The following is a 57,671-nucleotide window of genomic DNA, read 5'->3' as shown; positions in this document are numbered from 1 at the left end:
TGGCTCGACCGCTGGTGTACGGGGCGGCTTTAGCGTTGGCCGACGACGCGGGCGATGCAGCGCGCGACGTGAGCGCGGCCAAGGCAGCGGCCTCCGACGCGGGGCTCCTGGCCGCCCGCTCGGCGCTGCAGACCCACGGCGCGATCGGGTTCACCCAGGAACACGACCTGTCGCTGTGGTTGCTGCGGGTGCAGGCATTGCGATCGGCGTGGGGCACACCGGAGGCCCATCGCCGGCGAGTCTTGGAGGCATTGTGAGCGAAGAGCGGGAGCTGCTGCGCGAGACCGTCGCCGCCCTGGTCGCCAAGCACGCCGGACCGGCGGCAGTGCGCGCGGGGATGGAGTCGGACCGGGGCTACGACGAGTCGCTGTGGCAGCTGCTGTGCGAGCAGGTCGGCGCCGCGGCGCTGGTGATACCCGAGGACCTAGGCGGGGCCGGCGGTGAATTGGGCGACGCCGCAGTGGTTTTGCAGGAGCTGGGCCGCGCCCTGGTGCCGTCCCCACTGCTGGGCACCACATTGGCCGAGCTGGCGCTGCTGGCCGCCCCCGAGCCGGACACCGCAACGCTGGAGGCCCTCGCCGAGGGTGGCTCGATCGGGGCGCTGGTGCTCGATGCCGACTATGTCGTCAACGGAGACATCGCCGACGTCGTCGTCGCGGCGGCCGATGGTCAGCTGAGCAGGTGGACTCGGTTCAGCGCCGAGCCGGTCGCCACGATGGACCCCACCCGCAGGCTGGCCCGAATCCAGCCCCAGGACACCGTCACGCTGGGCCCCGACCCGGGCCTGGCTGATCGCGCGGCCATCCTGCTGGCGGCCGAGCAGATCGGCGCCGCCGAGCGTTGCCTGGACCTGACCGTCGAATATGCCAAGAGTCGTGTGCAATTCGGCCGTCCGATCGGCAGCTTCCAGGCGCTCAAGCATCGGATGGCCGACCTGTACGTCGTGGTGTCCGCGGCCCGGGCGGTGGTGGCCGACGCGTGCGACGACCCCACACCGACCAACGCCGCAACCGCACGGCTGCTCGCCACCGAAGCGCTGTGTAGTGTGGCGAGCGAAGGCATTCAGATACACGGTGGCATTGCCATCACCTGGGAACATGACATGCATTTGTATTTCAAACGCGCACATGGCAGTTCGCATCTGCTCGGTTCACCGCGGGAGCTGCTGGGCCAACTGGAGTCCGAGGTGCTCGAAACGTCGTGAACACCTCCGTCGCACTGCGTGCCGGCATTCCGCCTTTCCACGTGATGGACGTGTGGCTGGCGGCCGCCGATCGCCAGCGCAGTCACGGAGATCTGGTCAACCTGTCGGCGGGACAGCCCAGCGTGGGGGCGCCCGAGCCGGTGCGGGCCGCGGCCGCGGCAGCCCTGCATGTCAACCAGCTGGGTTATACCGTGGCACTGGGGATTCCCGAGCTGCGTGCCGCCATCGCGGCGGACTACCGACGCCAGTACGGCATCGACGTCGAGCCCGACGCGGTGGTGATCACCACCGGCTCCTCCGGAGGGTTTCTGCTCGCCTTTCTGGCGTGCTTCGACGTGGGTGATCGGGTGGCACTGGCCAGCCCAGGGTATCCGTGCTACCGAAACATCTTGTCAGCGTTGGGTTGTGAGGTCGTCGAGATACCCTGTGGGCCGCAGACCCGGTTCCAGCCGACCGCACAGATGCTCGCCGAGCTCGACCCGCCGGTGCGCGGCGTGATCGTCGCCAGTCCGGCGAACCCCACCGGAACGGTGATATCGGCGGACGAGTTGGCGGCCATCGCGTCGTGGTGCGACGAATCCGGGGTGCGGCTGATCAGCGACGAGGTGTACCACGGCCTGGTCTACGAAGGATCGCCGCAGACCAGCTGCGCCTGGCAGACATCGCGAAACTCGTTGGTGGTCAACAGCTTCTCCAAGTACTACGCGATGACCGGCTGGCGGCTGGGCTGGTTGCTGGTGCCGGCGGAGCTGCGTCGCGCCGTGGACTGCCTGACGGGTAACTTCACCATCTGCCCGCCGGTGCTGTCGCAGCTCGCCGCGGTGGCGGCGTTTACCCCGGAGGCAACCGCCGAGGCCGACGGCAACCTGCACCACTACACGGTCAACCGCTCGCTGCTGCTCGACGGGCTGCGCCGCATCGGCATCGACCGGCTCGCACCGACTGACGGTGCCTTTTATGTCTACGCCGACGTCTCGGACTTCACCGACGACTCGATGGCTTTTTGTTCAAAGCTGTTGGCCGATACAGGCGTTGCTATCGCGCCGGGCGTCGACTTCGACACCGTGCTGGGCAACCGCTTCGTGCGGCTGTCGTTCGCCGGACCGACGAGCGACATCGAAGAAGCTCTGCGCCGGTTGGGGCCGTGGCTGTCGGTCAGCGGTTGAACTCGCCCGCGAGATATTCAGCCCGGCAGGCACTGCGGGCGAGCTTGCCGCTGGTGGTGCGGGGAATGGCGCCCGCGGCAACCAGTCTCAGGTCGGCAATCCGGACGTGGTGACCGCGCGAGACCGCCGCCCGCACAGTCTCGGCGACCTGCTCCGGGTCGGTGCGGCCGGCCCCCGCGGCGCGCTCGGCGATCACGACGACCTGCTCCCCGGTGCTGCTCGGTGAGTCGACCGCGTCGGCCGGCACCGAGAACGCGGCGACGTAGCCGGTGCGGATGGCGGGCGACGCTTCACTGACCGTGGTCTCGATGTCCGTCGGGTAGTGGTTGCTGCCGTCGAGAATGATCAGGTCCTTGATCCGCCCGGTCAGGTACAACTCGCCGTCGAGGTGGACGCCGAGGTCACCGGTGGCCAACCAGCAGCCGTTGTCCGGGGCGCCTTCGGCGTGGCTGCCCTTGTCGAGCCGGGACTGCAGCTTGTTGCCGAATACCCGGCGCGTTTCCTCCTCGCGGCCGAAGTAGCCGCGGGCAATGTTGACGCCGTGCAACCAGATCTCGCCGACGGTGCCATCGGGCACCTCGGCGCCATCCGGGTCGACGATCACCACCCACTGGTCCGGGATCGGCTGCCCGCACGACACAAGCTCGACCGCGCCCGTGGCATCGGGGGCGACGGTCACCGCGCGCCCGACGCCGAGCTGCTCGCGGTCGAGGAAGATCGAGCTCGCCGTGGCATCCTGGGCGATGCTGGCGACCGACAACGTTGCTTCGGCCATCCCGTAGGACGGCTTGACCGCATTCGCCGGCAGGCCGAAAGGCGCGAAAGCAGCGGTGAATTTCTTGATGGCCGACATCGTCACCGGCTCCGACCCGTTGAGCAGGCAGACGACATTGCTCAGGTCGAGGGCTTCACCCGCGGGCGGCAAACCCCGGTCGGCGGTCAGGTCGAAGGCGAAGTTCGGCGCGGCCGCGAAGGTACGGCCGTACGTCGCCTCGATGCCCAATTGCTTGATCCATCGATACGGCCGGCGCAGGAAGGCCATCGGGTCCATCAGCGTGACGTGGGCCCCGAAAAACGCTGTGAACATGACCATCATCAGGCCCATGTCGTGATAGAGCGGCAACCAACTCACGGTGCGAACGTCCACGTCCAGCCCGCCGGTCACGACCATCTGCATCGCGTTGGTGTAGACGGACCGGTGGGTGATCTCCACCCCGGCCGGCGTGCGGGTCGAACCCGAGGTGTACTGCAGGTAGGCGACGTCGTCGGTGTCGATGGCCGCGCCGGTGAACGTCGAACCGAGCGTGTCCGGGAGCGCATCCACCGCGATCAGCCGCGGGCGCTCGTTGGGAACCAACGTCCGAATGCAGGTGCGAACCGACTCGGCGGCCGCCGTGGTCGTCAACACCGCTGCGGGGCGGGCGTCGGAGAGCACCGCCGCCAGGCGCTCGGTATGGCCCGACAAGGTCGGGGCGAACAGGGGAACCGGGATATTGCCGGCGTAGACACCACCGAAGAAGGCCGCCACATACTCGAGGCCCTGTGGCGCCAGGATTGCCACCCGATCCCCCGGCTGGGTGACCTGACGCAGACGGGCGCCGATCGCACAGACGCGGGTCCACAGTTCGTTCCAGCTGAGCACGACGGCCCGGCCATCGTGGTCATGGGAGTAGTCCAGGAAGCGGTACGCCGGGCTGTCGCCGTGCGACGCCCGGTTGCTGTCAAAGTGCGACGTCAGCGTCAAGCCCTCGGGCACCACGATGGCTCGGCCCGCCGACGCGGCAGGATCCGCATCTCCCGAGGTAGGCGCAAAATTGTTCAACCAGTGATCCCGACTCACGGTAGGACACGTTAATAGACGTGCTCGTCAGTAACCTACCCGCTGCGGTATGGCGCAGGTCACTGTCACCTAATGTCGCCCCATTTGACATCAATTGGTTGCCGATCGAGCGGTTGCCAGCATACACCTTGCCGAAACGGCTATTTCGCTCGCTAAAACTGCTGGTCATCACCGGAAAGCAAATTGCTCACATTTGTAAAGATTTCCGAAATTCCCAGGCTCACTTACCCGGGTTTTCAACTATGCAGAATGCCGTCGATGCGCGATTCGAGCGCACTGAGATCGCCGAGGTCGTCGATATTGATCCCGAATCGTGCACGCAGCGTCTCGAGGACGGCAGCCGCATCGTCGAGGAGGACTTTTTCCGACCCGCCCGTCCGGTGGATGGTCAGGTCGCGACCGGAAAGGTTGTAGCGCGCGTCATCGGTAACCAGTGCCACCATCAGGCCGGTGACAAAGTGCGACGACGGGTGGGTTGAGACGAACCAGCTACCCACTTTCAGGTCGATTGCGGGTTGGGTTCGCGTGGAAAATTCGTACAGCGGACGCCACTCCTCGGCAATCAGGGCCTGCAGCACCAACCCCTCGCCGCGGTCCTCCAATCGGTACGGCTCGTGGGTGGTCTGCTGGACGGTGCCGGTTTCGAAGCGAATGGGCGAGGTCAACGTCTGACCCCCGAAGCCGACGTCGACCAGATACGAGCCCTGAGAGCCAGGGAACGTCACCGCCAACACCGTGTGGGTCTGCGCCGGCAGCGGCGCGCCGGGCGGCGACATCCAGACCACGCGTCCGGCCAACCGCCGCACCCGAAAGCCGACTTCGGTCAGCACATGGCCCATCAGCCCGTTCTGCTCGTAGCAGTAGCCACCCCGGCGCCGATGAACCAGCTTGTCGGCCAATGCCTCTGGACCAAGGTCGTCGACCGGGACTCCCATCACCGGGTCCAGGTTTTCGAACGGGATGGTTCGGGTGTGAGCGGTCATGAGGTCCTGCAGTACGTCGAACGTCGGCTCGACAGCACCGCGGTAGTTGATCCGGTTGAAGTACGCCGCCAGGTCCAGTGTCATGGTCCCATTCTGGCCCGAAGGTTAACCAACAGGAAACCCTAGGCGTCAGAAGGACTTTGGCTTGAATCGCGGTCAACCCAGGATCTTCGTCCGCAGCGCGCGGTGGGTCTTGTTTAGTTACGCTTAGGGCCGCGAGTCGCACACACGCAGGGAGGTTGAGCGCACGTGGCTGAAGCCCCCAAGACCAATGGCCCGGCATCGGCGCTGAACGGACTCGCCGCGGAGTTGGCCGCCGCCGGATTCGACAACGCTCGTCAGGTGGGCAAAGGCGGCGCGGGCGTGGTCTACCGGTGTCACGAGACCGCATTGGGACGGCACGTCGCAATCAAGGTGCTGCCGTCGCATTTCGACGACGAGAGCCGGGAACGTTTCCTGCGCGAGGGCTACGCGATGGGCGGGCTCTCGGGACACCCGAACATCCTCAACATCCTCCGGGTCGGCATCACCGCGAGTGGCCGGCCGTTCATCGTGATGCCTTACTGCTCGGAGGATTCCCTGGCGGTGCGGCTGCGCCGCGAGGGGCCGATCCCCTGGCCGGAGGCCATGCGGATTGGTGTGAAGCTAAGCGGCGCACTGGAAACCGCGCACAAGTCGGGCATTCTGCACCGAGACATCAAGCCCGCGAACGTACTTGTGAACGATTACGGTGAACCGCAGCTGGCCGACTTCGGAATCGCCCACATCGAGGGCGGGTACGAAACATCGAGCGGGTTCTTCTCCGGCACCATCGACTACACCCCGCCCGAGTCGTTGGCAGGCAATCCGGCGACCGTCGCCTCCGACGTGTACTCGCTCGGCGCCACCATTTACACCCTGATCGCCGGAAGCGCCCCATACGAGCGTCATACGAGTGAGGATCTTGTCGCGCAGTATCTGCGCATCAACACCACCCCGATCCCCGATTTGCGGCCCACCGGCATCCCCGACGCGGTCTGCGCGGCGTTCGAACGTGCGATGGCAACCGATCCCGCGGAACGGCCGATGACAGCGGCCGAGTTGGGCCGCGAGTTCCAGGCGGCGCAGCGCAGCAGCGGATTGCAGCCCGACGCGATGGCGATCACCGACTCCGGCCGACAGTCGCTGCGGGCGGCGGCCGCGGAAATCTCGCAGTTGGCCGCCGCCGCGCCAAGCGAACACGGCGAGCGGTCGACGGCCCCGGACACCTTTGTCCGCACGCCCAGCCAAGGGCTCACCGGGCGGACGGCCGGGCAATCGGAATCGGCTATCCAGCGCGAGTTTTCGGAAGCGGCCAGCGTGCTGCGGGCCATCCACGATGCCGAAGCCAAACCAGACGTTGAACCGCAGGCCGCTGCGCCGTCGGAGGAGGCATCGCCGGGCCCCGACGGACCCCCTGGCGGAAAACCACCGTCGTTGACGGCGCGGGCTGCCGGTTGGTTCGGCGAGCCGGGTAAGAAGCGCAGCCGCATCGGGTTGGTCGCCGGTGCGGCCGCCCTCGTCGCCCTGCTGGTCGCCGGCGCGGTCTACTTCACGCTGCCGTCCGACAAGGGCGGCAGCGACACCAAGAGCATCGCAAGTCAGCCGAGTGCCGCGCCGCCGGCTCAGTGGAAGCCGATCGCCGACGCCCGCGTGGAGCGCTACGCGGCGGCTGCGACGCAGGTTGACGGCACCATCTGGCTGTTCGGCGGAATTCGCAGCGACGGCACGCTCACCCCACGACACGAGGGCTACGATCCGGCGGTCGACGAATGGAAACGCAGTGACGATTTGCCGGTCGCGGTGTCGCACGCGATGGCGGTCAACTGGCAGGGCAACCCCGTGGTGCTCGGCGGCTGGATGAGTGAGGCTGGCAAAAGCGTTGCCGCGGATCAAGTTTGGCGGGTAGTCGACGGTAGCTGGGTGCAGTTGCCGCACCTGTTGCAGCCCAGGGCCGCCGCAGCCGCCGCCGTGGCGGGAGGCCGAATCGTGGTGATGGGCGGCGTCGATGCGAAAGGCGCCCTCCTGAACCCCACCGAGGTGTTCGACGGCAACTCCTGGACCCTCGGCCCACCGATACCGACTCCCCGGCAAATGCTGGCCGCGGCGTCGGACGGGAAGCTGGTGTATGCCGTCGGCGGAACGAACGGCGCCGACCTGACCGCGGTCGAGGCGTATGACCCCGTCGCGAATGCGTGGACATCGTTGCCGCCATTGCCGAAGGCTCGTAGTGACCTCGGCGCAACCATCGCGGAGGGACGCCTGGTGGTCCTCGGCGGCGTGTCGTCGGGGCAGGTTCTGAAGAGCGTTTCGACGTTCGATCTGATGGCCAATACCTGGTCCGGTTTGCCGGACATGGTGTCCCCGCGACACGGCATGGCGGTCGCCGCGGTAGAGCAGTCGGTGTATGCGATCGGCGGGTCGACAGCGGTCGGTGACGACCAGATGACCGTCTCGGCCGAGGTGCTCAAACTGCCTGCGCGCAAGACCCAGCCGACGCCGCCGTGGCGGTCGCTCCCGGATGCCCCGACCGCTCGGTTGATGATGGCGTCCGCGGTGCTCAACAACAAGATCTGGATCATGGGTGGGCTGCAGAACGGGGCAGCCCTCACGACGGTGGAGAGCTATGACCCCCGCACCGGGGCCTGGGAGACCGGGCCTTCGCTGCCCGTCCCGCTGCACCACGCGGCCGCGGCCACCTATCACGGCGAGGTCGTCGTGCTCGGCGGTTCGAGCGACAGCGTCGCGAATGCGTCCAACAAGGTCTTCGCCCTGCGGGGCGGCAATTGGGTGGAATTACCTGCCCTGACGCACGCGCGGGTGGCACCGGCCGCCGCCGTCGCCGGCGACAAGCTGGTGGTGGTGGGCGGGCAGAATGCCAAGCAGCTCGTGCCGCAGACCGAGGTCTTCGACGGCAGTTCGTGGAAGGACGCGGCCGCGTTGCCGACGCCGCGCGAACACCTGGCCGCCGTCTCGGATGGCAGCTACCTCTACGCCATTGGTGGACGGATGCTGTCCGCCGACACGAATTCCGCTGCCCTGGAACGGTTTGATCCCGCCTCAGGGAGCTGGACCAAGCTGACGCCGATGCCGACGCCGCGCGGCAGCTACGGCGCCGCCTACATCGACGGGCGAATCGTGGCGCTCGGCGGCGAAGAACCGACGACGGTGCTCAATGTCGCTGAGATGTACGACATCGCCGACGGGAAGTGGAGCACGCTGCCGCCCATGCCGACCCCGCGTCACGCCGAGGTGGTGGCTACGGTCGGTAACACCGTCTATTGCATCGGCGGCGCCAACCGCCCGACACATGAGGGGCCTGTCGCCACCGTCGAGGCCCTCAACTTCAGCTAGCGCGGCGTCGACCGAAAACGTGACCAGCAAAATCGGGTCCCCGCGAAGCCAACAGCGATACTCTTGAGCTCCCGAATCCGGTTACCGCAAGGGGAGTTGAGCGCTCACACATGGCTGATGGACCCAGAGCCGATGCTCCGCCGCCGTCCAGCGGCATCGCTGCGGAGTTAGCCTCGGCTGGATTCGACGAAGCCCGGCAGGTCGCCCGGGGCGGCGCCGGGGTGGTCTACCGCTGCTACGAGATAGCGCTGGGACGCAACGTCGCAGTCAAGGTGCTGCCGTCGCACATCGACGACGAGAGCCGGGAGCGCTTCCTGCGTGAGGGCTACGCGATGGGCGGGCTCTCGGGACACCCGAACATCGTCAACATCCTGCGCGTCGGCGTCACCGAGAGCGGCCGGCCCTACATCGTGATGCCGTACATGGCCGCGGACTCGTTGGCGGTCCGCCTGCGCCGGGAAGGGCCGGTCCCGTGGCCCGAAGCGCTGCGGATCGGCGTGAAGCTTTGCGGGGCTTTGGAAACCGCTCACAAAAGCGGCACCTTGCACCGCGATATCAAGCCGGCGAACGTGCTCATCAACGACTACGGCGAGCCGCAACTGAGTGACTTCGGGATTGCCCACATCGAGGGAGGCTATGAGACGGCGACCGGATTCTTTTCCGGCACAATCGATTACACCGCGCCCGAGGTCATGACCGGAAGCCCCGCGACGGTGGCATCCGACCTCTACTCCCTGGGCGCGACGATTTATGCGTTGATCGCGGGCAGTGCCGCGCACGAACGCAAGAACGACGAGGACCTTGTCGCGCAGTATCTGCGCATCAGTACGACGCGAGTTCCCGATATGCGTCCAGAGGGGATCCCGGACGCGGTGTGCGCGGCGATCGAGCATGCCATGTCGATCGAACCCGCCCAGCGGCCCGCCTCGGCGGCGGAGTTCGGCCGCGAATTGCAGTCGGTACAGCGCAGCAATGGACTGCGGCCCGATTCGATGGCGATCACCGAAACGGGCCACGAGTCCGGCTCGACGGGGATCCTCTACCCGAATGTCGCGGCGCCGCCGGCCGTCTCCCCCGGCGACGATCTCGCATCCACGCACCGCCTGGACAAGCCCCTGCACGATGCCACGACGGGAACGACAGCCGTTCCGCCGCCGGAACCGGGCGGTCAGAACGAATTCGTCGCGGCGGCAAGCGTTCTGCGCGGCCTGCAAACCGAGCCGCACGCCGCGACCGCGGCACGGCCCGAACCGGCCGGCGGCGGCGCGGGAATCAGCCCGCCGAGCGGTCCGACACGCGGCGCCCGAGGGTGGTTCGGGGCGCCGGGCGAAAAGCGCAATCGCATCGCGCTGGTCGCCGGTGCCGCCATCGTGGTCGTGCTGTTGGTGGTCGGCGGACTCTATTTCGGGCTGCGCGACAACAACACTCAGAAGAGCGCTGCCGGCCAGACGACGCCCCCGGCGCCGGCGGCGGCGTGGAAGCCGATCACCAATGCGCGGGTGGCGCGCGACGCGGTGGCGGCCACCCAGGTCGACGGCACCATCTGGATCTACGGAGGGATTCGCAGCGACGGCGCTGTCAGCGCGATGCAGGAGGGTTACGACCCCGTCATTGACAGCTGGAAGGGCGGCGACGATCTTCCGGTCGCCGTGCAGCACGCGGCGGCGGTCAGCTGGCAGGAAAACCCGGTTGTGCTGGGTGGCTGGAAAACAGTGGGCGGCAAAAACGTTGCCACGGATCAGGTTTGGCGGGTAGTCAACGGTCGCTGGGTGGAGCTGCCGCACCTGCTGCAGCCGCGGGCGGCGGCTGCAGCCGCGGTGGTGGGCGACCGCCTCGTCGTCGCGGGTGGCGTCGACGCCAACGGCGCGCTGCTGAACACCACCGAGGTCTTCGACGGCACGTCGTGGAGCCTCGGCGCGCCGATACCGACCCCGCGGCAGCTGCTGGCCGCGGCGTCGGACGGCAAGCTGGTGTACACGGTGGGCGGAACCACCGGCGATTCCGATCAGGTCAACGTCGAGGCGTACGACCCGGCCGCAAAGACCTGGACGACGCTGCCCGCACTGCCGCAGGCGCGCAGTGACCTCGGCGTGGCCATCGCCGACGGACGGCTTGTCGCCGTCGGCGGCGTATCGGGAGGCGAGGTCCTCAAGAGCGTGTCGGTGTTCGACCTGATGGCCAAGACGTGGAGCACGTTGCCGGACATGGCAACCCCGCGGCACGGTATGGCCGTCGCCGCGGTGGAGAAGTCCGTCTATGCGATCGGCGGGTCGACCGCCGTCGGGGATCGTCAGGTGGTCTCGTCGGCGGAAGCGCTCAAGCTTCCGGCCCGCAAGATCCAGCCGGCCGCGCAGTGGCGCTCGCTGCCGGATGCGCCGACCGCGCGATTGATGATGGCGTGGGCCGTGCTCAACGACAAGATCTGGATCATGGGTGGCCTGCGCAACGGCGTTGCCCTGCAGACGGTGGAGAGCTACGACCCGCACACCGGAGCCTGGGAGACCGGGCCGCCCTTGCCGATTCCGCTGCACCATGCGGCGGCGGCGACATATCGCGGCGAGGTGGTCGTGCTCGGCGGCGCCAGCGACAACATCGCGGACGGCTCCAACAAGGTCTTCGCGTTGCGTGGCGGTAACTGGGTCGAATTGCCCCCCCTGACCCACGCCCGCGCGGCTCCGGCGGCCGCGGTGGTCGGTGACAAACTCGTCGCCGTCGGCGGACAGAACGCCAAGCAGCTGGTCCCGCAGACCGAAGTCTTCGACGGCAGCTCGTGGAAGGATGCCGCCGACATGCCCACCCCACGCGAACATTTGGCGGCGGTCTCGGATGGAACGTACGTCTACGCGATCGGCGGCAGGTTCCTGTCCTCGGACAAGAACTCGGCGGCGCTGGACCGATTCGACCCGGCTTCCGGGACATGGACCAAGCTGGTGGGCATGCCGACCCCTCGCGGCAGCTACGGCGCCACCTACATCGACGGGCGAATCGTGGCGGTCGGCGGCGAAGAGCCGACGGTGGTGCTGAACGTGGTCGAGATGTACGACATCGCCGACGGCAGATGGAGCACGCTGCCCCCGATGCCAACCGCGCGTCACGCGGAGGTAGTGGCCACGGTCGGCAACACCATCTACGTCATCGGCGGCGCAAACCGCCCGACACACGAGGGCCCGATCGCGACCATCGAAGCGCTGGACTTCATGTGATGGCCGAGTTCTCTGAGCTGCCCACGACGGATCAGGAAGCGATCGGCAAGGAGCTGTAAAAGGCCAGCGGGAACCGGTGCGGGCCGACGCGCGGTCGTTTCTTGTTTTAGTTGTGTCGAATATGGGGAATCGAGTGGGGACGGGACGCAACTGGCGCCACCACACAGATAACGGGAGCTCCTGATGTCCAGCACCACGTGGATCATGATCGCCATAGCCGTAGCAGTTCTAGTGATCGCCGCCCTGGTCGTGGCGGCCAACACCGCCAGGAATCGCCGCCGCCACCGGCAGGCCGAAGAGATTCGTGAACAGGCCAAACTGGAGTCGGCCAAGCTCGAGCGCCGCGAAGCGCTAGCCGAGGAGACCGCCGCCAAGGCGCGTGCCGCGCAAGCCGAGGCCGAGGTCAAGGCGGCCGAGGCCGCCAGGCTCTCCGAGCACGCGGCCCAGCATCAGAGCGAGGCCGCGGCATCGCGCGAGCAACTCCAGGAGCGATGGGACCACGCCGACCGCATCGACCCGAAGACCGGCAAGCAGGATCGCGACGAGGCCGAGCCGGCGTCCGACCGAAGCGAGGCATGGTCGGCCGAGTCCGCCGAAGCGGCGACCGACGCGGAAGCCGTGCGGCGGCAGACCTATCGCGGCGCACCCAGCTGAAGCCGGGCCAGCGCTTCGTGGCGCCACTGCGGAATGTTCCCCCTTGATGTTCCGCAGTGGCGCTGCGTTCACTCTGAAGCCTTAGAGCCAGGTGTCCTGGGTGGTGGCCGTGAGGAACGCATCCAGGTCGTCGCGCCATTGGGCGGGTGTCGTCTTGTCCGGCTCGATGCCGGTGTATTCGCCGCGATAGAACAGCAACGGGCGCGGCTTGATCTTCGGGGCCTCCGACAGCGAGGCGACCGCACCGAACACCACGAAGTGATCGCCCCCGTCATGGACCGCTGCCACCGTGCAGTCGATGTGGGCAAGTGACTCGTCGATGATCGGCGAACCGAGTTCCGAAGGGTGCCAATCGATACCGGCGAACTTGTCCGGCTCCCTGGAGCCGAATCTGGCCGACACGTGCTTCTGGTCTTCGGTCAGCATGTTCACGCAGAATCGGCCGCTTGCCTCGATGGCTTGCCAGGACCGCGACACCTTGGTGGGGCAGAACAACACCAGCGGCGGGTCCAGCGACAGCGCCGCGAACGACTGACAGGCGAAGCCGACCGGCACGTCCTCGTGCACGGTGGTGATGATGGTGATGCCCGTGCAGAACTGACCCAGCACGTTACGAAACGCGCGTGCGTCAATCTGCTCGGACATGGCTAACTCTTGAAGCCCACGCTGAAGTCGTGACCCCAGAGGCTGATCGCAGTGCTCTCCCTGGCGATCCAGCCTTCGTCTTCGACTTGTCTACCCTCGCAACCGAATTCGATGTCGAATCCGCCAGGCGTCTTCATGTAGAACGAGAGCATCAGGTCGTTGACGTGGCGGCCCAGCGTCGCCGACATGGGCACCTTGCGGCGCAGCGCGCGATCCAGGCACAGGCCCACGTCGTCGGCCTCGCCAACCTCGACCATCAGGTGCACGATGCCGCTGGGTGTCTGCCCCGGCATGAACGCGAGGCTGTGGTGGCGCGGGTTGCAGCCGAAGAAGCGCAGCCAGGCCGGCGCACCGTCGGCCGGGCGCCCCACCACCTGGGGCGGCAACCGCATCGAGTCACGCAGCTTGAAGCCGAGCACATCCCGATAGAAGTGCAACGACTCCTGGTCGTCGCGGGTGGTCAGCACCACGTGGCCCAGACCCTGCTCTTCGGTGACGAACTTGTGCCCGTACGGGCTGACCACGCGCCGGTGTTCGAGTGCGGCACCGTGGAAGACCTCGATGCAGTTGCCCGACGGATCGGTGAATTGGATCATTTCGTCGACGCGGCGTTCCGCCAGTTCGGCGGCGGTGGCTTCCTTGTACGGCGTGCCCTCGATGTCGAGCCGGTTCCGGATCTCTTGCAGACCTTCGGCATTCGCGGCTTCCCAGCCGGCGTGGGTAAGCCGGTCGTGCTCGCCGGGCACGATCACCAGCCGGGCCGGGAAATCGTCCATCCGCAGATACAGCGCGCCTTCGGTGCTGCCCTTGCCCTCGATCATGCCGAGGACCTTCAGCCCGTAATCACGCCAGGCCGCCATGTCGGTGGCCTCGATGCGCAGATAGCCCAAGGAGCGGATGCTCATCACGCACCTCCCAGGAAATCGATGGTGAGCTTGTTGAACTCATCGAACTTCTCCACCTGCGCCCAGTGCCCACATTGCCCGAAGACGTGGAGTTGCGCACGCGGAATGGTCTTCAGCGCGACCAGCGCCCCGTCCAGCGGGTTGACCCGGTCCTCGCGGCCCCAGATCAGCAGCACGGGCTGACGCAGTTTGTACACCTCGCGCCACATCATGCCGAGCTCAAAGTCCGCTCCGGAGAACGACATTCCCATCGCGCGCGTGGCCGTCAACGACTCCGGCGTGCTGGCCAGCGCGAAACGCTGGTCGACCAGCTCCGGGGTGATCAGCTTCTGGTCGTGGACCATCACCCGCAGGAAGGCCTCGAGATTTTCCCGGGTGGGTGCCACGGAGAACTTCCCCAGCCGCTTGACGCCTTCGGTGGGGTCGGGCGCAAACAGGTTGACACTGAGCCCGCCGGGACCCATCAGCACCAGCCGGCCGGCCAAGTCGGGATAGTCGAGCGCGAATCGGACCGCGGTGCCACCGCCCAGCGAATTTCCCACCAGCGGAACACGTTTCAGGCCCAGCTGGTCGAAGAGGCCCTTGAGTGCCCGCGCCGCGTAGTGGTTGAACTGCCCGTGCTCGGCTCGCTTGTCGGAGTGGCCGTACCCGGGCTGGTCGACGGCCAGCACATGAAATTGCTGCGCCAGCACCGGGATATTGCGCGAGAAGTTGGTCCAGCTGGCCGCCCCGGGACCGCCACCGTGCAGCAGCACCACCGTCTGCGGGTTGCCGACGCCCGCTTCGTGGTAGTGCAGCTTCAACGGCCCGTCCACGTCCACCTCTGCGAAGCGCGAGGTGGACTCGAAGGTCAATTCCTCGATCGCAGTCACGGCTCAGACCATGGTGTCGCCGGGAGGCAACCCGAACTCGTTGTTCCCGAAGATCACGTACGCGCGCTCCGGGTCGTTGGCCGCGTGCACCCGGCCGGCGTGAGCGTCACGCCAAAACCGTTGCACCGGAGCATCATTGGCCAACGCGGTGGCGCCGGACGCCTCGAACAGCCGGTCGATCGAGGAGATCGCGCGCCCGGTGGCACGGACCTGATCGCGCCGGGCGCGGGTCCGCAGGTCGAACGGGATCTCCTTGCCCGCGGACAACAGCGCGTACTCGTCGGCGACATTGCCGCTGAGCTGGCGCCACGCGGCGTCGATGTCACTGGCCGCCTCGGCGATGCGGACCTTGGCGAACGGGTCGTCCTTGGCCTTCTCCCCGGCGAACGCCGCGCGCACCCGCTTGCCCTGGTGTTCCACGTGGGCGTCGTACGCGCCGTAAGCCATGCCGACGATCGGCGCCGAGATCGTGGTGGGATGCATTGTGCCCCAAGGCATTTTGTAGACCGAGGCGGTGTTGGTCTGCAGCCCGCCCGCGCTGTGGTCGTTCATCTCCTTGTAGGACAAAAACCGGTGCCGCGGCACGAAGACGTCCTTGACGACAACGGTGTTGCTGCCGGTGCCCTTCAGGCCGACCACATGCCACACGTCGTCGATGCGGTACTCGCTGCGCGGGATCAGGAAGCTGCCGAAGTCGACGGGCCGGCCGTCCTTGATGACCGGGCCGCCGAGAAACGCCCACGTCGCGTGATCGCAGCCCGAAGACCAGTTCCACGAGCCGTTGACCAGATAGCCGCCATCGGTCACCACCCCGGCACCCATCGGGGCATACGACGACGAGATCCGGGTCTTGGGGTCCTCGCCCCAGACCTCCTCCTGCGCCCGCTGGTCGAACTGGGCCAAGTGCCAGTTGTGCACGCCGAGGATCGAACTCACCCAACCGGTCGAACCGCACGCGCTGGCCAGCCGCCGCACCGCCTCGTAGAACAGCGTTGGATCGCATTGCAGCCCACCCCACTGCTCGGGCTGCAGCAGGGTGAAGAAACCGACCTCGTCGAGCTCGGCGACGGTCTCGTCGGGCAGCCGGCGCAGATCCTCCGTCGCCTGAGCGCGCTCGGCAATCCGCGGCAGCAGATCATCGATGCCAGCCAACACCGACTGCGCATCACGCTGTTGAATGGACGTCACTACATTGCCTCCCAGGAGTGCGGACCTACACAGCAGACTAGAACACGTTCCGATTTGTGTCGAGGAGGGTAACCCTGCGGCTGGTAGCGGTATGAATCTGCTTTTCTGTAACATGTTCTAGTTGTCATGAAAGGGAGAACGGGTCTTGACGGAAGCGATTCCCGACGAACCGCTCGGCGACCACGTCCTTGAACTGCAGATCGCCGAGGTGGTCGACGAAACCGACGACGCGAGGTCGCTGGTGTTCGCGGTGCCCGACGAGTCGGGCGACCCGGATATCCCGCCCGAGCGACTGCGCTACGCGCCGGGCCAGTTCCTCACGTTGCGCGTCCCCAGCGAGCGCACCGGTTCGGTGGCGCGCTGCTACTCGCTGTGCAGCTCGCCGTTTACCGATGACGCGCTGACCGTCACCGTCAAACGGACGGCCGGCGGTTATGCGTCCAACTGGCTGTGCGACCACGCGAAGGCCGGGATGCGGATCCACGTGCTGGCCCCGTCGGGGACCTTCGTGCCCAAGACGCTCGACGACGACTTCCTGCTGCTGGCCGCCGGCAGCGGGGTCACCCCGGTGATGTCGATCTGCAAATCGGCGCTCGCCGAGGGCGCCGGGCAGGTGACGCTGCTCTACGCCAACCGCGACGAGCGCTCGGTGATCTTCGCCGACGCGCTGCGGGAGCTGTCGGCAAAGTACCCCGACCGGCTCACCGTGGTGCACTGGCTGGAGTCGGTGCAGGGGTTGCCGAGTGCGACGGCGCTGGCGAAGCTGGCCGCGCCGTTCACCGATCGGCATGCGTTCATCTGCGGGCCCGGCCCGTTCATGGACGCGGCCCGCCAGGCCCTCGAGACGCTGAAAGTGCCTGCGGCACAGATACATATCGAGGTGTTCAAGTCGCTGGAGTCGGATCCGTTCGCGGCGGTGACCATCGAGGACACCGCCGAGGGCGACCAGCCGCCGGCCACCGCCGTCGTCGAGTTGGACGGCGAAACACACACCGTGTCATGGCCACGCAATGCCAAGCTGCTCGACGTCCTGCTGGCCAAGGGACTCGACGCGCCGTTCTCCTGCCGGGAAGGCCACTGCGGCGCGTGTGCGTGCACCCTGCGCAGCGGCAAGGTCAACATGGAGGTCAACGACGTCCTGGAGCAAGACGATCTCGACGACGGGCTGATTTTGGCCTGTCAATCTCACCCGGAATCTGATTCGGTGGAAGTCACCTACGACGAATAGTCGCGAAGTTAAGTTCTGCATAGGGTTTGACGGAAGGACGCTCCGATGAAGCGGCTGGTAACGGGCTCCCTGACGATCGGAGCAGGGATCGGGATTGCGCTGGCCCTGCTACCGGTCCCGCTCTGTGCGGCAGCCAGCAACACCGCCACCACCCTGTTCCCGCTGGACGGCCCCAACCAGCTGGAAACGCGCATGTTCCTCAACTGCTTCAAAGCCGACGGTCATTGCGACTTCACCGCGGGGGCCGTCATGCGCACGCCCGACGGGGTGACGGGGTTCCCGCACGACCTGTGGGCCCGCCAAACCACCGAGATCCGATCCCCGGACCGGCTGGACTACCTCGACGCGCACGCGAACGGCCAATACGAGCGGGTGATGAAGTCGATGGGCACCGACGAGATCACCACCGTCTACTTCGCTGAAGGGCCGCCGGACAAGTACCAGACGACCGGCCGCATCGACTCCACCGACTGGCGAACCGGCCAGCCCAAGACCGACAGCAGCGTCATCACCTGCACCCACATTCAGGTGGTCTACTCCGGGGTCAACATCACCTCGCCGAGCACCTGCGCGCAGACGACCTTCTCCTAGCGCGGTAGGCCCAGGAGTCGCTCGGCGGCCACGGTGAGCAGGATCTGCTCGGTGCCGCCCGCGATCGTCAGGCACCGGGTGTTGAGGAAGTCGAACACGGCGCGGTCGTTGTCGGCCCGGCGATCAACCAGGCCGCCGCCTTCGGCGACGTCCATGGTGAATTCTGCCAGCGCCTGCCGGTAGCGCACCCCGATCAGTTTGCGCACGCTCGATTGCGCTCCGGGATCCCGACCGCCGACGGCCAGCTGGGCGATCCGCTGATCGAGCAGCGCGCCGGTCTGGGCCAGGATGATCAGGCGCCCGAGCCGGTCTTGTTCGGCAACGTCGAGGTCCATCGCCGCCAGCAGTTTGAGCAGCTCTTCCATCGGGTTGCCCAGCGCGGTCCCGTTCGCCATCGCGATGCGCTCGTTGGCCAGTGTGGTGCGGGCCAGCCGCCAGCCGTCGTTCACGCCGCCGACCACCATCTCGTCGGGCACGAACACGTTGTCCAGGAACACTTCGTTGAACAGGGAATCGCCGGTGATCTCGCGCAGCGGCCGGATGTCGATGCCGGGCGATTTCATGTCGACCAGAAAGTAGGTGATGCCCTTGTGTTTCGGGGCGTCCGGATCGGTGCGCGCCAGGCACACGCCCCACCGCGCCTTATGCGCCGCGGACGTCCACACCTTCTGCCCGGTCAGCGACCAGCCGCCGTCCGTGCGCACCGCCTTGGTGCGCAACGACGCCAGGTCTGACCCGGCGCCGGGCTCGGAAAACAGCTGGCACCAAAGGAATTCACCCCGGGTGGTGGCCGGCACGAAGCGCTCGATCTGCTCCTGCGTGCCGTGCTCGAGGATCGTCGGCGCCGCCCACCAGCCGATCACCAGGTCGGGGCGATCGACGCCGGCAGCCGCCAGCTCCTGGTCGATCAGCAGCTGCTCGGCCGGCGAGGCGGCGCGCCCGTACGGCGTCGGCCAGTGCGGCGCCTGCAGCCCGGCCTCGGCCAGGGCCACCTGCCGCTTCTCCACCGGCAGCTCGGCGATTTGGGCGATGGTAGCGGCGAGCTCGGGTCGCTGGCCCTCGACGTCGGTGAGGTCGATGCTCAGCTGGCGGCGCACCCCGTCCTGGGTCAGCTCGGTGATGCGGCGCAGCCAGCGCTCGGCGCCGCCGAGGAACCGGCCGATGGCGTGCGCGCGGCGCAGGTACAGATGGGCGTCGTGCTCCCACGTGCAGCCGATGCCGCCGAGCACCTGGATGCAGTCCTTGACGTTCGCCTTGGCGGCGGCGATGCCGACACTCGCGGCCAGCGCGGCGGCGATGGAGAACTGACGGTCATCGGGTTCCGCGGCGGCCCTGGCCGCGTCGGCCGCGGCCACCTCGGCCTGCTCGGCGCGGCACAGCATCTCCGCGCAGATGTGTTTGATGGCCTGGAAGCTGCCGATCGGTTTGCCGAACTGCTCGCGCACCTTCGCGTAGGCGACGGCGGTCTCGAGAGACCATCGGGTGACCCCGGCGGCCTCGGCCGCCAGCAAGGTCGCGGCCAGTTCCTCGACCCGACGTCCCGGCGCCTCGATCACGGTCGCCGGTGCCGACGTGAGCACGACCCGGGCCAGCGGCCGGGAAAAATCCGCCGCCTGCAGCGGCTCGAGCTGCACGCCATCGCTTTGCGTGTCGATCAGCAGCCATTGGTCGCCCGCGGGTACCAGCAGCAGGCCACCCCGCACCGTTTTCGAGGCGCCCAGCGCGAAATCGGCGGTGCCCGACGCCCGGGCGGTCGCAGTGTCGAACTCGACGTCGCCGTCGAGCGCCAGCCCGGCGAAGCGTTCGCCGGAGGCCAGCTCGGCCAGCAGCTCGGGATCGGGCACCACCAGAGTGGCCAGCGCGGTCGTCGCGACCGGGCCCGGTACCAGCGCCTTGGCCGCCTCTTCGACCATCGCGCACAGGTCCTCGATGCTGCCGCCGGCACCGCCGGCGTCCTCGGGTACCGCCACGCCGAATATGCCCAGGTCGGCCAGCCGCGCGTACACCGGCCTCCAGGCGTCGGCCTCGCCCTGCTCGACCTCACGGATTGCCGCGGTTCCGCCCGGCCCGGCGGTGGAATTGCGGGCCCAGTCACGCACTAACTCGCGTGCCGCGAACTGCTCGTCGGTGACGGTCGCTACCACGTAAAGGCCTCCGGGTCTTGAATGCAACGTGACATTAAGGGGCGCTACTGCCCACTAGAACGTGTTCTAATAGTGCCAGCGATCGACGGTCAAGTCGAATGCCATTCGAGCAGCACAGGTCGTCCTCTCGGCCGGACGGAGGTGGGAAATTCACACTCGGCTTGGTTATCGTTTGCGAACGAACCGCCCGGAAGAGGAGCAACGCGTCAGATGTCGGCAGCGAACACGAACTCCGGCCGCGTTTCTGACTCGCAGCCGCGCGAGGTCATGAACGTGGCGGTCTTGGCTGAGTCCGAGCTCGGCTCGGAAGCACAACGGGAGCGCCGCAAGCGCATCCTGGACGCCACCATGGCCATCGCGTCGAAAGGTGGCTACGAGGCGGTGCAGATGCGCGCCGTGGCCGACCGGGCCGACGTCGCGGTGGGCACGCTCTATCGGTACTTCCCGTCGAAGGTGCACCTCCTGGTCTCGGCGCTGGGCCGGGAATTCAGCCGCATCGACGCCAAGACCGACCGCTCGGCGGTCGCCGGCGGAACGCCGTTTCAGCGGCTGAACTTCATGGTGGGCAAGCTCAACCGCGCGATGCAGCGCAACCCGCTGCTCACCGAGGCGATGACCCGCGCCTACGTCTTCGCCGACGCGTCGGCGGCCAGCGAGGTCGACCAGGTCGAGAAGCTCATCGACTCGATGTTCGCGCGCGCCATGAGCGACGGCGAACCGACCGAGGACCAGTACCACATCGCCCGGGTGATCTCGGATGTGTGGTTGTCGAACCTGCTGGCCTGGCTCACCCGCCGAGCCTCGGCGACCGACGTCAGCAAGCGGCTGGACCTGGCCGTGCGGCTGCTGATCGGCGACCAGAACGGCGGCTAAGTGCCGACGTCGAGTGTGAAGTTACGGCGTCGAGTGTGAAGGCAGGGCGTCGAGTGTGAAGTTACGGCGTCGAGTGTGAAGGCAGGGCAAGAAACCGGCTCTTTTCGCGCCGTCAGTTCACCGCGAAAGCCCTCAGCACACACGCGATCGGCCGTCGACGGCTAGCCGGGGCTACGCCGGGGGCCCCGCGGTGCGCCCGCGAATCAGCTCGGTGTCCAGGAGTTCGACCACCGGCAGCCCCGATCGGGGCGGCTGCAACAGGAGTTCGCCGGCCCGGTGGCCCTTCTGCAGGCTCGGCTGCGACACCGTGGTCAATCCGCGGCTGAGCGCTTCGGGCACACCGTCGAACCCGGTGACCGTCATCTGGCCGGGCACGTAAATGCCATGTGCCCGAAGGTAATCCATGGTCGATAGCGCCAAGATGTCCGCCGTGCACATCAACGCGGTAATCCGCGGATTGGCCTCGCACGCGGCCTTGGCCGCGTCGCCACCGGACGTCGGCAGCTGCTCATAGCTTTCCACCACGGTCAGCGAGTCCGGGTCCAAGCCGGCGGCCTTCATCGCGTCCCATACGCCGAAGATGCGTTCCCGCTGCACGTCGAACGTCAGTGATCGCAGCCGCTCGGCATCGGCCAGTTCGTGCCGCAGCTCGCGACCCAGCCGCATGGTCAGCAGCCCGATCTCGCGATGCCCCAACCCCAGCACGTATTCGGCGAGCTCACGCATCGCCGCCCGGTCGTCGATTCCGACCCGGGACACCCCGGGAAGGTCTTTGGGCTGGTCGACCACGACGACGGGCAGGCGCCGCTGCAGCACCACCTGTAGGTAGGGGTCGTCGTCGCAGGCCGAATACACCACGAAGCCGTCCACCCCGGCCCCCAGCACCGCTGCCGTTCCGTCCTCGAGACTGCGGCTGGGCCCGACGGCGACCAGCAACAGGCCCTGGCCCATGTCTTCGCAGGATTGCGCCACTCCCGCAACGAAATCCCGCGCCGCAGGGTCGTTGAAGAAGTAGGTCAACGGCTCGGCTATCACGAGGCCGACCGCGCCGGCTTTGCGGGTCCGCAGCGACCGCGCCACCGGGTCGGGCCCCGCGTACCCCAATCGCTTGGCCGTCGCGAAGACCCGCTCACGCAGATCGGCGGAGAGCTGATCCGGGCGGTTGAAGGCATTGGAGATAGTGGTGCGCGAGACCTTGAGCTCGGCCGCCAGCGACGCCAGAGTCGCACGTCGACGCGGTGGAGGGCTCACGATCGGTGACGCTACAGCGCAGCGCCGCCTGCGCACATCAAGCGCCGACCCGGCACTTTCTAATGGAAACGATTTTCATTAGTATTGTCTCGCGGCCCGAGTCGCAGAGCTGGAAAATTCACACGCACGTATCGCGGGGACGGAACACGAATGGCACTGGTCAAGGTGGTGCGCTGGCTGTCGACCGCCGCGATTGGCTTGGCGTTGGTCACGGGCTGCTCGGGCGGTGACCCGACGCACTCGGGCGCGCTCAGCGTGGTGGCATCCACCGACGTGTGGGGCAGCGTGGTCAGCGCGGTGGCCGGGCGTCACGTCACCGTCAAGTCCATTCTGTCGGGCGCCAACATCGATCCGCACTCATACCAGGTCAGCCCGTCGGACGCCGCCGCAATCTCCGACGCCTCCCTGGTGGTTTTCAACGGCGGCGGATACGACAGCTGGGTCGACGACGTGCTGGCCAAGAACCCGAAAATCCAGCCGGTCTGCGCGTTCTCGTTTCTCCCTAAAGCGGTTGACGCCCGCTCCCCCAACGAGCACGTCTTTTACGACATGAACGTCGCCAAGTCGGTCGCCAACGCCGTCGCCGACCGGCTCGCGGTGATCGACCCGGCCAATATCGCGGACTACCGGACCAACGCGGCCGGATTCGACCGCGACGCCGACGCCATCGCGGCCTCCGAACACTCCATCGCAGGCACCTACCCCAACACCTCGGTCATCGCGACCGAGCCGGTCGCGTACTACCTGCTGCAGGCGTCGGGTCTGACCAATCGCACCCCGCCCGCCTTCAGCTCGGCGAACGAGAATGGAACCGACCCCTCGCCGGCCGACATGGCAACCGTCCTGGACCTGATCAGCCACCGACAGGTCGCGCTCGTGCTGGTCAACCCGCAGACGTCCACCCCGGCGATCAACAGCATGCAAGACGCCGCCCGGCGGGCGGGCGTACCGGTGACCCAGGTGACCGAGACACTGCCGAAGGGCACCGACTACCTCACCTGGCAGCACAACACCGTCAACCAACTCGTCGCAGCGTTGCAATCCGGCCGAAGCAATGCCGGTAATTGACCAAGCGGTCGAGACGGTCGACCCCCGCCCACCCGCCGTCTCGCTCTCCGGCGCCCGCCTGGCATTCGGTGAGCGGGTGCTCTGGGACCACCTGGACCTGTCGGTGTCGCCGGGTGAGTTCATCGCGGTCCTCGGCCCCAACGGCACCGGCAAGACCTCGCTGCTCAAGGTGTTGCTCGGCCAGCTGACGCTGAGCGCGGGCGCTGTGCTGGTCGACGGCAAGCGGGTCACCTCCGGCAGCGGGCACATCGGCTATGTGCCGCAACACCGCCCGATCGACCGGGAAGTGATGCTGCGCGGACGCGACCTGGTTCGCCTCGGTGTCGACGGGCACAACTGGGGCTGCGCGCCACTGCGGTCCGCCGACCGGCGCCGCCGCCGGGCGGCCGTCGAGCACGCACTCGAACAGGTCAACGGCGAAGAGCTGGCCGATGTCCGGGTGGGCGTGATGTCGGGCGGAGAGCTGCAGCGGGTGCGCATCGCCCAGGCGGTGGCCAGCGACCCGATGCTGCTGTTGTGTGACGAACCGCTGCTGACCCTGGACCCGGCCAACGCCAAGCTGGTCGCAGCGCTGATCAACCAGCGCCGCCGGCAGGCCGACACCACCGTCATCGTCGTCACGCACGAGATCAACACGATCCTGCCGTACGTGGACCGGGTGCTGTACCTGGTCGACGGCCGATTCAGGATCGGCACCGTGGAAGAGGTCATGACCACCGAAACCCTGTCGATGCTCTACCGGGCCGACATCGAGGTCGTGAAGGTCAGGGATCGCTACGTGGTGGTCGGCGAGGACAGCGGGCGGCCCCTGTGAACTCCCAGCTCGCAGGCATTGTGCACAACCTGTTCGCCTTCCACATCACCGTGGGACTGCTCGGCCACGACTTCGTCAGGCAGGCGCTGCTGGCCGGTGCGCTGCTGGGACTGGTCGCCGGGCTGATCGGACCGTTCATCGTGATGCGCCAGATGTCGTTCGCCGTGCACGGGTCCAGCGAATTGTCACTGACGGGTGCGGCATTCGCGCTGCTCGTCGGGTTTGAAGTGGGCCTGGGCGCGCTGATCGGCAGCGCCCTGGCGGCCGCGCTGTTCGGCATCCTCGGTCAGCGCGCCCGCGAGCGAGATTCTGTGACAGGGGTGGTGCTGGCCTTCGGCCTGGGCCTGGCCGTGCTGTTCATCTACCTCTATCCCGGACGGACGTCGACCAGTTTCGCCTTGCTGACCGGCCAGATCGTCGGGGTGGGCTACTCCGGGCTGGCCATGCTCGGACTCGTGTGTCTGCTGGTCATCGCGGTGCTGGCGATCTGCTACCGCCCGCTGCTGTTCGCCACCGTCGATTCCGAGGTCGCGGCCGCCCGTGGCGTGCCGGTTCGCGTCCTGGGTGTGGTGTTCGCGGCGCTGGTCGGCGTGGTCGCCGCGCAAGCCGTGCAGATTGTCGGGGCCCTGCTGGTGATGTCGCTGCTGATCACGCCGGCGGCCGCGGCGGCCCGGGTGGTGACCGCTCCGGCGGCGGCGATCGTGGCGTCGGTGATCTTCGCCGAGGTCGCCGCGGTCGGGGGGATTCTGCTGTCGCTGGCGCCCGGTGTTCCGGTGTCGGTCTTCGTCGCGACGATCTCGTTTCTGATCTACCTGTTCTGCTGGCTGCTGGGACGGCGCCGAGAGGCGGCGGTCAGCTCATAAGCTAGGCGGATGGCCGCTATCGATCTCAACGCCGATTTGGGCGAGGGCTTCGGTGTCTGGCGCCTGGGTGATGACGACGCCATGCTCGACATCGTCACCAGCGCCAACGTGGCATGCGGTTTCCACGCGGGAGATCCGGCCGGCCTGATGCGGGTCTGCCGCTCGGCCGCCGGGCGCGGGGTGCGGATCGGAGCTCAAGTCAGCTACCGCGACCTGGCCGGGTTCGGCAGGCGCTTCATCGACGTCGCCGCCGAAGACCTGGTCGCCGATGTGGTGTATCAGATCGGCGCGCTGCAGGCGGTCGCGCGGGCGTCGGGCACTTCGGTGTCCTACGTCAAACCCCATGGCGCGCTGTACAACACGATAGTGACCCATCGCGAACAGGCCGCCGCGGTGGCCGAGGCGGTGCGTCTGGTGGATGCCGGGCTGCCGGTGCTGGGCATGACGGGTTCGGCGCTGTTCGACGAGGCCGCCCGAGTCGGGATACGCACGGTGGCCGAGGCGTTCGCCGATCGCGCCTACCGGCCGGACGGCCAGCTGGTGTCCCGTCGCGAACCCGGTGCGGTGCTGCACGACGCGGCGCAGATCGCGGCGCGGGTCGAGACCATGGTGACCTCGGGTCAGGTCAGCGCGACCGACGGCACCCTGCTTACCCTCGGCGTGGAATCGGTTTGCGTGCACGGCGATTCGCCGGGCGCGGTGGAGATCGCGACCGCTGTTCGGGATCGGCTCAAGGCAGCGGCCATCGAGCTCAGGTCGTTCTGCTGATGCGCGCCAGACTCGGCCGGCCCGACATCAGCCGATACTCGGATCGCTTCGACGTCCCCGTCGCCGAAGCCGATGGGCTTTCGGCGACATGGCTCGGCGTGGCCACACTGCTGCTCGACGACGGTTCGTCGGCGCTGATGACCGACGGCTTCTTCTCCCGCCCCGGCCTGACCCGGATCGCGGCCGGCAAGCTTTCCCCGTCGCAGGCCCGGGTGGAGGGCTGCCTCGCCCGCGCCAAAGTGTCCCGGCTCGCGGCCGTCATCCCGGTGCACACCCATTTCGACCACGTGATGGATTCGGCCTTGGTCGCCGATCGCACCGGTGCGCAGCTGGTCGGCGGCGAGTCGGCGGCCAACGTCGGGCGTGGCTACGGGTTGGACGAAGAGCGTCTGGTCGTTGCCGACTCGGGCGAGCCAATTCGATTGGGCGCCTTCGATGTGACGCTGGTGGAGTCGCACCACTGCCCGCCCGACCGGTTTCCCGGCGTGATCGACACACCGCTGACACCGCCGGTGAAGACGGCGGCCTACCGCTGCGGGGAGGCGTGGTCGACGCTGGTACACCACCGGCCTTCGGACCGGCGGCTGCTCATCCAGGGCAGCGCCGGTTTCGTCACGGGCGCGTTGCGCGGGCAGCGCGCCGACGCCGCCTACCTGTCCGTCGGCCAGTTGGGTCTGCAGCCGCGCTCGTATCTGATCGACTACTGGACCGAGACCGTGCGCGCGGTGGGGGCGCGCCGAGTGATCGTCATTCACTGGGACGACTTCTTCCGGCCATTGTCAAAGCCCTTGCGGGCCTTGCCCTATGCGGGCGACGACCTGGACGTGTCAATCCGCATCCTGGACGAGCTGGCCGCCCAGGACGGCGTTACGCTGCATTTCCCAACCGTGTGGCGGCGCGAAAACCCTTGGCAGTGAGCGACCCTTGGAACTGATCGTCGCGCTGCTGTTGCTGGTCGTTGTGCTGGCCTTTGCCGTCGTGCGGCCATGGGGCTTGCCGGAGGCGTTGGCGGCGGTCCCGGCAGCCCTGATCGTGATCGCGATCGGTGCGATCTCGATTGATCAGGCCGCAAAAGAGGTCGCCGACCTGTCCGGCGTGGTCGGATTCCTGGGTGCGGTGCTGGTGCTGGCCAAGCTGTGCGACGACGAGGGCCTGTTCGAGGCCGCAGGCGCGGTGATCGCCCGGGTGCCCGGCGGGTCGCACGGCCTGCTGCGGCAGGTGTTCGTCATCGCCGCCACCATCACCGCCGTGCTCAGCCTGGACGCCACCGTGGTGTTGCTGACCCCGGTGGTGCTGGCCGCCGTCCGGCGCTTGCGAACGCCGGTGCGCCCCTACGCCTACGCGACGGCCCACCTGGCCAACGGTGCGTCGCTGTTGCTGCCGGTGTCGAATCTGACCAACCTGCTGGCCTTTCACACCGCGAACATCTCCTTCACCAAGTTCACCCTGCTGATGGCGTTGCCGTGGCTGACCACGGTGGCCACGCTGTACGTCGTCTTCCGGTTGTTTTTCGCCAAGGAGCTGCGCGTCGCACCGGATCCCGAGGACGTCGGGCCGCCGCCGCGGCCACCGGTGTTCGTTCTAGTGGTGATGGGGCTGACGCTGGTCGGGTTCGCGCTGTGCCAATCGGTGGGAGTGGCCCCGGCCTGGGTGGCGGCTGCGGGGGCCTCGGCGTTGGCGGTGCGCAGCCTGAGCCGCCGGCACACCTCCGTGGTCGAGATCGCGCGCTCGGCGCAGGTGTCGTTTCTGGTGTTCGTGCTCGCGCTTGGTGTCGTGGTGCAGGCGGTGACGCTGAACGGAATGGACAGGGCGATGTCGGCGGTGCTGCCGAGCGGATCGGACCTGCCCGCGTTGCTCGCCATCGCGGCGGTGGCGGCCGTGCTGGCCAACGTCGTCAACAATCTGCCCGCGACGCTGGTGTTGTTGCCGCTGGTCGCGCACGGCGGTCCGGTCGCCATCCTGACGGTGCTGATCGGCGTCAACATCGGACCGAACCTGACCTACGTCGGGTCACTGTCCAACCTGCTGTGGCGGCGCGTGTTACGCCAGCACAACGTCGAGGCCGGCGTCGGCGAGTACACCCGGCTCGGGTTGTGCACCGTGCCGACGGCGCTGGTGGTGGCGGTGGTCGCGCTGTGGGCGTCCGCGCGACTGCTCGGCGTCTAGCTGCGCGGTCCCGATCGAATGAGCGACGCCAGTTCCTCGCGCGACTGGGCCCCCACCCGCTGGCAGGCCCGGTACACGTGACCCTCCACGGTGCGCACCGACATCACCAGCTGGTCCGCGATCTGCCGGTTGGACAGGCCGGCCACGACGAGTTCGATCACGTCGCGCTGACGGCCCGACAACTTGAGTCCCGCCGGGGTCCGCAACGCGGGGGTGTGCAGGCCACCGCACTCGTCCGCCAATTCCCTGGCCAGCGCAGCGGCGTATAGCGCGCGCCGATGATTCTGGCCTCCGTCGAACGCAACGGACGCTTGTGCCGCCGCGTCGGCCGCCGCGGCCCGATCACCGATCCCCCGGTATGCCGCCGATGCGGCCAGCAAGCCCTCACCGTCGCCGGTCAGCAACGCCTCGACATGCGCTGCCACGGCGGCGGCCAGGGGCAGCGACAGCGCGGCGGCCAGCTCCCGGGCCCGAGCTGTCTGCGAGGCATCACCCCACTGAGCCGCGGCCTGGATGCAGGCCAGCTCGTGGGTGGGCTGACCACGATCGCGGGCAAGCTGTGCCGCCTCCCGCGCACTCGCCACGGCCTCGTTCAATCGGCCGTTCGCCGCCATCGCCCAGCCGCCCGCAAGTGACAAGGCGGTGTGCATGAACAGGAAGTCCTCCGGCACACACGAACGCGCCTGGGCGACCGCGTCGTTGGCCTCGTCGGATTGCCCGAGCTTCGCGTGCGCCTCGGCCAGCGCGAAATAGGTCGCTGGCCGCAAACCCGTTGTGACAGAATGCCTTTGCACCCCGGCGACCGCTTCGTGCACCAGCCGGGCGGCGTCGCCGACGGCGCCTCGGGCCAGCTGGGCATTGCCCAACAGGAACGCCAGGTTCGCGTAGGCCAGGCCGGGAATGTCGCGGGCTGCATCCGCCAATTGATCTGCCGTGCTGACGAATTCGTCGATCTGTCCGGTCAGCCGGCAGGCGCGGCCGTAGACGGCGCCGAACCAATATCGCATGTGCGACGCCTGAAACGACGTCGTCGCCCGCCGCAGCGCCTGCTCGGCCACGCGCGCGAGCTCGTCGACCTCACCAAGCGCCCCCATGGCCATGATCAACGCGAGCGAGGCCATCATCGCATGAAAGCCGGGCAGTGCCGGGAAATCCAGTGCGGTGCGGGCAGTTTCGGCCGCGAGCTCGCAGCGCGCCGACACCGCATCCAGGCAGGCCCGCACCGCCAACCGCTCCGCGAGCTGCGCCGGGCTCTCCGGGGCATTGGCCGGGTCGGCGAGGCCGTCGAGTATCACCGCCGCGTCTTGCGGCCTGCCCAGCATCCAAATCAGGTTGGCAGCCCGCACGGTCGCCCAGTGATGGCCGTCGACCAGGTCGGCGCCCGCCATCTCGCGTAGCGCCGCCTCGGCCTGCTCGCCGCGCCCCAGCAGGACCAGATTCATCGCCCGCACCCCGGCCGCCCCGGGGGCACCGGCCCGCGCGGCGGCGCTGGCGAACCGGTCGGCCAGGTCGAGGTCGAGCAGCGTCATGGCATGCCGCGCCGACTCCAGGTACAAGCCCGGGTCAGGGTCCAGATCCGACTCCAGGCGCAACAGCGCGCGTCGCACGGTGGCCTGCATGTCGGCGTCCCCGTGGTTGCCCAGCCGCGTCGCCAGCCTGCCCCGGATTTCCGACAGATACAGCTCGCCGGCGCTCGCGCGGCGCAGCTCACCGAAGAGTGGGTGTGCGAGCCGTGCCATCAATCCGGTGCCGGTTCGTTCGATGCTCACCAGGCCCATACGCTCCGCGGCCGCCACGTCGCTGCGTGGCGCCAAATCGCACAGCACCTCTACGGCCAGCGGTTCGCACTGCGACAGGGTGTCGACGACGACCGCTGTCCCCGCGTTCAGCCGACCCATCTGGCGGCCCAACGTGTCGGACAGGGTCGCCGAGACCGCGACGTCGCCGTCCCACATCCACACCCCGGCCGTTTTCCGCATCCGCCCGGCGGCCACCTGGTCGGCCAGCAGCTGGCGCAGGAACAGGGCATTGCCGCCGGTCAGCTTTTGGAACCGGGCCGCGCAGCGCGCGTCGATCGGTCCGTCCAAACCGCTCTCGATGACCTCGCGTGTCGCCGCGGCCGAAAGTGGTTCCAGGTCAAGCCGTTCCAGCAGCCCGTCCTTCCACAACGCCGTCACCGCATCGGGTTCGTCGCCGCCGGTGCGGACGGTGACGACCAGCCGAACCCCACCCGACTGCGCCAGTTGGTGCACGACGAGGGCGGACAATCCGTCCAGCAGGTGCGCATCGTCGACCCCGACCACCACGCGGCCCCGGCGCTGATGCGCGACAAACGAATTGATCACGCGCCGCACATCCGTCAGCGGATTCGACATCGCCTCACCCAGCGAACCGATGAACGCCCCGAGGGGCAGCGCGTGCGCCGAGTCGGTGCCGACAATCCAGTTAGTCCGCTCACCCGATGCCTCGGCGCGGCGCAGCACTTCGCGGGCCAACCAGGTCTTGCCCACACCCGCGGGGCCCGCGATCACCACACCCGAACGCTTGCCTGCCGTACTGAGCGCGCGGCGAATCGCCCCCAATTCGCTGTCACGCCCGGTCAGCGTCTCGGCGCCGATCACTCGGCGACTATAGCGGTGCGCACGCATCACCCGCGATGCTTTGGAGTAGTCCACTACGCTGTCCGCGCCCGCCGCGGGCCATGACCATGACTTTCGTCAGGTGAACGCTCAGCAAAGGCGGTGGGCTGTGGCCAAGATCGGCAATCACGCGGTGGTTCTGGGAGCGAGCATGGCCGGTCTGCTGGCCGCGCGTTCGCTCAGCGAGTTCTTCGAAACGGTCACGGTGGTGGAGCGCGACCCGCTACCCACCTGCCCTGCGGCTCGCCGAGGGGTGCCGCAGGGCAGGCATCTGCATGGACTGCTACCCCGGGGCGCTCACGTCCTCGAGGAGCTGTTTCCCGGCATCCTCGATCAGCTGGTCGAGGACGGTGCGCATTACGTCGACGGCCGGGATCTTTCCCAGGTGCATTACGAGGCAGGTGGGCACGTGCTGGTGCGCGCCGGCAGTGCCCCGTCATTCACCGCTTTTCTCGCGACCCGCCCCTTCTTGGAGGAACACGTCCGCGCCCGGGTGCGCGGCATCGCCAACGTCACGCTGCTGGACGACCACGACGTGGTGGAGTTGATCGCGACGTCCGACTGGCACCGCGTCACCGGCGTCCAGGCGGTCAACCGTCGCACCCGCGACGACGTCAGGCTGAGCGCCGACTTGGTGGTCGACGCCACTGGGCGCGGCTCCCGCGCCCCGATGTGGCTGAACGCCTTTGGCTACGAGAGTCCACGCGAGGACCACGTGGTGGTACAGCTGACCTATGTGAGTCAACTGCTGCGCATCCCACCGGGTGTGCTGCACGAATGGGGCTTCGTCGTCGGGGCCGTGCCGGGCAGGCCGCGCGGGCTGGGCATTCTTCGCTCCGAGAACGACACCTCGATACTGACCGTCTTCGGCATAGCCGGTCACGAGCCACACCCCGACCTGATCTCGATGTGTGAGTTCGTCGAGGACTGCGCACCGCCGCACCTGCTGGCCGCGGTGCGGGCCGCCGAACCCATCGGAGAGACCACGCGGCATCGTCAGCCGTCCAGTCGGTGGCGCCGCTATGACAAGATGCGACGATTCCCGGAGGGCCTGCTGGTCATCGGCGACGCGATCTGCAGCTTCAACCCGATCTACGGCCAGGGCATGACGGTCGCCGCCCTCGAGGCGTTGGCGCTGCGTAGGTGTTTGTCCAACGGCACAAGGGATTTAGCGCAGCGATTCTTCCGCCTTGCGGCGATCCCGATCCGGCAGGCATGGGAGCTGTCGGCCAACCCCGACCTGTCGCTCCCCGAGATCGAGGGCACACCGACATTGCTTACCCGACTGCTCAACGTATACGTCGATCGGGTGCTCACCGCCGCCGAGTACGACCCCGTCGCGGTCGATCACTTCCTCAGGGTGACCTCGTTCATCGACCCCGCCACTCGCCTGCTGCGCCCTGACATGATGTGGCGCGCCGCCCTGGCCAAACAGCGCAGACGCCGCATCCATCAGCCGCCGGGCGGCAACGGCATGCCGAGCCCGGCCAGCACACTACGCAGCAGCGTCGGATAGTCGGTGATCAGCCCGTCGACGCCGTAGCCGATTTGGGCACGCATCGTGTCGGCATCGTTGACGGTCCACGGAATGACCTTGAGCCCCAACGCATGTGCGTGATCGACATACGGTCTTCCGGTGACCAGCTGGTAGTCGGGTGACACGACGTCGGCGCCGATCATCCGCGCACCGATCACCGGGTCGCCGACGGCGTCAACGTCGATCCCGGCCAGCCACGGCGAATCCGGCACCCAGGTCTCCTCGTCATACAAGGCCACCAAGGGAATTGACGGCTCGGCCCGGCGGACCATGGGCAGGGTCCGCCAGTCGAAACTCTCAATCTCCACGGAAGAGACTTTGCCCGCCGCCCGTACGGCGGCCAATATCACGTCGACGAATTCCTGGGGCGCGGCCGAGCTGGTGGGGTGAGCAGCGTCGACCTTGGTTTCGATATTGAAGCGCACCGGCGACCGATACGAATCGGCGAGCGCGAATACTTCGGGCAGGGTCGCTATCTTGTTGCCCCGCACCACCTCAGCACCGGGAAATTCGGCGAGGCGGCGGCCGCAGTCGAGCGTGCGGATCTGTGCGAGGGTGAGCTCGTGTACCAGCTTGCCGACGTAGGGGTATTGCGGATCACCGGCGAATGCCGGCCCGGTATCGCCGCACTTCTCCGCAGCGATCGTCGGATCGTGCCAGACCAGCGGTTGCCCGTCCCTGGTGATTCCGATGTCGAGTTCCAGTGTGCTGACGCCTAATTCAATAGCTTTGGCGAAGGCTCTCAGCGATTCCTCGGTCGTTTCGCCGCGCCCGCCGCGATGTGCCTGCAGGTCGAATCCGGACTCTTGAGCCCACGCATTCGGCACCGGCAGGGCGACCGTGGCGGCTGCCAGCACGCCACACAGTCTCGAGAGCCGGCCGGCCAATCGGTTAATGCCTGCGCTGACGGGAGATCTCGGCGAGCACCACCCCGGCGGCGACCGAGGCGTTCAGCGATTCGGTGTCACCCGCCATCGGGATCGACACCACCTCGTCGCAGGTCTGCCTGACCAACCGCGACAGCCCCTTGCCTTCCGACCCGACGACCACCACCGTCGGGTCGGTGCCGTCCAGGTCGTCGAGCACGGTGCCGCCGTCGGCGTCCAGCCCGATCACCCGCACGCCGCGATCGGCCCAACTCTTCAGTGCCCTAGTGAGATTCGGTGCCCGCGCCACCCGAAGGCGGGCGGCTGCCCCGGCGCTGGTGCGCCAGGCCACCGCCGTCACCGAGGCCGAACGCCGCTGCGGTATCAGCACGCCGTGGCCGCCGAACGCCGCGACCGAGCGAACGATCGCGCCGAGATTTCGCGGATCGGAGATATTGTCCAGCGCCACCAACAGCGCGGGCGGCGACGCGAGCGCGGAGTCGAGCAGATCGTCGGGGTGGGCGTAGTTGTACGGGGGCACCTGCAGCGCGATGCCCTGGTGTAGATGGTTGGCAGTCATCCGGTCCAGATCGGTGCGCGGCACCTCCAGGATCGCAATGCCTGAATCTGCTGCCCTACTTACGGATTCGGTGAGCCGCTCGTCGGCTTCGGTACCTAGTGCAACGTAGAGCGCGGTCGCCGGGACACCGGCGCGCAGGCATTCGAGCACCGGGTTGCGTCCAAGTACCGTCTCGCTTTCGTCGGTGCGTTTAGCCGGCCGGCGCTGTTGCGGTTTGGCGCGCTTGGCGGCGGGATGGTTCGGGCGCATATGCGCAGGCGGTGTGGGACCGCGGCCTTCCAGGCCGCTGCGACGCTGGCCACCGGAGCCCACGGTGGGGCCCTTCTTGGAGCCGGCTTTGCGGATCGCCCCCTGCCGCTTCGAATTGCCGGCCATTACTTGTCGTCACCCGCCAACAGCTCCCACTGCGGCCCATCGGCGGTGTCGGTGACCTCGATGCCCGCGAGCTTGAGCCGGTCCCGAATCTCGTCTGCCAGAGCCCAATTCCGCTGCTCGCGCGCCTGCTGCCGGCTTTCCAGCTCGGCCTGCACTAGCACGTCGACGGCCGCGAGTGCGGCCGAGGTCTCGTCGCGCGATTCCCAGCGTTCGTCGAGCGGATCGCACCCAAGGATGCCCATCATCGCTCGTATCGCGCCGGCGTTGGCCAGGGCACCGTCATGGTCGCCCGCGTCGAGCGCGCGATTACCCTCTGCGCGAGCGTGGTGGATTTCGGCCAACGCGATCGGGACCGCCAGATCGTCGTCGAGCGCTTCGCCGAATCGCGGCGTCGGTTCCCCGGGGACGACGGCACCGATCCGAACCCGGACGCGATGCAGGAAGTCCTCCACTCCCACATAGGCTTTGACCGCATCCTGCAGGGCGGTTTCGGAGAATTCCAGCATCGACCGGTAGTGCGCGCTGCCCAGGTAGTAGCGAAGTTCGGCGGGCCGGACCCGCTGCAACATCGCCGGTATGGACAACACGTTGCCCAGCGACTTGCTCATCTTCTCCCCGCCCAGCGTCACCCACCCGTTGTGCAGCCAGTAGCGGGCGAACCCATCGCCCGCAGCGCGACTCTGCGCGATTTCATTTTCATGATGCGGGAACACCAAATCCATTCCACCACAATGGATATCGAACTCAGGCCCGAGATAGGTACGGGCCATCGCCGAGCATTCCAGATGCCAGCCCGGGCGGCCGCGGCCCCACGGCGAGGGCCACGAGGGCTCGCCGGGTTTCTCGCCCTTCCACAGGGTGAAATCGCGCTGGTCGCGCTTGCCGGTGGCCACACCCTCGCCTTGATGGACGTCGTCGATCTTGTGGCCGGACAGCTGGCCGTACTCCGGGAAACTGACCACGTCGAAGTAGACGTCACCGCATGCGGCGTACGCATGGCCATTTTCGATCAAGCGTTCCATTAATTCGACCATCTGCGTGATGTGCCCGGTCGCCCGCGGCTCCGCCGACGGCGGCAGCACATCGAGCGCGTCGTAGGCCGCCGTGAACGCCCGCTCGTAGGTGGCCGCCCATTCCCACCACGGACGGCCCGCCGCGGCGGCCTTGGCGAGAATTTTGTCCTCGATGTCGGTGACATTGCGGATGAACGCGACGTCGTAACCGCGCGCCGCCAACCAGCGGCGCAGGATGTCGAAGGCCACCCCGCTGCGGACGTGCCCGATGTGCGGCAGCCCCTGCACGGTGGCGCCACAGAGGTAGATGGAGACGTGCCCTTCGCGCAGCGGAACGAATTCGCGCACAGCACCGGCCGCGGTGTCGTGGAGGCGCAAGCGGCCGCGTTCGGTCACGACGTGCCAGCTTACCCGCTGGTAGTGATTCTCCCGCCGCTGCGCGGGCCTAACCGGTGGCGACGACCAACGCGGTCGCGACGGCGGCCAGCCCCTCGCCGCGTCCGGTCAGGCCAAGCCCGTCGGTCGTCGTCGCCGACACCGACACCGGCGCGGCCAGCAGACCCGACAGCAGCTGCTGCGCCTCGGCGCGCCGCGGTCCGATCTTTGGCCGGTTGCCGATCACCTGGACGGCGGCGTTTCCGACCCGATAACCCTGCTCAGAGAGCAGGTCGACGACGTGGCGCAGCATGTCGGCGCCACTGACGCCCTTCCAGCGCGGATCGTCGACCCCGAACACCGCGCCGATATCGCCCAGCCCGGCGGCCGACAACAGGGCGTCGCACAGCGCGTGTGCGGCCACGTCGCCGTCCGAGTGTCCCGCGCAGCCGTCGGCGTCGGGAAACAGCAGCCCTACCAGCCAGCAGGGCCGCCCGGATTCGATGGGATGCACATCGGTGCCCAGGCCGACCCTTGGCAGCGGCGGCAGCCCCGTCACCGGCGCACTATCGCTTGAGCCAGCAGCAGGTCCAGGGCGGTGGTGATCTTGAACGCCAGCGGATCGCCGTCGACAACCTGGACCTGCCCGCCGACATGCTCGACAAGCGACGCGTCGTCGGTGAAACCCGCCCCGGCGGCCTGCGCAGCGCGCTGATAGGCCCGCAGCAATAGATCGGTGGCGAATCCTTGCGGAGTCTGCACCGCCCGCAGGCCGGCCCGCTCCGGCGTGCCCAGGACCGCACCGTTGGCATCCACGGCCTTGATGGTGTCAGACACGGGCAGCGCGGGTACGACGGCGCCATGACCGGCCCGCAACGCCTCGACCACGCGCACGATCAGACCCGGCGGCGTCAGCGCCCGGGCGGCATCGTGCACCAACACGAACTCCGGTTCACCGGACAAGGCCGCCAGGGCCAGCCTCACGGATTCGGTGCGGCCGGGGCCACCGGCGACGACGGAGGCCTGGCCGGCTAAGAGCTGCTTGGCCTCATCTGTGCGGTCGGCAGGGACCGCCACCACGATATGGTCGACGACCTGCGACTCCCGCAGGCCCGCGACCGCGCGCTCGAGCAGGGTGCGCCCTTCGAGTGAACAAAATGCTTTCGGGATGCCCGCGGCCAGCCGTTCGCCCGACCCTGCGGCCGGTACTACTGCAGCGACTGTGCCCAAGGCGCCGGTTTCCCCCGACTAGAGAGCCTCAGGCTCTTCAGGAAGCGGCGGCCAGAACCTCGTCGAGGATGGTCTCCGCTTTGGCGTCATCGGTGCTCTCGGCCAAGGCCAACTCACCGACCAGGATCTGCCGCGCCTTGGCCAGCATGCGCTTCTCGCCGGCCGACAGACCACGTTCCTGGTCGCGACGCCACAGATCACGCACGACCTCGGCAACCTTGTTGACGTCACCGGAGGCAAGCTTTTCGAGATTGGCCTTGTAGCGGCGGGACCAGTTGGTCGGCTCTTCGGTGTGGGGCGCGCGCAAAACCTGGAAAACCTTGTCCAGACCTTCCTGGCCTACGACATCGCGAACACCGACGTACTCGGCGTTGTCAGCGGGCACTCGAACGGTCAGGTCTCCCTGAGCCACCTTCAGGACGAGATACTCTTTTTGCTCCCCTTTGATGGTGCGGGTTTCGATCGCCTCGACTAACGCAGCACCGTGATGTGGATAGACAACGGTATCGCCGACCTTGAAGATCATCTGATTCGAGCCCCTTTCGTTACTTCATTCTAACACGTTGGCCCAACAAGCGCGAAGCAACGTTGCAGGTCAGGGGCACAACATGCGCGTATTAGGGGTTGACAGGCAGGACAAGACGTGCACTGAGACACACTACCAACGCAGTTGTGGACAGCTACGGCGGCCCCATTGCGGTGCTCGGCGCTGGTCGTGGGCCGGTCTTGCTCCCTGCGCTACCGCTGACAGGACGTACCTACTACTGTGCATAGTTGCACGGTTGAGCCCGCTGGATCGTGCCGCGACTTGCCCTTATCCGCATTTGGCCGACCCAGCAGGAGGCATTGAGTGAACCGCATCAGGACCGGCCTCCCGATCCGCTTGTCCACCCGGGTCGCCCTCGTCGGCCTGGCCGCGCTATTCGCGGCCGTGCTCACCGGTTGCGGAGCCGGACAAATTGCGCAGACGGCGGTCCAAGAACCCGCGGTCAACGGCAACAGGACCACGATCAACAACATCGCGCTGCGCAACGTCCGCATCCAGGCCGTGCAGCCCAACGACTTCATCCAGGCCGGCCGGACCGTCGAGCTGGTATTGGTGGCGGTGAACCAGTCCCCCGATGTCGCGGACCGACTGGTCGGGATCAGCAGCGACATCGGAACGGTGACCGTGACCGGGGATGGTCGCGTGCCCGCCAGCGGGATGCTGTTCATCGGTAGGCCCGACGGCCAGAACGTGGCGCCGGGTCCGCTCGACTCCAACAACGCCGCCAAGGCGACGGTGAACCTGGTCAAGCCCATCTCGAACGGCCTCACCTATAACTTCACCTTCACGTTCGAAAAGGCCGGCCAGGGCAGCGTGAGCGTGCCGATTTCGGCCGGGTTGGCGCCGCACGAGGGCTGACCGGCGCGTCCCGGCCCCAACACCGGGGAGTTGTCGCACCGTCCCGTTACCGTCATGGCGTGGCACAAGCGCGTTCGCAATATCGCTGCTCGGAATGCCGCCATGTCACCGCCAAATGGGTGGGCCGCTGCCTGGAATGCGGCACGTGGGGCACCGTCGACGAGGTAGCCGTCCTCAGCGCGGTCGGCAGCGGTCGTCGCGCGGCGAATCCGGCCTCGCAAGCGGTTCCGATCAATTCCATCGAGCCCAACTCCAGCCGGCATCGCGCCACGGGCGTCGGCGAGCTCGACCGGGTGCTGGGCGGCGGAGTGGTACCCGGCTCGGTGACGCTGCTGGCGGGCGACCCCGGCGTCGGAAAATCGACGCTGCTGCTCAAGGTCGCCCACCGCTGGGCGCAGTCCGGCCACCGCGCGCTGTACATCTCCGGTGAGGAAGCGGCCGGACAGATCAGGTTGCGCGCGGACCGCATCGGCTGCGGCTCGGACGAGGTCTACCTCGCCGCCGAATCCGACGTGCACACGGTGCTGGACCACATCGATACGGTCAAGCCGTCGCTGGTCATCGTGGACTCGGTGCAAACCATGTCGACCACGCAGGCCGACGGCGTCGCCGGCGGGGTGACCCAGGTGCGCGCCGTCACGGCCGCGCTCACCGCGGCAGCGAAGGCGAACGGCGTCGCGCTGATCCTAGTTGGCCACGTCACCAAGGACGGGGCCATCGCCGGTCCGCGCTCGCTGGAGCATCTCGTCGACGTGGTGCTGCATTTCGAGGGCGACCGCAACGGCACGCTGCGCATGGTCCGCGGGATCAAGAACCGATTCGGCGCCGCCGACGAAGTCGGGTGCTTTACGTTGCACGACAACGGAATCGAGGGCGTCACCGACCCGTCGAGCCTGTTCTTGGATCAGCGCCCGACGCCCGTTGCCGGGACGGCGATCACGGTGTCGCTCGATGGCAAGCGGCCGCTCATCGGCGAGGTCCAGGCGTTGCTGGCGACACCTAACGGCGGCTCGCCGCGCCGCGCCGTCAGCGGCATCGACCATTCCCGCGCCGCGATGATCACCGCCGTGCTGGAGAAGCACGCCCGGGTGAACGTGGGCGCCAACGACATCTACCTGTCCACGGTCGGCGGCATGCGGTTGACCGATCCGTCCTCGGACCTCGCGGTCGCGGTCGCGCTGTCCTCGGCCTACGCGGATCTACCGCTACCGACCACCGCGGTGATGATCGGCGAGGTCGGGCTGGCCGGCGATCTGCGGCGGGTCAACGGGATGGATCGGCGGCTGGCCGAAGCCGCACGGCAGGGCTTCACCACCGCGCTGATACCGGACGGAGACGACCCGCGACGCGAGATCGTGCCGAAGGGGTTGCGGGCGTTGCGCGCGCCGACCATCGCCGTGGCGTTGCAGCACATGCTGAAAATCGCCGAGCGCCGCGACGGCTGGACGCGCGACGCAATTGGGCCGCACAATGACACGCTGTGAGCCGTCCGACCCTGCGTGAGACTGTCGCCCGCCTGGCGCCCGGCACCGGGCTGCGCGACGGCCTGGAGCGCATCCTGCGTGGCCGCACCGGTGCGCTGATCGTCCTTGGCAACGACGAGAACGTCGAGGCCATCTGCGACGGCGGTTTCGCCCTCGATGTCCGCTACGCCCCGACCCGGCTGCGCGAGCTGGCGAAGATGGACGGCGCCGTCGTGCTGTCCACCGACGGCAGCCGCATCGTGCGGGCCAACGTGCAGTTGGTGCCCGACCCGTCCATCCCCACCGACGAATCGGGCACCCGCCACCGCTCGGCGGAACGAGCCGCGATCCAGACCGGTCACCCGGTGATCTCGGTCAGCCACTCGATGAACATCGTCACCGTCTATGTGGGCGGGGAGCGGCACGTGTTGGCCGACTCCGCGCCCATCCTGTCGCGGGCCAACCAGGGCATCGCGACCCTGGAGCGATACAAGGCCAGGCTCGACGAAGTGAGCAGGCAGCTGTCGCGCGCCGAGATCGAGGACTTCGTCACCCTGCGCGACGTGATGACGGTGGTGCAGCGGCTCGAGTTGGTCAGGCGCATCGGCCTGGCGATCGACTACGACTGCGTCGAACTCGGCACCGACGGGCGACAGCTGCGGCTGCAGCTCGAGGAGCTGCTGGGCGGAAACGACATCGCCAGGGAGTTGATCGTGCGCGACTATCACGCCAGCCCCGAGCCATTATCGGACGCACAGCTGACCGCCACGCTGGACGAGCTGGACGCGCTGACGGACACCGAACTGCTGGATTTCACCTTGTTGGCGAAGGTATTCGGATATCCGACGACGACCGAGGCGCAGGATTCAGCGCTGAGCCCCCGTGGCTATCGCGCGATGGCCGAGATTCCCCGGCTGCAGTTCGCCCATGTGGATCTGCTGGTCCGCTCCTTCGGCACGCTGCAGGGCCTGCTGGCGGCCAGCAACAACGATCTGCAATCGGTCGACGGCATCGGCGCCATGTGGGCGCGCCACGTACGCGAAGGGCTATCGCAACTGGCGGAGTCGACGATCGCCGACCCACTCAGCTAGCCAGGCGTTCGGAAGCTCGACTAACCCGAGGGCGAGGGACCGGGAGCAACTCCTGGCGGACCCTCGGGCGGCGGCGCCACGGCCGGCTGACCCGGAACCGGTCCCGGCTGTGGCGGCGGCTGGTTCAGGATGAACGGAACCGCGAGTGAGCGCAGATTGCCCAGCTGCACGACGAGGTTGTAGGTGCCCGGGCCGATCGCCGGGCGCGGGAGCGGGCAATGCGGCGCCGAGCCCATCCCGGTCCAGGTCACCGCGGTCGTCACCTGCTCACCCGGCGTGAACGTCTTGACGAGCGTCTCGTTGGAGGGCGCGCAGTCCAAGTTCGACCACAGCCGCTTGTTGTCCAGCGAGTAGACATAGGCCGCCAGCACCGCGGCGCCCACGTCGCGCTTGCAGGACACCAGCCCGATGTTGGTGACGACCATGGTGAATTTCGGCTGGTCACCGATGAAGTACTGCGGGGCGTTGGTCAGGCCCTTGACGCCGAGCGTCGAATCGGGGCAGTCGTCGCCCTCCTTGAGCACCGGCGGCGGCAGCACGGCGGCCGTCGGCGTCGCGGACTCGGGGTTTTGTCCCTGCGGCGGCGCGACCGGGGTGACGCCTTCCTGCCCGGGCGGCGGTGCCTGCGGCGGGAGCGCCGCCGCAGTGTTTTGAGCCGAGCCGGGTTTGTTGACGCTGGCGGGTTTGGCGCCCGCGTTGCTCCCGACAAAGGCAATGATCGTGGCGACGGCGATGCCGATCACGACAACCGCGATGCCCAGGGCCAGCCCCCTGCGCCGCCAATAGATCTCCGTGGGTAGCGGGCCACGCGGTTCCAGATCCAGCACGATCACACCGTAGGCCCAGGTCACACCGATTTGGCCGATCCTGGTCGGCGTGTCGCCCGGTTAGCTGACAGACCGCCGTGTTAGTGACGGCGTCGACGCCGCGGTTACTCGCCGATATCGCCTTTGTGGTCGACCAACACCGCCCGCCCGTCGGCAAGGTGGTAGGTGATGCCCGCAAGCCCGAGCGTGCCCTCGGACACTCGCTCTGCGATGGCAGAGGACCGCGTCAGCAGCTGGGCCAACGTCTCTTGCACATGCCGGTCCTCGAACTCGTCGACACGGGTGAGGCCGTCCCGCCGGCCCCCCAGGATGGACGGCAAGACGCGCTCCACCACGTCCCGTACGAAGCCGCCGGGGATCGCACCGTCGTCGATCGCACTGATGGTGGCCTTGACGGCGCCGCAGTTGTTATGGCCGAGAACGACGACGAGTGGGACGTCGAGGACCGTCACCGCGTACTCGATGGAACCCAGCACTGCCGAATCGATCGCCTGCCCGGCAGTGCGGACCACGAACACGTCACCAAGGCCCTGATCGAAGATGAGCTCGGCGGCCACCCGGCTGTCCGCGCAGCCGAATATGACCGCGGTCGGCTTCTGGCCGGCCGCCAGGCTGGCCCGATGCGCGACACTCTGGCTGGGATGCAGGGGCTGGCCGGCAACGAATCGCTCGTTACCCTCTTTAAGTGATTTCCATGCGGTTAACGGACTGGTGTTGGGCATGGCAAACATTCTGCGGTGCGGTGGGCGTTAATGCCTAGCCAACCGCACATCCCGGCGGATGAACTTCTGGAGTGGTATGCACGATCGCGCCGCGACCTGCCCTGGCGGGAACCCGGCGTCAGCGCATGGCAGATTCTGGTCAGCGAATTCATGCTGCAACAGACACCGGTGGCCCGGGTGCTGCCGATCTGGACGGACTGGGTGCGCCGCTGGCCCACCCCGTCGGCGACCGCGGCGGCCAGCGCGGCCGACGTGCTGCGTGCGTGGGGCAAGCTGGGCTATCCGCGACGGGCCAAGCGGCTGCACGAGTGCGCCACCGTCATTGCCCGTGAGCACGGCGATGTTGTTCCCGACGACGTGGAAACCCTGCTGGGGTTGCCCGGAATCGGCAGCTATACCGCGCGAGCCGTGGCCTGCTTCGCCTACCGACAGGCGGTGCCGGTGGTCGACACCAACGTGCGCCGGGTGGTGGCACGCGCAGTGCATGGCCTGGCCGACGCAGGTTCCCCGTCCACCACTCGCGACCATGCCATCGTCTCGGCACTACTACCGAAAGATGATGCGGCACCTACCTTTTCGGTGGGATTGATGGAATTGGGCGCCATCGTGTGCACCGCGCGCGCGCCGCGTTGCGGATTGTGTCCACTTAGCGAGTGCGCCTGGCGGCGCGCGGGTTATCCCCCGGCGCAGGGCCCGGCGCGCCGCGTTCAAAGCTACGCGGGGACCGACCGCCAGGTCCGTGGGCTATTGCTAGATGTATTGCGCCTCAGCGACTTTCCGGTCACCCGAGCCCAGCTGGACGTGGCGTGGCTGACCGACACCCGGCAGCGCGACCGAGCGCTGGACTCGTTGCTCGCCGACGGCCTGATCAGCCGGACCGTGGACGGCCTGTTTGCGTTGGCCGGCGAGGGTGACTAGGCGCAGGTTGGGTGTCAGAGATCGTTGCCGGCATAAGACTGGTTGAAGCTTTTGTTGGCCAGTGGGAAGTCGGGGACGATGGTGTCGGCCATCGCGACGGGCAGCGCGGGCCAGTTGAACCAGGACGGGTCGACAATCTTCGCGCGGGTGATGCGATTGGCGGCGTCAATTTCCACGCGGTGGACTATGGTGCCGCGCCAGCCTTCGACGATCCCGATACCGCTTCTCGCTCCATAAAGCGATGGTAGGGATTGGGCATATTCTGTTGGACCGGAGTGTGATTCGATCAGGTGGCACGCCAACGCGGTGGAGACCGCGTATTCGTCGCGCCGCACCGTGTAGCGGGCCAGCACGTCACCCGCGTCGGCGCCGATCTCAGTGACGGGCAGTGCGGTGGTGGGGTGTTCGAGTCGGGCGTCGGTGCGCATGCCGCTGGCGCGCGCGACATAGCCAAGGCAGCCGAGGGCGTCGGCGTCTTCTCGATGCAGGACGGCGGTCCCAGCGAACCGGTCATAGGTGACCGTGTTGCGCAGGGTCAGTTCGGCGATTTCGGCAACATCGGCCGCAACGGACCGCAGCACAGCAGCATCGGGCAGTGCCTGCAGCCTGACCGCGCCGGGACGGACGGCGCCGCGCAGCAGTCGATGTCCGGTGACCGCCGCGTTGACCCGCAACAGTTGTTCTCGGATCCGTTGCGCATGCGCGTTGGCGAGCCCGAATCCGACATCGTTGGCGAGCGCGCCCAAATCGGTGACGTGGTTGTAGAGACGTTCGAGTTCGACGAGCAGGGCCCGCAGTCGGTGTACCTCGTCGGGGAGTTCGACCCCGAGCGCGTCTTCGATGGCGAGGCTGTGGGCGAGCGCGTGTGCAACGGAGGTATCGCCGCTCACGCGTTCCGCCAGGTCGACCGCGCCCTCAGTCGGCCGGCCCTGGAAGAGCTTTTCCAGGCCCCGGTGGACGAACCACAGTCGGGCCTTGAGTCGTAGCACGGTTTCGCCGGCGACCGAGAAGCGGAAATGACCGGGTTCAATCACCCCGGCATGCACGGGACCGACCGGGATGTCGTATACCCCTGGTCCTTCGACGGGGATGAACGGGAAATGGCCAAGGTCTTCGAATTCTGGCGCGGGCCCGGCGTTGTTGCGCATCGGATACCAGTCCTCGGGCCAATGGCCATGCCGCACTAGCCGCCGCGGTTTGGGATGCCCGACGGGCCGAATCCCATACAGGTCCGCCACTTCGCGTTCGAATCTGCTGGCCGCAAACGATAGATACGCCATTGAGCGCACCACCGGATCATCGCTGGGCACAACGCATTCGACTTCCACACGACGATCAGGCCAGCCGGCAAGGAACAGATACACGACCCGCAAGGTATCGCCGTCGTCGTGGGCCGCCACCAGAGCCAGACGAAACCCGTCACCTAGCAGCACTTCAGTCATCTCGGCCAGTCCATCCTGAGATAGCCTGTGGCGCAACCAGTTGTGACTCATGGCGCTGCCCCGACGTTGCCGGCGGCGGCGATGAACAGGTCGGTGAGCGGGCCGGCGGTGATACCGATGGCGATCGACGCCGCGATACCGAGGATCAGGGCCCCCGCCACCGCTCGCGGCACGGCGATCGCCGGCGCGCCGTTGGAGTCGCCGAGCAGGATGCGGCCCGAGTTGCGCGCCAGTGCGGCGAAGGCAACCACGATCAGCAGCATGCCCGCGGCAAGGGCCCAGCTGAGCCGGGCGTCGGCCAGCGAGCGGGCGATGGCCAACTCGCTGGCGAACATCGCGAAGGGCGGCAGCCCGAGCAGCACGATCACACCGACGGCGAGCGATACTCCGATCAGGCGGGACCGCCGCAGCACGGCTGTGATGTCGGCGATCGCAGTGGAGTTGTGCGCGGCCTGCAGCTGGCCGCTTGCCAAGAACAGGACCGTCTTTCCGATCCCGTGAGCGAGCACGTGCAGCAGCAGCGCGGCGATCGCCAGCGTGGTACCGGCCGCGGCGGCGATCGCGATCAGGCCCATGTTCTCCATCGAGGAGTAGGCGAGCATGCGTTTGATGTCGGGCGTCACGGTCAGCATCAGGGCCGCGATCAGCAGCGTCGCCAGCCCGATCACCAGCAACCCCGACCGCATGAAGGTCGGCCCAGTAGCGGCGTCGATGATCGGCTTGATGCGAATCAGCACCGAGAACGCCACCGACAGCAGCACCCCGCTCATCAGCGCCGAAACGGGCGCCGGGGCCTGGCTGTGCGCGTCGGCCAACCAGGTGTGGAACGGAAACAGCCCGGCCTTGGCGCCGTAGCCGATCAGCAGCAGCCCGCCGGCCAGGCGAGCGGTACCGGGATCCAGCACGCCCGCGTGTGCCATCAGCACGTCGATGTTCAGGGCCGCGTTGGCCGGCGCGCCGGCACGCTCGGCGGCGTAGTACAGCAGCACGGTGCCGAGAAACGCCATCGCGATGCCGACCGAGCAGATCACGACGTATTTCCAGGTCGCTTCGAGTGCCGTGCGGGTGCGGCGGTGTCCGACCAGGAAGGCGGTGATCACCGTGGTGGCTTCGATGGCGACCCAGATGACGCCGATGTTGTTGGCGCACAAAGCAACAACCATCGCGGCAAGGAACGCCGATGTCAGCGCCCCATACACTCGGGCACCGCGGGCGTCGGTGTGACCGTGGGCGAGTTCGGCATCGAGGTAGCCGAGGCTGGCCCAGGTGGCCAGGGTGGCCACGATTCCGATGACGATCAGCATGGTGACGGACAGCGCGTCGACGCGCAACAGCCCGCCCAACGTGAACCGGGTCCCCGATCCGAGCTGAAAGCCCAGCGCCGCGCCACATCCCAGCACCGTTAACGCCGAGAGGACGATCAGCGTGGCGGTCGCCCGGCGCCACCCGCCGATCAGGGTCGCGATCGACGCACCAATCGGAGCGAGGATCGCGGCGAGCAATAGACCGGTCATCAGTCGTGAAGCTCCTGTAACGCATCCAGGGAAGCGCCGCCGAAAGCGCGAGACAGCCGGCCGGTCAGAACACCGATCACGATGACCGCGAACAGCACGTCCAGGGAGGCGCCGAGTTCGACGATCAGCGGCACCCCGGCAGTGAGGAGGAACGCGGTCGCGGCGATTCCGTTGTCCAACATCAGAAATCCCGCGGCCTGTGACACCGCGTGTCGCCGCGTGACCATCACCAACAGCGCGATGAGCACCGCCGCGGTCGCGGCCGGGACGGCGTTCGTCGAGGCCGCCGGCTGCAGGTTCACCAAGGGCCGAACGGCAGCGAACGCGGCCAGTGTCAGGGCGGCGGTGATCAGCAGCGATGTGGCGGTGTTCACCAGCGGGGTGGCTTCCCGGTTGGTTTGCGGCTCGGCGCCGACTGCGCGGGCCAGCAACCGCGGCAATACCGCAGCCCGCAACAGCAACACGGCAAAACCGACACCGAGGAGCGCGCCATCGCGGTCGTACACCCCGCGCAGCAGGGGGATGGCGGCCAGCGCCACGCCCTGACACGCCAGCAGACGACCGATGGCCGCGAGGTCGCGGCGCCATACGATCAGCACCGCCGACAAGATCAGCCCGCCCGCGGCGAGGTCCACCAGTACCGTGAAGGTGTTGTACGTCATGCTGGCACCGCGAAGAAGTCGGCGGCGATGACTGCGAGCAGCGCCAGTAGAAATGACCCGGCCAGCAGCTCGGGAACCCGGAACAGCCGCAGCTTGGCGACGAAGACCTCGACGGTTGCCAGCACGCCCGCCAGCACGGCGACCTTGGCCACCACCGCTGCGACGCCCACGACGATCTCAAGAGCGCTCGGCCGGCCGCCGGCAATGCCCCACGGCGCAAACAGATTTGCCAGCAGTGCCAGGAGGACGGTCAGTCGCATCCCGGTCGCCCACTCGACCAGTGCCAGGCGCGGACCGGCGTATTCGAGGACCATCGCTTCATGCACCATTGTCAGCTCGAGATGGGTAGCCGGATTGTCCACCGGCAGCCGTCCGGTCTCGGCGACGATCACGATCACCAGCGCGGCGAATGCCAGCACCGCGGCCAGCGACACGACCTGCCCGGGATGGGTGATGGTATGCGCTACCAGGGCACCGAGATTGGCCGATCCCGCCGGCATGGACAGCGCGAAGACCGCGAGCAAAATTGTGGGTTCGACCAGCGCGGCGATGGTGATCTCGCGGCTGGCACCCATGCCGCCGAACGAGGTGCCGGTGTCGATGCCGGCCAGCGTGAGCGCGACCGTGCCCACGAACAGCAGGCCGACCACGGCGAACAGGTCCGCGCTGGAATCCAGTGGCGATCCGGTGGCGACCAGCGGCGCGATCGCGGCGATCAGCAATGTCGATCCGGCGACGATGGCGGGCGCGGCCGCGAACACCACCGTCGTGCCGAGCGGGGTGATCTGTTGTTTCCCAAGCTGTTTGATGATATCGCGCCATGGTTGCAGGACACCGCCGCCGACGCGGCCCTCCCAACGTGCGCGCACCTGCCGGGTAAGGCCGACGACCAGCGGCGCCCCGATCATCACGGTAGCGATCTGCGCCGCGCCCGCGACGTAGGACAGGACGTTCATCGGGCTACCACCAGCACGATCAACACACCGAGCGCACCGTAAGCCAGATACAGGTGCACGCTGCCGGTGTGGGCGCGCCGCATCAGTCCCGCCGCAGCCGCCACCGCCTGGATCACCGGCGTGTAGCAGCGCTCCTCGATCGCATCGGCGATTCTGCTGCGGTAGGTGATCTTGTCAGCCAGGTAGCGCGATTCGGGTGTGTGAGTGACCTCGATATCGGTGTCCGGACGCAGGACGTCACCGAAAACCCGTTGCAGCGGCTCGGCGAACGACGTGGCGGTGTACTGCATGCGTGCGGTGAGATCGTCCGCGCCGCATGCCCATAGCGGCAATGTCACGGGTGCCGGCCGCCGCCCGCGACGCCAACGGGTGAGCGCAGCGGCGGTCAGCGCGGCCACACCGACGCCCGCGGCGATCACCCCGGGTGCGATCGACCCCTGCAGGCCGGGCAGTCGCACCACGGCGCCGAGACCCGTTGACTCCACCGTCCGGGCTGCGGGTAGCGCAGCGACCGCCCGACGCAGCGCGGGCGCGAAAACCGAGGGCACCACCGCCAGCACCAGACAGAAGGCCGCCGCGATTCCCATACCGGCCAGCATGCTGCCGGGTGCCTCGCGGGCCTCGGCGGCTTCCTGGCTGCGCGGCCGCGCGAGGAATCCGATCCCGAATGCCTTGACCATCGCAGCCACCCCCAGGCCCGTGGTGAGCGCAACCGCGCCGACCGCCAGCGGTGTGGTCAGAGCCAGGACGGTGGAATGCCCGGCGGCCGTGTGGATCAGGGACTGGACCAGCAGCCACTCGCTGACGAAACCGGCGCCCAGGGGCAGCCCGCACGCCCCGAGCGCGGCGACCCCGAACAGGGTGGTGGTCGCCGGCATCCGGCGCGCCAGGCCGCCCAGCCGGTCGAGGTCCCGAAGCCCGGTCGCGGCCAGCACCGACCCGGCCGCCAGGAATCCGAGGCTTTTGAACGCCGCATGCGCGATCAGGTGCAACATGGCCGCGGTCGCGGCGATCGTCGCCGGCCCCGACGCTCCGGAGGCCGCGAACAAGGTCGCAGCCCCCAAAGCCAGCGTGATCAAGCCAAGGTTTTCGGTCGTCGAATAGGCAAGCAGCCGTTTGATATCCGTAGCCACCGAAGCCTCCACAACGCCGTAGAGCGCCGACACGCCGCCGACAACCATCAGGGCGAGCCCCCACCAGCGCGGACCCGGCCCGAGTAGTTGCAGGTCGAAACGACAGATGCCATAGACACCCAGGTTGACCATCGCCGCACTCATCAGGGCCGACACCGGGCTGGGCGCCTCCGGGTGGGCGCGCGGCAACCAGGCGTGCAGCGGAACCAGCCCGGCCTTGGACCCGAACCCCGCCAGCGTCAACAGAAAGACGGCAGTGGAGGCACCCTGCGGTATCCGGTGTAAATCGGCGAACCGGTCTGCGCCGCCGGCTGCCGACAAGACCATCAGCCCGACCAGGATCGCCACGAACCCCAACTGGGTCATCACCGCGTGCACCAATGCGGCGGAGCGAACCTGCGCGCGGGTGTGCCCGGCCAGCACCAACACCAACGACGCGACCGCCATGAGCTCCCACGTCAACAAAAACGTGGTCACCGACCCCGCGGCGGTAACCAGCAGCATCGCCGCGACAAACATCGGCAACAAGGCCAGTGGGACCCGACCCAGATGCCCGCGCCGCCCATACCCGATCACATACAGTCCGACCGCGACCGCGACCGCCCCGGTGAGCGTCATAAAAAACCCGCCGAGCGGATCGAGCGCGAGTTGCACCCCCGACAGGGGAAGTAACCACCCGATTTGGAGTGCGTGAACCGACCCAAACATCCCCAGCGCGCCTGCCCACACCCCGCTCGCACCGACCAGTGACGTCAGCCCACCCGAAATGACGGAGCTGAAATCCTTGCGATACAGCAGATTTGGCTGGACCACCGCAGTGGTCGCCAGCCCGGTTGTCATTTGCCGGTCACCGATCGCAGAGCCGCAACGATGTCGCTCGGCGTCGGCGGGCATCCCGGGATTTCCACATCGACGGGCACCACCTCGTCCACTGCGCCGACCACGCCGTAGGCGTCCGCGAAGACTCCTCGGTTCAGGGCGCAGTCCCCACAGGCGATCACCAGCCGCGGTCGCGGCGTGGCGTCGATCGTGGTGCGCAACGGACCGGCCATGTTGTGTGTCACGACGCCGGTCACCAGCAATGCGTCCGCGTGGCGCGGGGACGCCACCAGCCTCGCGCCGAACCGCTCGGCGTCGTACACCGGTCCGAACGCGCCCGAGATCTCCACCTCGCACCCATTGCACGAACCGGCGTCGACGTGCCGGACCTGAAGTGAACCACGCACTCCCGCAGGGGGGTTCATCAACGATTGCGGTGCGGGTTCCGCGGGCTCCGCGATCCGACCGACCCGGAACGCTTTGGAAATCCAGCCCATGGACGCTACTCCCCGCCGCCGGCTCGCAGGCCCTCCAACACCGCGACGCGATCGCGAAGCACCCCGGTGAGAACCTTGCGCGCCACCATCATAAGTTCGGCGATATCCGGGGAGGCGATCGAGTAGATCATCGTGTTGCCGTCCCGTTGCGCGTCGACCACCCCGGCCCGGCGCAGAATGCCCAGCTGCTGGGACAGATTCGAAGACTCCACGCCGACCTCGGGCAGCAACTCAGCGACCGATTTGTCGCCCGTCACGAGAAGCTCCAGAATCCGGATCCGCGCCGGATGTCCCAACGTCTTGAACAACTCGGCCTTGACCTTGTACAGCGGCTTGGACACGGCACTGATCTCCTGAAGAATACAAAGTTTCTATATTCGAACAATTGAAGAATTTATCATATTATTCGACGACGTTCGCGGGCCACGTCTGACGCGGGGTCGCCGAGCGCTCACCCGCGCGCAGCCCTAGGGGGATGCCAAGACTTTGCAGACGGGGCGGCCACCATCGGCCCGACCGGCGATACTCAGGCGCGTTCGCCGGCGAGGAATGACTCGACCGCCCGGCGATACACCTCCGGCGCTTCGTCATGAACCAGGTGCCCGGCTTCCGGGACGGCCAAATATGTTGTGGCGGAATGATTTTTGTTCATCTCTTGCATCTGACCGGGCGGGGTCACCGAATTACCGGCCTCGATGAGCAGGGCAGGCGCCCGCACCGCCAGCCACTGCGCCCAGTAGTCGCGGGTGCCCCACTCGGCCGCGATCTCGATCCATCGCGACGTGTGCCCGTGCAACCGCCATCCGCTGTCGGTGCGGTCGAAGGCCTCCAGAAAATAGCGGCCGGCAACGGGACCAAATTCACCGAATACCTGTTCAGCGGAGTCGAATTCAACCGGAAGCGCATGCAACCACGGCTCCCATGGACCGGTGGTGCGGCCGCGGAAATCCGGCGCCATGTCTTCGATGACCAAGGCCGACACCAGGTCTGGACGCGCAGCGGCAAGACACCACGAATGCAGACCGCCCATCGAATGCCCGACGAGCCGGGCCGGCGCCCCCAACGCGCTCACGGCATCGCCCAGATCGGCGACGAACCGCTCGGTGCTGATCGGATGCGGGTCGTCGACGTCGCGGCCCCGGTGCCATGGCGCATCGTAGGTGTAGACGGTGCCCAGCCGAGTCAGCCAACCGAGCTGCCGCGACCACGTGGTGCCCCGGCCCATCAAGCCGTGCACCAGCACCAATGGCTCACCTCGGCCGCCGCGGCAGGTCAACAGGTCGCGGGTCATCTCACCATCTTGCGTGCCACGACCTAGAGCGGGACAGGCGAGGGGGGCGCGGTAGCCTAACGGGCATGCCGCCAGTGGTAAAGATCAATGCAATCGAAATACCCGCCGACGCTGGCCCTGAGCTGGAGAAGCGGTTCGCCCACCGCGCTCACGCCGTGGACAACCAGCCCGGCTTCCTCGGCTTTCAGCTGCTGCGCCCGGTCAAGGGTGAGAACCGCTACTTCGTGGTGACACAGTGGGAGTCCGATGAAGCATTCCAGGCGTGGGCGAATGGGCCCGCCATCGAAGCCCATGCCGGCCAGCGCGCCAACCCGGTGGCGACTGGCGCGTCGTTGCTGGAATTCGAGGTCGTCATGGATGTCACCGGGAAGAAGCCCACTGCATAAGCGACACCCGGCGCGGCGGCGCGTGCTTGCCGTCACCGCAGTCACCGCACTCGTCGCGACCCTGACACCGGGTTGCGCGCCCTCGCCATCCCCGCAAGCGAATGCGGCGAACCCGTCCCGTCCGATCGACACCAGGACTCCCCCGGGCCTGCGCGCGCAGCAGACCATGGACATGCTCAACTCGGACTGGCCCATCGGCCCGGTCGGCGTTCGCACGCTGGCCGCGCCGAGCAAGGTCGATTCGGTGGAAACCACCATGGAAGGGCTGTGGTGGGATCGCCCCTTCACCCTTGACGGCGTGGACATCACCGCCAGCGCGGCCACGCTGCACCTCACCTCGTCCTACGGCGCGCGACAAGACATCCGGATTCACACCGACGACCTCGGGGAGGTTGACGGGTTCGATCTCGAGACCCTGCCCCCGACCATCAACTCATGGCACGACGTCGACGCGGTGCTGAGCAAGACCGGCGCCCGCTACTCCTACCAGGTTGCCAAGGTCGACGACGGTCACTGCGACCCCGTACAGGGCACCAACACCAGCGAATCTCTGCCACTGGCATCGATTTTCAAGCTGTACGTGTTGCACGCGCTGGCGACCGCCGTGCGCAACCACACGGTGTCCTGGGACGATCAGTTGACGGTCACCGAGAAGAGCAAGGCCGTTGGTTCTTCGGGCTTGGCTTTGCCTGTGGGAGCACACGTCTCGGTGCGGACCGCCGCGGAGAAGATGATCGCCACCAGTGACAACATGGCGACCGACTTGCTGATCGAACGGATGGGCCCGCAGGCTATCGACGCCGCGCTCGCCTCGGCTGGCCATCACGATCCGGCCAGCATGACACCCTTCCCCACCATGTACGAGATGTTCTCCATCGGCTGGGGCCAGCCCGATCTGCGCACACAGTGGCAGCAGGCGTCCCCGCAGGGCCGCGCCGCACTGCTGGAACAGGTGAATTCGGCTCCCTACCAACCTGATCCGATGCATGCGCACACGCCGGCCTCCGCCTACGGCGCCGAATGGTACGGCAACGCCCAAGACATCTGCCGCGTCCACGCGGCGCTGCAGGCCGACGCGGTCGGCGAGGCCGCGCCCGTCAAGCAGATCATGTCAGCCGTATCGGGTATCCAGCTGGATCGGAATGTCTGGCCGTACATCGCCGCGAAAGCCGGTGGGCTGCCGGGGGATTTGACCTTCAGCTGGTATACCGTCGACAAGACGAAGCAGCCGTGGGTGGTCAGCTTCCAGCTCAACTGGCCCCGCGACCACGGGCCGAAGGTGACCGGCTGGATGCTGCAGTTGGCCAAACAGGTCTTCGGGTTGATCGCACCGCAGTAGCGCTTTAAATCCTCAGCGTCCAACGGTTCTGGCGAAAATGCAGGGTAGTGCGGCTGGCCGGCGTGACGTCGATACGCCAGAACGATTCGGCCGGGGCCTTCAGCGCGAGCAGGACGGCGGCCCGAATCACCGCCGGATGCGTCACTGCCACCGTGCGTAAAGTGTTGTCGCTCAACGACTCCAGCCACACGGATACCCGATCGATGAGGTCGAGAATCGACTCCCCCCCGTGCGGCGCCGACGCCGGCTCGGCCAGCCAGCGCCGAAGATCGGTCGGGTCGACGTCGTCCAGCGCCTGCCCGCGCCAACGCCCGCAGTCAAGGTCGGCCAACCGCGGCTCGGTCGTGACGTGCAAGCCCAACAACTGCGCGGTTTGCCGCGCCCGGCGTTCGGGACCGCTGAGTTGGCGGGTATCGGCAGCGACGGCCCCAAGCCCCGCGGCAGCTTCGACGTGCCGAAGGCCGGTGTCGTTCAGCGGTTCGTCGGCGGGAAAACGCCCGGCTGCCATCGCATCGGTCATCGCGTGCGACACCAGGGTCAGCCGCACGACCTCGGTCACGCCGGGATACTCGATGCCCGTTCGCTCGTGGCCCTGTCCCCGAGCAGCCGCTCGGCCAGAGGCGCGAAGACCAGGCCGATTGTCACCCACAGCACCAGCTGCGTCGCCAGGGATAGCACCCTGAATTCGTAGAGGACGTCGGCGGGAAACCCGGGATAGATGATCGCGCCCGAGGCCTCACGCAGCGGCTGTGGTGTCTCGTCCACCGTCGGGAGCAACACCATCACCACGACGATCGTCGCCAGGTAAACCCCCGCCGCGAGCAGTCGGCCGTTCCACGCACCGAGCTGCTCCGACAACCGCCGGGCCAGCAGGACCGCCGCGATCGCCAACACCACCGATACCAGCACCATCACCAGATACCAGCCGGTGCGCATCCCGATGGTGTCGGACTGTCCGACGGCTGGCGGATTCGGCGGATACTTCACGAACGGAACCAGATACACCGACACGAATGCGGCCGCGGCAAGCAGGACCGAAAGTGGCCGTGCCGCAATGTTTCCCGCGCGGCCGTAGACCACGCAAAACAGCACGGCGAACAGCGCTCCCATGGCGAGGCCGAAAATCAGCACACCGAAGCCCAGTCCGACGCCCGACTGCACGCCTCGGGTGAACAGCTCGGCGCCGTGCTCGTGCACACCCTGCGCCTGCTCGGCCTCGGTCCGGCCGTCCTCAAAAGCGATCGCGCGGGCAATTACCGGTTCGGCGCACAGCCGGGCGAAGGCGAATGCCAGGACCGCGCCCAGTGCGCCGGCGAGCAGCCCGCGTGCGATCAGACGCTTTTCCACGCTGCCGGGTCAGTGGCAGGGGAAGCCGAGTAGGTGCCGCGCGTCGTGCACGAACTCGTGCACGTGCGAGTCGCTGCCGAACAGCGATACGGCGCCCTGGTCGACGCCGATGAAGTAAATCGCGAGCAACGCCAGGAAGGCGGTCGCCGCCAGCCACAGCGCGGCACTCGCCGCCGAGAGATCTACCGCACGCGTACGAGTTGCGCTGGAACCGGACACACTATTGGACACCGTTGACTCCTTCTGGGGATATCGCGTCCCACCTTGGGTGTTGGTGACGAGGTTCGGGTCTGACTTTGGACAGTGGCGCGACCGTTCTGGAATTTCACCAGATTCCTTCGCCCGTCGACAACAACGGTCAGTCTAGACCGCCGGCACAAGCGCTCGATTCACTGCTGCGGTGCCTGACCGCCGTAGCCGAGCTGGCTCGCCGTGTACCTCGCGGCGTCGGTGACCGGAACAGCTTGCACCGCCGTGCCGTAGGCGCAGATCTCGGTCCACACGTCGCCGATCTCGGTGGTGTCGAAGCGCATCGCGACGATCGCGTTGCCACCCCGATTGCGCGCCTCGGCGATCAGCCGGCCCATCGCCTCGTTGCGGCTGTCGGCGAGGTTCTTGGTCATGCCCTGCAGTTCTCCGCCGAACATGGACTTGAATCCGGCGCCAATTTGGGAGAACGCATTTCGCGAGCGGACCGTCAGGCCGAACACTTCACCGCATACTCGCTGGATCTCCCAGCCAGGAAGGTCATTGGTGGTCACGATCAGCACAGGCAAGCCCTTCTCTCGAGCAAACGAAAACGGGCGGTAGTCCCGTCAGAGACTAACCGCCCGTTTCCTGAAATCGCTACGGTGTGTCTGGCGCGCTGTGCGCCCCGGCCTTGGCCAGATCCGGCTCGGCCGGCGGCTTGCGGGTTCCGATGAACGTGAAGACCGCGTCCTCGCCGGATCCCTCGCCGTCCCAGTTGTCCACGTCGACGGTGACCAACTGGCCGGGCCCGACCTCGTCGAACAGGATCTTCTCCGACAGCTGGTCCTCGATCTCGCGCTGGATGGTGCGCCGCAGCGGGCGGGCCCCCAACACCGGGTCGAAGCCGCGCTTGGCCAGCAACGCCTTGGCCTTGTCGGTCAGCTCCATCGCCATGTCCTTGGTCTTGAGCTGGTTGCCGACGCGGCCGATCATCAGGTCGACCATCTGGATGATCTCGTCACGAGTCAGCTGGTGGAAGACGATGATGTCGTCGATGCGGTTGAGGAACTCCGGGCGGAAGTGCTTCTTCAGCTCGTCGTTGACCTTCTGCTTCATCCGCTCGTAGTCGTTCTCGCCGCCACCCTGGGTGAAGCCCAGGCCGACCGGCTTGGAGATGTCCGACGTACCGAGGTTCGACGTGAAGATCAGCACGGTGTTCTTGAAGTCGACCGTGCGGCCCTGGCCGTCGGTGAGCCGGCCGTCCTCAAGGACCTGCAACAGGCTGTTGTAGATCTCCTGGTGGGCCTTCTCGATCTCGTCGAACAGCACCACGCTGAATGGCTTGCGCCGCACCTTCTCGGTGAGCTGGCCGCCCTCCTCGTAACCGACATATCCCGGGGGAGCACCGAAGAGCCGCGACGCGGTGAACCGGTCGTGGAACTCGCCCATGTCGATCTGGATGAGCGCGTCGTCGTCGCCGAACAGGAAGTTGGCCAACGCCTTGGACAGCTCGGTCTTACCGACACCGGACGGGCCGGCGAAGATGAACGAACCCGACGGCCGCTTGGGGTCTTTCAGCCCGGCGCGGGTGCGGCGGATCGCCTTGGAGACGGCCTTGACGGCGTCCACCTGACCGATGATCCGCTTGTGCAGCTCGTCCTCCATGCGCAGCAACCGGGTGGTCTCGGCCTCGGTGAGCTTGAACACCGGGATGCCGGTCCAGTTGCCGAGCACCTCGGCGATCTGCTCGTCATCGACCTCGGCGACGACGTCGAGATCGCCTGAACGCCACTGCTTTTCACGCTCGGCCCGCTGGGCGACCAGTTGCTTCTCCCGGTCACGCAGGCTGGCGGCCTTCTCGAAGTCCTGGGCGTCGATCGCCGATTCCTTCTCCCGGCGCGCCTCGGCGATCTTCTCGTCGAACTCGCGCAGGTCTGGCGGCGCGGTCATCCGGCGGATTCGCATGCGCGCGCCCGCCTCGTCGATCAGGTCGATCGCCTTGTCCGGCAGGAACCGGTCGTTGATGTAGCGGTCGGCCAGGGTTGCCGCGGCCACCATCGCCGAGTCGGTGATCGACACCCGGTGGTGCGCCTCGTAGCGGTCGCGCAGGCCCTTGAGGATCTCGATGGTGTGCTCCACCGTCGGCTCGCCCACCTGCACCGGCTGGAAGCGGCGCTCCAGGGCGGCGTCCTTCTCGATGTACTTGCGGTACTCGTCGAGCGTGGTGGCACCGATGGTCTGCAACTCGCCGCGGGCCAGCTTGGGCTTCAAGATGCTGGCCGCATCGATCGCACCCTCGGCGGCACCCGCCCCGACCAGCGTGTGCAGCTCGTCGATGAACAGGATGATGTCGCCGCGGGTGTTGATCTCCTTGAGCACCTTCTTCAGGCGTTCCTCGAAGTCACCGCGATAGCGCGAACCGGCGACCAGCGATCCCAGGTCCAGCGTGTAGAGCTGTTTGTCCTTGAGCGTCTCGGGGACCTGGCCGTGCACGATGGCCTGCGCCAGACCCTCGACGACGGCGGTCTTTCCGACGCCGGGCTCGCCGATCAGCACCGGGTTGTTCTTGGTCCGGCGGGACAGCACCTGCATCACCCGCTCGATTTCCTTCTCGCGGCCGATGACCGGGTCCAGCTTGCCCTCCATCGCGGCGGCCGTCAGGTTGCGGCCGAACTGGTCGAGCACCAGCGAGGTGGACGGGCTGCCCGATTCGCCGCCGCGACCACCGGTGCCTGCTTCCGCGGCCTCCTTGCCCTGGTAGCCGCTCAGCAGCTGAATCACCTGCTGGCGCACCCGGGTCAGCTCGGCGCCGAGCTTCACCAGCACCTGGGCGGCGACGCCCTCGCCTTCACGGATCAGGCCCAGCAGGATGTGCTCGGTGCCGATGTAGTTGTGGCCGAGCTGCAGCGCCTCGCGCAGGCTCAGCTCGAGAACCTTCTTGGCGCGCGGGGTGAACGGGATGTGCCCGGACGGCGCCTGCTGGCCCTGGCCGATGATCTCCTCGACCTGGCTGCGGACACCCTCGAGGGAGATCCCAAGCGACTCCAGCGACTTCGCCGCGACGCCTTCGCCTTCGTGAATCAAACCCAGCAGGATGTGCTCGGTTCCGATGTAGTTGTGGTTGAGCATCCTGGCCTCTTCCTGCGCCAGGACGACGACCCTGCGGGCACGGTCGGTAAATCGTTCAAACATCGGGTTACCTGCTCTCCCTCACCATCGGTACAAGCCTCGGCCGGCCAGTGGGCCGGAATCGCGTA

General features: G+C 67.5%; 52 protein-coding genes (1 of these 52 only partly in view). 22 read left to right on the top strand and 30 right to left on the bottom strand.

The genetic code is table 11. From position 1 onward, the window contains the following. The 3 genes in view from MNAB215_RS11420 to MNAB215_RS11410 are tightly spaced (at most 44 nt apart) and all read left to right on the top strand, a layout consistent with a single transcriptional unit that may run on beyond the window. A protein-coding gene (locus tag MNAB215_RS11420) for an acyl-CoA dehydrogenase family protein (RefSeq protein ID WP_077078960.1) crosses the window boundary here: on the top strand, positions 1 to 257 show its 3' end. Its footprint begins 697 nt before the window's first position; 257 of the gene's 954 nt are visible here — the last part of the coding sequence; the start codon falls outside the window, past its left edge; it ends in the stop codon at positions 255 to 257. After that, positions 254 to 1,204 (top strand): acyl-CoA dehydrogenase IpdE2, encoded by a 951-nt coding sequence (ipdE2, locus tag MNAB215_RS11415; protein WP_077078959.1) that lies wholly within the window; start codon positions 254 to 256, stop codon positions 1,202 to 1,204. Before MNAB215_RS11420 ends, ipdE2 begins: the two co-directional genes overlap by 4 nt. Positions 1,205 to 1,248: 44 nt before the next feature. Next, positions 1,249 to 2,370 (top strand): pyridoxal phosphate-dependent aminotransferase, encoded by a 1,122-nt coding sequence (locus MNAB215_RS11410; RefSeq protein WP_077081935.1) that lies wholly within the window; start codon positions 1,249 to 1,251, stop codon positions 2,368 to 2,370. On the opposite strand, the gene MNAB215_RS11405 is transcribed toward MNAB215_RS11410, so the two are convergent. Further along, positions 2,360 to 4,192 carry a fatty acyl-AMP ligase gene (locus MNAB215_RS11405; RefSeq protein WP_077081934.1) on the bottom strand — a complete coding sequence of 611 codons (1,833 nt, stop codon included), beginning with the start codon at positions 4,190 to 4,192 and terminating at the stop codon, positions 2,360 to 2,362. The two genes, MNAB215_RS11410 and MNAB215_RS11405, sit on opposite strands and share 11 nt — an antisense overlap. Positions 4,193 to 4,446: 254 nt before the next feature. Then, positions 4,447 to 5,277, bottom strand: coding sequence for an arylamine N-acetyltransferase family protein (locus MNAB215_RS11400; RefSeq protein WP_077078958.1), 831 nt, complete (start codon positions 5,275 to 5,277; stop codon positions 4,447 to 4,449). A 165-nt stretch (positions 5,278 to 5,442) separates the two neighbouring features. Here MNAB215_RS11400 and MNAB215_RS11395 point away from each other — a divergent pair, with 165 nt between their 5' ends. The 3 genes from MNAB215_RS11395 (at position 5,443) to MNAB215_RS11385 (ending at position 12,422) form a co-directional block, all read left to right on the top strand. Next, a complete protein-coding gene (locus MNAB215_RS11395) occupies positions 5,443 to 8,565 on the top strand; it encodes a Kelch repeat-containing protein (RefSeq protein ID WP_245830263.1) in 3,123 nt (1,040 codons plus the stop codon). Positions 8,566 to 8,675: 110 nt separating this feature from the next. Continuing rightward, positions 8,676 to 11,768, top strand: coding sequence for a serine/threonine-protein kinase (locus tag MNAB215_RS11390; protein WP_077078957.1), 3,093 nt, complete (start codon positions 8,676 to 8,678; stop codon positions 11,766 to 11,768). A gap of 183 nt (positions 11,769 to 11,951) precedes the next feature. After that, positions 11,952 to 12,422, top strand: a complete 471-nt coding sequence (locus MNAB215_RS11385) for a hypothetical protein (protein ID WP_245830261.1) — start codon at positions 11,952 to 11,954, stop codon at positions 12,420 to 12,422. Between the two features lie 81 nt (positions 12,423 to 12,503). On the opposite strand, the gene hsaB is transcribed toward MNAB215_RS11385, so the two are convergent. Genes hsaB through hsaA form a run of 4 tightly spaced genes read right to left on the bottom strand, consistent with a single transcriptional unit; the run spans position 12,504 to position 16,032 of the window. Continuing rightward, entirely contained in the window at positions 12,504 to 13,067 is a 564-nt protein-coding gene (gene hsaB / locus MNAB215_RS11380) for a 3-hydroxy-9,10-secoandrosta-1,3,5(10)-triene-9,17-dione monooxygenase reductase subunit (RefSeq protein WP_077078955.1), read from the bottom strand. Between the two features lie 2 nt (positions 13,068 to 13,069). Continuing rightward, positions 13,070 to 13,972, bottom strand: a complete 903-nt coding sequence (gene hsaC / locus MNAB215_RS11375) for an iron-dependent extradiol dioxygenase HsaC (RefSeq protein WP_077078954.1) — start codon at positions 13,970 to 13,972, stop codon at positions 13,070 to 13,072. Continuing rightward, entirely contained in the window at positions 13,972 to 14,844 is an 873-nt protein-coding gene (hsaD, locus tag MNAB215_RS11370) for a 4,5:9,10-diseco-3-hydroxy-5,9,17-trioxoandrosta-1(10),2-diene-4-oate hydrolase (RefSeq protein WP_077078953.1), read from the bottom strand. Before hsaD ends, hsaC begins: the two co-directional genes overlap by 1 nt. Before the next feature lie 3 nt (positions 14,845 to 14,847). Then, positions 14,848 to 16,032, bottom strand: a complete 1,185-nt coding sequence (gene hsaA, locus MNAB215_RS11365; RefSeq protein ID WP_077078952.1) for a 3-hydroxy-9,10-secoandrosta-1,3,5(10)-triene-9,17-dione monooxygenase oxygenase subunit — start codon at positions 16,030 to 16,032, stop codon at positions 14,848 to 14,850. Between the two features lie 145 nt (positions 16,033 to 16,177). Between hsaA and MNAB215_RS11360 the strand changes: the two genes are divergently transcribed. Together MNAB215_RS11360 and MNAB215_RS11355 are read left to right on the top strand one after the other, a co-directional pair. Next, positions 16,178 to 17,260, top strand: coding sequence for a ferredoxin--NADP reductase (locus MNAB215_RS11360; protein ID WP_077078951.1), 1,083 nt, complete (start codon positions 16,178 to 16,180; stop codon positions 17,258 to 17,260). Positions 17,261 to 17,305: 45 nt separating this feature from the next. Then, the gene (locus MNAB215_RS11355; protein WP_077078950.1) at positions 17,306 to 17,851 is read left to right on the top strand and encodes a hypothetical protein; all 546 of its coding nucleotides are present in this window, start codon (positions 17,306 to 17,308) and stop codon (positions 17,849 to 17,851) included. Here the strand turns inward: MNAB215_RS11355 and MNAB215_RS11350 are convergent. Next, positions 17,848 to 19,995, bottom strand: coding sequence for an acyl-CoA dehydrogenase family protein (locus MNAB215_RS11350; protein WP_077078949.1), 2,148 nt, complete (start codon positions 19,993 to 19,995; stop codon positions 17,848 to 17,850). The two genes, MNAB215_RS11355 and MNAB215_RS11350, sit on opposite strands and share 4 nt — an antisense overlap. 273 nt (positions 19,996 to 20,268) lie before the next feature. Here MNAB215_RS11350 and kstR point away from each other — a divergent pair, with 273 nt between their 5' ends. Beyond that, positions 20,269 to 20,868, top strand: a complete 600-nt coding sequence (kstR, locus tag MNAB215_RS11345) for a cholesterol catabolism transcriptional regulator KstR (RefSeq protein WP_165691635.1) — start codon at positions 20,269 to 20,271, stop codon at positions 20,866 to 20,868. Between the two features lie 171 nt (positions 20,869 to 21,039). On the opposite strand, the gene MNAB215_RS11340 is transcribed toward kstR, so the two are convergent. Beyond that, entirely contained in the window at positions 21,040 to 22,119 is a 1,080-nt protein-coding gene (locus MNAB215_RS11340; RefSeq protein WP_077078947.1) for an Rv3575c family transcriptional regulator, read from the bottom strand. Positions 22,120 to 22,269: 150 nt separating this feature from the next. Between MNAB215_RS11340 and MNAB215_RS11335 the strand changes: the two genes are divergently transcribed. From MNAB215_RS11335 to MNAB215_RS11310, 6 genes are read left to right on the top strand one after another with little or no spacing between them, the layout of a single operon-like run. Continuing rightward, a complete protein-coding gene (locus tag MNAB215_RS11335) occupies positions 22,270 to 23,187 on the top strand; it encodes a metal ABC transporter solute-binding protein, Zn/Mn family (protein WP_077078946.1) in 918 nt (305 codons plus the stop codon). Further along, entirely contained in the window at positions 23,174 to 24,001 is an 828-nt protein-coding gene (locus tag MNAB215_RS11330; RefSeq protein WP_077078945.1) for a metal ABC transporter ATP-binding protein, read from the top strand. Before MNAB215_RS11335 ends, MNAB215_RS11330 begins: the two co-directional genes overlap by 14 nt. Beyond that, positions 23,998 to 24,864 carry a metal ABC transporter permease gene (locus MNAB215_RS11325; RefSeq protein WP_077078944.1) on the top strand — a complete coding sequence of 289 codons (867 nt, stop codon included), beginning with the start codon at positions 23,998 to 24,000 and terminating at the stop codon, positions 24,862 to 24,864. The genes MNAB215_RS11330 and MNAB215_RS11325 overlap by 4 nt, the downstream gene beginning before the upstream one ends. 9 nt (positions 24,865 to 24,873) lie before the next feature. After that, a complete protein-coding gene (locus MNAB215_RS11320) occupies positions 24,874 to 25,632 on the top strand; it encodes a LamB/YcsF family protein (RefSeq protein ID WP_077078943.1) in 759 nt (252 codons plus the stop codon). Beyond that, positions 25,632 to 26,549, top strand: a complete 918-nt coding sequence (locus MNAB215_RS11315; RefSeq protein ID WP_077078942.1) for an MBL fold metallo-hydrolase — start codon at positions 25,632 to 25,634, stop codon at positions 26,547 to 26,549. Before MNAB215_RS11320 ends, MNAB215_RS11315 begins: the two co-directional genes overlap by 1 nt. A 7-nt stretch (positions 26,550 to 26,556) precedes the next feature. Continuing rightward, on the top strand, positions 26,557 to 27,798 hold the full coding sequence (locus MNAB215_RS11310) for an SLC13 family permease (RefSeq protein WP_077078941.1): 1,242 nt from the start codon (positions 26,557 to 26,559) through the stop codon (positions 27,796 to 27,798). Here MNAB215_RS11310 and MNAB215_RS11305 read toward each other — a convergent pair. Continuing rightward, complete coding sequence (locus MNAB215_RS11305) at positions 27,795 to 30,419, bottom strand: helix-turn-helix transcriptional regulator (RefSeq protein WP_108637611.1); 2,625 nt, start codon at positions 30,417 to 30,419, stop codon at positions 27,795 to 27,797. The genes MNAB215_RS11310 and MNAB215_RS11305 overlap by 4 nt on opposite strands. A 169-nt stretch (positions 30,420 to 30,588) precedes the next feature. Between MNAB215_RS11305 and MNAB215_RS11300 the strand changes: the two genes are divergently transcribed. Then, complete coding sequence (locus MNAB215_RS11300) at positions 30,589 to 31,953, top strand: FAD-dependent oxidoreductase (RefSeq protein ID WP_077081933.1); 1,365 nt, start codon at positions 30,589 to 30,591, stop codon at positions 31,951 to 31,953. On the opposite strand, the gene MNAB215_RS11295 is transcribed toward MNAB215_RS11300, so the two are convergent. From MNAB215_RS11295 to carD, 6 genes are read right to left on the bottom strand one after another with little or no spacing between them, the layout of a single operon-like run. After that, positions 31,890 to 32,831 carry a glycerophosphodiester phosphodiesterase gene (locus tag MNAB215_RS11295; protein ID WP_245830257.1) on the bottom strand — a complete coding sequence of 314 codons (942 nt, stop codon included), beginning with the start codon at positions 32,829 to 32,831 and terminating at the stop codon, positions 31,890 to 31,892. The two genes, MNAB215_RS11300 and MNAB215_RS11295, sit on opposite strands and share 64 nt — an antisense overlap. A 34-nt stretch (positions 32,832 to 32,865) precedes the next feature. Beyond that, positions 32,866 to 33,795, bottom strand: a complete 930-nt coding sequence (gene rlmB / locus MNAB215_RS11290; RefSeq protein WP_077078939.1) for a 23S rRNA (guanosine(2251)-2'-O)-methyltransferase RlmB — start codon at positions 33,793 to 33,795, stop codon at positions 32,866 to 32,868. After that, entirely contained in the window at positions 33,795 to 35,204 is a 1,410-nt protein-coding gene (gene cysS / locus MNAB215_RS11285) for a cysteine--tRNA ligase (protein ID WP_077078938.1), read from the bottom strand. The genes rlmB and cysS overlap by 1 nt, the downstream gene beginning before the upstream one ends. A gap of 49 nt (positions 35,205 to 35,253) precedes the next feature. After that, the gene (gene ispF, locus MNAB215_RS11280) at positions 35,254 to 35,733 is read right to left on the bottom strand and encodes a 2-C-methyl-D-erythritol 2,4-cyclodiphosphate synthase (RefSeq protein ID WP_108637752.1); all 480 of its coding nucleotides are present in this window, start codon (positions 35,731 to 35,733) and stop codon (positions 35,254 to 35,256) included. A gap of 5 nt (positions 35,734 to 35,738) precedes the next feature. Then, positions 35,739 to 36,413, bottom strand: a complete 675-nt coding sequence (gene ispD, locus MNAB215_RS11275; protein ID WP_077078936.1) for a 2-C-methyl-D-erythritol 4-phosphate cytidylyltransferase — start codon at positions 36,411 to 36,413, stop codon at positions 35,739 to 35,741. A gap of 37 nt (positions 36,414 to 36,450) precedes the next feature. Continuing rightward, positions 36,451 to 36,939 carry an RNA polymerase-binding transcription factor CarD gene (gene carD, locus MNAB215_RS11270; protein WP_007166539.1) on the bottom strand — a complete coding sequence of 163 codons (489 nt, stop codon included), beginning with the start codon at positions 36,937 to 36,939 and terminating at the stop codon, positions 36,451 to 36,453. Between the two features lie 333 nt (positions 36,940 to 37,272). Here carD and MNAB215_RS11265 point away from each other — a divergent pair, with 333 nt between their 5' ends. Genes MNAB215_RS11265 through disA form a run of 3 tightly spaced genes read left to right on the top strand, consistent with a single transcriptional unit; the run spans position 37,273 to position 40,372 of the window. Continuing rightward, positions 37,273 to 37,818, top strand: coding sequence for a copper chaperone PCu(A)C domain-containing protein (locus MNAB215_RS11265; RefSeq protein ID WP_108637751.1), 546 nt, complete (start codon positions 37,273 to 37,275; stop codon positions 37,816 to 37,818). A 59-nt stretch (positions 37,819 to 37,877) separates the two neighbouring features. Continuing rightward, complete coding sequence (gene radA / locus MNAB215_RS11260; protein ID WP_077078934.1) at positions 37,878 to 39,302, top strand: DNA repair protein RadA; 1,425 nt, start codon at positions 37,878 to 37,880, stop codon at positions 39,300 to 39,302. Continuing rightward, the gene (gene disA, locus MNAB215_RS11255; protein WP_077078933.1) at positions 39,299 to 40,372 is read left to right on the top strand and encodes a DNA integrity scanning diadenylate cyclase DisA; all 1,074 of its coding nucleotides are present in this window, start codon (positions 39,299 to 39,301) and stop codon (positions 40,370 to 40,372) included. The genes radA and disA overlap by 4 nt, the downstream gene beginning before the upstream one ends. Before the next feature lie 20 nt (positions 40,373 to 40,392). On the opposite strand, the gene MNAB215_RS11250 is transcribed toward disA, so the two are convergent. Both MNAB215_RS11250 and MNAB215_RS11245 read right to left on the bottom strand, forming a co-directional pair. Then, positions 40,393 to 41,199, bottom strand: a complete 807-nt coding sequence (locus tag MNAB215_RS11250; protein WP_108637750.1) for a hypothetical protein — start codon at positions 41,197 to 41,199, stop codon at positions 40,393 to 40,395. A gap of 104 nt (positions 41,200 to 41,303) precedes the next feature. Continuing rightward, positions 41,304 to 41,921 carry a carbonic anhydrase gene (locus tag MNAB215_RS11245; RefSeq protein ID WP_077081931.1) on the bottom strand — a complete coding sequence of 206 codons (618 nt, stop codon included), beginning with the start codon at positions 41,919 to 41,921 and terminating at the stop codon, positions 41,304 to 41,306. A 30-nt stretch (positions 41,922 to 41,951) separates the two neighbouring features. On the opposite strand from MNAB215_RS11245, the gene MNAB215_RS11240 reads away from it, so the two are divergent. Further along, complete coding sequence (locus tag MNAB215_RS11240) at positions 41,952 to 42,839, top strand: HhH-GPD family protein (protein WP_077078931.1); 888 nt, start codon at positions 41,952 to 41,954, stop codon at positions 42,837 to 42,839. A 14-nt stretch (positions 42,840 to 42,853) separates the two neighbouring features. Here MNAB215_RS11240 and MNAB215_RS11235 read toward each other — a convergent pair whose 3' ends face one another. From MNAB215_RS11235 to MNAB215_RS11200, 8 genes are all read right to left on the bottom strand, one after another. After that, on the bottom strand, positions 42,854 to 44,332 hold the full coding sequence (locus MNAB215_RS11235; RefSeq protein ID WP_077078930.1) for a hydrogenase large subunit: 1,479 nt from the start codon (positions 44,330 to 44,332) through the stop codon (positions 42,854 to 42,856). Continuing rightward, the gene (locus tag MNAB215_RS11230; RefSeq protein WP_077078929.1) at positions 44,329 to 45,795 is read right to left on the bottom strand and encodes a proton-conducting transporter transmembrane domain-containing protein; all 1,467 of its coding nucleotides are present in this window, start codon (positions 45,793 to 45,795) and stop codon (positions 44,329 to 44,331) included. The genes MNAB215_RS11235 and MNAB215_RS11230 overlap by 4 nt, the downstream gene beginning before the upstream one ends. Beyond that, positions 45,795 to 46,457: a hypothetical protein gene (locus MNAB215_RS11225; RefSeq protein ID WP_077078928.1), complete on the bottom strand. Its 663-nt coding sequence runs from the start codon at positions 46,455 to 46,457 to the stop codon at positions 45,795 to 45,797. The genes MNAB215_RS11230 and MNAB215_RS11225 overlap by 1 nt, the downstream gene beginning before the upstream one ends. Further along, a complete protein-coding gene (locus MNAB215_RS11220) occupies positions 46,454 to 47,404 on the bottom strand; it encodes a respiratory chain complex I subunit 1 family protein (protein WP_077081929.1) in 951 nt (316 codons plus the stop codon). The genes MNAB215_RS11225 and MNAB215_RS11220 overlap by 4 nt, the downstream gene beginning before the upstream one ends. A gap of 5 nt (positions 47,405 to 47,409) precedes the next feature. Next, on the bottom strand, positions 47,410 to 49,386 hold the full coding sequence (locus tag MNAB215_RS11215; RefSeq protein ID WP_083746096.1) for a proton-conducting transporter transmembrane domain-containing protein: 1,977 nt from the start codon (positions 49,384 to 49,386) through the stop codon (positions 47,410 to 47,412). Beyond that, positions 49,383 to 49,862 carry an NADH-quinone oxidoreductase subunit B family protein gene (locus MNAB215_RS11210; protein ID WP_077078927.1) on the bottom strand — a complete coding sequence of 160 codons (480 nt, stop codon included), beginning with the start codon at positions 49,860 to 49,862 and terminating at the stop codon, positions 49,383 to 49,385. The genes MNAB215_RS11215 and MNAB215_RS11210 overlap by 4 nt, the downstream gene beginning before the upstream one ends. Before the next feature lie 5 nt (positions 49,863 to 49,867). Further along, positions 49,868 to 50,203: an ArsR/SmtB family transcription factor gene (locus tag MNAB215_RS11205; protein ID WP_077078926.1), complete on the bottom strand. Its 336-nt coding sequence runs from the start codon at positions 50,201 to 50,203 to the stop codon at positions 49,868 to 49,870. Positions 50,204 to 50,388: 185 nt separating this feature from the next. Further along, a complete protein-coding gene (locus tag MNAB215_RS11200; RefSeq protein WP_077078925.1) occupies positions 50,389 to 51,153 on the bottom strand; it encodes an alpha/beta fold hydrolase in 765 nt (254 codons plus the stop codon). Between the two features lie 65 nt (positions 51,154 to 51,218). Here MNAB215_RS11200 and mhuD point away from each other — a divergent pair, with 65 nt between their 5' ends. Next, complete coding sequence (mhuD, locus tag MNAB215_RS11195; RefSeq protein ID WP_077078924.1) at positions 51,219 to 51,539, top strand: mycobilin-forming heme oxygenase MhuD; 321 nt, start codon at positions 51,219 to 51,221, stop codon at positions 51,537 to 51,539. After that, entirely contained in the window at positions 51,511 to 52,878 is a 1,368-nt protein-coding gene (locus MNAB215_RS11190; protein ID WP_077078923.1) for a serine hydrolase, read from the top strand. The genes mhuD and MNAB215_RS11190 overlap by 29 nt, the downstream gene beginning before the upstream one ends. A gap of 4 nt (positions 52,879 to 52,882) precedes the next feature. Here the strand turns inward: MNAB215_RS11190 and MNAB215_RS11185 are convergent, their stop codons facing one another. The 5 genes from MNAB215_RS11185 to clpC1 form a co-directional block, all read right to left on the bottom strand. Then, the gene (locus MNAB215_RS11185) at positions 52,883 to 53,437 is read right to left on the bottom strand and encodes a histidine phosphatase family protein (protein WP_077078922.1); all 555 of its coding nucleotides are present in this window, start codon (positions 53,435 to 53,437) and stop codon (positions 52,883 to 52,885) included. Beyond that, a complete protein-coding gene (locus MNAB215_RS11180) occupies positions 53,434 to 54,225 on the bottom strand; it encodes a CbtA family protein (RefSeq protein ID WP_077078921.1) in 792 nt (263 codons plus the stop codon). The genes MNAB215_RS11185 and MNAB215_RS11180 overlap by 4 nt, the downstream gene beginning before the upstream one ends. Positions 54,226 to 54,234: 9 nt before the next feature. After that, positions 54,235 to 54,444 (bottom strand): CbtB domain-containing protein, encoded by a 210-nt coding sequence (locus tag MNAB215_RS11175; RefSeq protein ID WP_077078920.1) that lies wholly within the window; start codon positions 54,442 to 54,444, stop codon positions 54,235 to 54,237. Between the two features lie 170 nt (positions 54,445 to 54,614). Beyond that, positions 54,615 to 54,995 (bottom strand): YbjQ family protein, encoded by a 381-nt coding sequence (locus MNAB215_RS11170; RefSeq protein ID WP_077078919.1) that lies wholly within the window; start codon positions 54,993 to 54,995, stop codon positions 54,615 to 54,617. Positions 54,996 to 55,071: 76 nt separating this feature from the next. Beyond that, on the bottom strand, positions 55,072 to 57,606 hold the full coding sequence (gene clpC1 / locus MNAB215_RS11165; RefSeq protein WP_077078918.1) for an ATP-dependent protease ATP-binding subunit ClpC: 2,535 nt from the start codon (positions 57,604 to 57,606) through the stop codon (positions 55,072 to 55,074). Between the last annotated feature and the right edge of the window lie 65 nt (positions 57,607 to 57,671).

Source organism: Mycobacterium numidiamassiliense, assembly GCF_900157365.1.
GTDB lineage: Bacteria > Actinomycetota > Actinomycetes > Mycobacteriales > Mycobacteriaceae > Mycobacterium > Mycobacterium numidiamassiliense.
The sequence above is the reverse complement of the archived record's forward strand: the minus strand, read 5'-3'. Positions and strand labels throughout refer to the sequence as shown.

What these genes read in the sequence shown, in the direction of transcription:
- MNAB215_RS11410 (WP_077081935.1), top strand. Translation starts at nt 1,249, where the DNA reads ATGGACGTGTGGCTGGCGGCCGCCGATCGCCAGCGCAGTCACGGAGAT.
- MNAB215_RS11400 (WP_077078958.1), bottom strand. Translation starts at nt 5,277, where the DNA reads ATGACACTGGACCTGGCGGCGTACTTCAACCGGATCAACTACCGCGGT.
- MNAB215_RS11390 (WP_077078957.1), top strand. Translation starts at nt 8,676, where the DNA reads ATGGCTGATGGACCCAGAGCCGATGCTCCGCCGCCGTCCAGCGGCATC.
- MNAB215_RS11385 (WP_245830261.1), top strand. Translation starts at nt 11,952, where the DNA reads ATGTCCAGCACCACGTGGATCATGATCGCCATAGCCGTAGCAGTTCTA.
- hsaB (WP_077078955.1), bottom strand. Translation starts at nt 13,067, where the DNA reads ATGTCCGAGCAGATTGACGCACGCGCGTTTCGTAACGTGCTGGGTCAG.
- hsaC (WP_077078954.1), bottom strand. Translation starts at nt 13,972, where the DNA reads ATGAGCATCCGCTCCTTGGGCTATCTGCGCATCGAGGCCACCGACATG.
- MNAB215_RS11355 (WP_077078950.1), top strand. Translation starts at nt 17,306, where the DNA reads ATGAAGCGGCTGGTAACGGGCTCCCTGACGATCGGAGCAGGGATCGGG.
- MNAB215_RS11335 (WP_077078946.1), top strand. Translation starts at nt 22,270, where the DNA reads ATGGCACTGGTCAAGGTGGTGCGCTGGCTGTCGACCGCCGCGATTGGC.
- MNAB215_RS11330 (WP_077078945.1), top strand. Translation starts at nt 23,174, where the DNA reads ATGCCGGTAATTGACCAAGCGGTCGAGACGGTCGACCCCCGCCCACCC.
- MNAB215_RS11320 (WP_077078943.1), top strand. Translation starts at nt 24,874, where the DNA reads ATGGCCGCTATCGATCTCAACGCCGATTTGGGCGAGGGCTTCGGTGTC.
- MNAB215_RS11315 (WP_077078942.1), top strand. Translation starts at nt 25,632, where the DNA reads ATGCGCGCCAGACTCGGCCGGCCCGACATCAGCCGATACTCGGATCGC.
- MNAB215_RS11300 (WP_077081933.1), top strand. Translation starts at nt 30,589, where the DNA reads ATGGCCGGTCTGCTGGCCGCGCGTTCGCTCAGCGAGTTCTTCGAAACG.
- rlmB (WP_077078939.1), bottom strand. Translation starts at nt 33,795, where the DNA reads ATGGCCGGCAATTCGAAGCGGCAGGGGGCGATCCGCAAAGCCGGCTCC.
- carD (WP_007166539.1), bottom strand. Translation starts at nt 36,939, where the DNA reads ATGATCTTCAAGGTCGGCGATACCGTTGTCTATCCACATCACGGTGCT.
- MNAB215_RS11245 (WP_077081931.1), bottom strand. Translation starts at nt 41,921, where the DNA reads ATGCCCAACACCAGTCCGTTAACCGCATGGAAATCACTTAAAGAGGGT.
- MNAB215_RS11240 (WP_077078931.1), top strand. Translation starts at nt 41,952, where the DNA reads ATGCCTAGCCAACCGCACATCCCGGCGGATGAACTTCTGGAGTGGTAT.
- MNAB215_RS11235 (WP_077078930.1), bottom strand. Translation starts at nt 44,332, where the DNA reads ATGAGTCACAACTGGTTGCGCCACAGGCTATCTCAGGATGGACTGGCC.
- MNAB215_RS11230 (WP_077078929.1), bottom strand. Translation starts at nt 45,795, where the DNA reads ATGACCGGTCTATTGCTCGCCGCGATCCTCGCTCCGATTGGTGCGTCG.
- MNAB215_RS11225 (WP_077078928.1), bottom strand. Translation starts at nt 46,457, where the DNA reads ATGACGTACAACACCTTCACGGTACTGGTGGACCTCGCCGCGGGCGGG.
- MNAB215_RS11215 (WP_083746096.1), bottom strand. Translation starts at nt 49,386, where the DNA reads ATGACAACCGGGCTGGCGACCACTGCGGTGGTCCAGCCAAATCTGCTG.
- MNAB215_RS11210 (WP_077078927.1), bottom strand. Translation starts at nt 49,862, where the DNA reads ATGGGCTGGATTTCCAAAGCGTTCCGGGTCGGTCGGATCGCGGAGCCC.
- MNAB215_RS11200 (WP_077078925.1), bottom strand. Translation starts at nt 51,153, where the DNA reads ATGACCCGCGACCTGTTGACCTGCCGCGGCGGCCGAGGTGAGCCATTG.
- mhuD (WP_077078924.1), top strand. Translation starts at nt 51,219, where the DNA reads ATGCCGCCAGTGGTAAAGATCAATGCAATCGAAATACCCGCCGACGCT.
- MNAB215_RS11190 (WP_077078923.1), top strand. Translation starts at nt 51,511, where the DNA reads ATGTCACCGGGAAGAAGCCCACTGCATAAGCGACACCCGGCGCGGCGG.
- clpC1 (WP_077078918.1), bottom strand. Translation starts at nt 57,606, where the DNA reads ATGTTTGAACGATTTACCGACCGTGCCCGCAGGGTCGTCGTCCTGGCG.